Genomic DNA, 57,671 nt, shown 5'->3' on the forward strand with positions numbered 1-57,671 from the left:
GCGTTCTGCCCGAACGGAGGTCAACAGGATAGCGGCCTCCAACGAGCGTCGCCGCGCGTCCTCGTCCCGGAGCTCACCAAAAGCCAGGGCAAGCCCGGCGAGGTAAGTCCGCACAGCCTGATCGGAAAGCTCCGATAGGCCATAGTCGGCGACCGTTCGCACGTCGTCGACGTTGTAGAGATCATCGATTTCTGGACCGTTCAAAAGGAAATATGTCGCGGGGCAAGACCGCGCTCGATCAAGCAGCGCAGCTTCGAGCGCAAACTGGTAATCCCACAATCGGTCGCGCTTGACGTCCTTGGAATCACAGACGTCAATCACACCGCTGCGCGAAGAGACAAAATGCAGCCGTCGACCGGCGTCCTTAGACAATTCGGACGATAGCCGGAATTCCCAGTTTTCCTGGTCGCCTATCGGGTGACTGACAAGCCCACCTACACCGCCGCGCATCAGGGCTGTCCGCGCCTTGATGCGTTGCTCGTCCCAACGCGGCGAAGCAGGTTCGAGATCGTCGGCGGCAATCGCCAACTGCACTCCCGATCCCATCGCGCTCGGAAGCAATGAGGACATCCATGGCGGGCCGGGGCGTACCTCGATCCAGCCGTTCGGCTGCACGGCGATGTGATATTGCAGGAAGTACAGGAGCATGCAGATGGCGACTACAAGCGCTGCACTCCAACCGAAAACGCGCCGTACCCTTCCAGCCAAGGCTCGTCTGGGTTCGGGGGCTAAGGGCGGCCCAATGGTCTTGTCGGACCATTCGAGCGCAAGATGGCCGGAGCCACAAAGCTCCGGCGACTGCCTGCGACCGCCGGCGAAGAGGTAGGCAAGTTGCTCGGTACGCTCCCTCGCGAAAACAAAGAGCCGCGCCAGGTCGCTCGACGCCGATCCCCCGGGCGACGGCTGCGTAGCGGTCCCGGGCATTGCGGCCAGTGCAAAGAGCCGCTTGTCTACGAGCGCTTCGTGCAGGGCAATCGTGAACAGGCCTCGGCCGAGAGCAGGGTGCTCGTAAGCCAATTGCTGCGAAGTGGCGCCGGAGAGGACCAGGATGTTGTCGTCGCCAAGTCGACCCGATAGCGCTGCCCGAAAGTCCTTCGCAACGCCGCCGGCATGGCAAAAGTCAAAAACCGCCGAGACCTTCGCCGGTCTGGCAAGCATGACAAGATCGGCAAGCCCGGCGCCGGTGAGGTCTATTTGGTCAGGATTAGCCTCATAGGTGCAGAACCAGGTCTGGTCCGTGCTCTGGTCACCATGACCCGAAAGGACCAGGATGAGTTCGCAGCCTCCGACTTCTTCACTCGCGCCAATCTCTCGAAACATCGCTTCAAGCGACTTGCGGGTAAGGTTCTCGTCGTAAAGCCCTGTGGGGGCATCGCTGGAAGCCAGAACGGCGATCGCATTGGCCAGCGCGGAGGCTCCCTCCACAGAATAGCGAAGCCGAGACCGTGAACTCATGTAGATAGGGCTGGAAAAGCGATCGGCAGCTATACTACAAACGCTTCCGGAAGGATGCACATCGCTGGAGGATTGATCATGAGCGGCGGAGTAGCTTTGACCACTGCGCTCGGCGTTTTCCTGGTTGGTATTTTCGGAGGGTTCGTCGCTGAGCTTGTTCATTGGTATGGCCTAAGGACAAATCCGCGATTTCCAGAATACCTGAAAAGTGCACTCTACTGGATTATCACAGCGCTGATGATATTTGTATCCGGCGCTTTCACTTGGTTGAATTTTGGCAGTCAGGCGCAAGCATTGACTGCATTCCAGATCGGGCTCTTGACCCCGCTAATCCTGCAAAAGGTCATTGCGGGGGCCGCTGGCGCGGAAACGGCTCGCTCACCCCGAGCCAATGTGACCGATTTCTTCCGCGGCTAACAATCTTCGACGATCCACGAAGCATTAGCCGTCCGGGGCTCTGCATCGCGAAATTAGCGCGACTCGATTTTACTTGCCAAGTCGCCAGTTCGGGCAGACTATGCGGGTGTGGGTCTTCACGAGGAGGGATCGTAAGTCATGACGAAGATTACTCTCATCGAATCTGCTGACCGCGAGCCTACAATCAAGGTCAAGCCGGGCGTAACCATAGAGCAGGTTGAAGTCAGCGTTTCCGACGAAAAGGGCAATTCAAAGCCGCTTGCGACACTTTGCGGCTATGACGCAACCTACTGCGTGGCCCTGATCGAGCAGAGCTGACGGTTGGCAGCGTGCCATGTACTCCACATCACGCTACAATTTCTCGATCCCTACAAAGACCGGCAGTATCATTCTTTACAATGCGCGAACGGGAGCGTCGCGTCATTTTGCGGGGAGCGATGCTGCCGATCTCGGCTTCGCTCTTTGCAGGCACCCCGCAAAAATCGATCTCACCAATCTAGGGGAAGCGCTGTCGCAATCCTTGCTGAGCGGTGGATTTGTTGTTGAGCCGGGGTTCGACGAAATAAAGCAAATTCGGGAGCTCTTCCTGCAGACCAAGGCAGAGTCCCCAATCATTGTGACCATCACTACGACCAACAATTGCAATCTAGGGTGCTTCTACTGTTTTCAGAAGCGGGACGAATCCACGCTTGAGTTTGGCAATGTCGATAAGATCGTCGAGCGCGTTGAAAACATTCTGACTGCTTCCGGCAAGCCAGCCCTACACATTGATTGGTATGGCGGCGAGCCGATGTTGAATCGGGCCTTTCTGGAAAAGGCATCGTCACGGCTCCAGGCACTCTGCAATCAGTTGGGACGGCGGTACTCAGCGTCGATCTTGACCAACGGCACACTGTGGCCTGGCGATCCCTTGGCTTTCGCCCGCATCCACATGATTGAGCGCGTTCAGGTCACCTTCGACGGATTTGGCAAATCCCATAACAAGGTACGGCGCTACCGTCGCGGATTTTCCGGCGAGGATCAGTTTCAGGGCGCTATCAGACTGATTGAAGCTCTCAAACGGGATGTGACCGTTGATATCCGTTTCAACCTGGGTACGAAGAACAGTGCGGATCTCGTTTTGCTCGCCGAATTCGGGATGACAAACGGCTGGTTCGAGAAGGGGTCAAAGGCAACGCTGCAGATCGCTAAACTGACGCCTTACTCAACCGAGGTCGATTTCATCCGCAAGACTGAGCTGGCTTATGCGGAATTCGAGGCCGCCAGGGATGTCGTGCGCGCCATCGTCCCAGAAATCTATCTCGACAAGACAGCCGCATTGGATCGCTACCCCCACCCAAGAAGATCCGTGTGTGCTGCGATTGCCGAGGATTCGATCGTCATCGGCGCTGATGGATCCCTGTACAATTGCGGCCTCCAGGTTACCGAACCGCACCGCGCTGTCGGACAACTCGATCGAGAATCCACCGCACAACAAGCCACGCAGGAACAATGGTGGGACGGGTTCGATCCGACACGCAACGAAAAGTGCAGCACATGCTCCTTTCTGCCGCTGTGCTGGGGGGCTTGCCCAAAGCTTCACCTGGAGCGCGATACGGCATCGCTCGATCAACAGAGCGAATTCTGGCGGACCATGCTGCCGAGGCGATTGACATCCTCGCTCGGACTGCAGCTACCAACCGATTTTGCCTTAACCGCAACGGACCAATTCAAATCCGCGCCGCCCGATCGTCGCTAGGCTTGTGAGAAGTCAAGGCGGGGGTCGTGTCAACACTGATCGGATCGCGGGTCTTGCGAACTCCGCGCGACGGCGAATTTGCTCTACTGAAGCAGGGCTCTCAGGCTTTCTGGAGCGCCCTCGAGCGCGAAGGGGTTGAGGATCTGCCTTCGCCAAAACAACTGACGATCAATGACGCTAAGATTGGCTTCCTCGCAGACGCGATCCCACTGATCGCGGATCGTTGTGATCTGTGCCGCCGCGATCGCGGTGGCGTCCTCTTTAGACAACTGGAACACCGCATGTGCCTGAAGGCAGACCGCAACCTGGCTTGATCGGTTGTTGCCGAGGATCAACATCGCTTGGCCCGCCTCGTTGCCGGCGCGCGCCTGCGGGCAGATGTCGTAGGCAGGGGTCAGCTCCAGCTCGGAGCCATTCCAAAATGCGGCATGATTGCGGGCATGGTCGTCCGTGTTGCCGCAAAGGATATTGAAGACTACCCGCGAATACAGCTCCTTCAGCGTTTTCTTTGGATCGCTAAAGCGATGGCGGATGATCGGCGCCAGATCTTCATAGCTGGCATAGCGCGCCATCATCTCATCGAGGCCGAGCATCGTCAGTGCAGAAACCATGCTGCGGCGGCGCCATTGATCGCCTGACTTTTGCCGGTCGAAACGGGTGATGAGCAGGACATCCTTCCCTACGGTCTGTGTCAGGCGCACCGGTGCCGCATTGATCCCGACCATGCCGGCAAGCCGCATGGCGATGAACTCAGCCTTTACCACGCTGTAGACGTCGCCTTGAGAGGAGAATTTCGCGATGAATTTTGCATCCGCGTCGGCGATCAGTGCTTTCGGCCGGGCTCCGCCGATGGAGCTTCCATGAAACAAGGCCTGGTCCAGCTCGGACGTCAGCGGCACACCCTCTTCGACGCGGGCGGCAGCGCTCAAAAGCTCCTCCAGCGATGCGCTTCGCGATTGGCGTGGAACGTATCTGCTGGGCGACGCCTGGAAATCGAGCGCGCCTATGCGGTCAGATCCAGACTCCAACAGGTAAGTGAGCTCGTCCAGCGCCGCGGGATCGATCGCGTTGCCCTTTTTGCCCAGGATAAGGTTGATGATGACGCGCCGGCCCCAGGCATCAGGCGCTGCGTCGCGAATGCTGTTGGGCATCGAAAGACCAGGCGACAGCGGCAATCCGCCTGCCTTCAGCGGCAATTCGGGGTCGTAGATCGCGATCGCGTCTTCGCGGGCCAGGTAGGAACGGCCATAATTGAATAGCAGCTTGTCGCCGTCACGCGTCAACAGTCCGGCAACAACCGGCTCCGTCGCTTGTGGCAGCCAAATCCAGACAAAAGCCTCGCGGGGTGCGTTTTCAGAAGTCATCTTTCACCGGACCGGTTGACGTGCGTACGGCCTGGGGAAGAAGCGTCAGCGTTGCGGTGTTCGCCGCTATGTGCTGGGCAAACGTTGCCAGGTCGCTATCGAACAGCCTTACTCCCACGACGGCCGCGGCCTCGAAGACAGCGCCGATAGCGCAGCCGAGGTCGCCCCGTTCAATACGGTGGACGAGACCACGCGATAGACCGGCACGCTCACCGAGCTCCTCGACAGTTATGCGACGCTCGATGCGTGCGCGCCGGATGAGTTGCCCTAGGAGCAGCGCGGCGTCGCGGCTATAACGCGAATAAGACCTCGATGCGGGCTTAGCCATGATCATGTTCCATTAATGGTACTTTTTACCGCTTTGCGCTCCATTTATAGCGCAAAAATCCCTCTGACAAGCCATTGCTCGTCACGGAGTCTCATAAATAGGACGAAAAATAACTTTGCGACCTATTTATGGTACAATTAAGCTGCGGAAACGGCCTTTTTGCGGCCCAACATTAGGGCCTGCTAACGCGAAAGCGTCGACAACGGCAGCCTGCTATGCGTCACTGACGTCAGGGCGACTCATGGTGATTTTGAAGCTGAAATTTCTCCGCAGGAAACTTTAGATGACAAGCGGTTTTCCCCAGCCCTCTGCAAAAGATGCGGCCGCGGCCTATTTCAAGCGCCGGCTGACGATCAGCGATACTTCCAAACTCGACCCCGGGGTTGATGAGCCGGGGCTTCTCGCTCTTGCCGGTAACAAGATCGTTCTTGGCGAGCCTGGCATGGGCAAGAGCGAGCTCATGCGCGAGCTCGGACGGCAGTTAATCGTTGAACCGGTGACCGCGATCCGGTTCATCAACAGCAAGAACCCGGCCAAGCTGGTGGCGATGGGCAAGCCGATTTTGATTGATGGCCTCGACGAGGCCATGTCCAAGCGCGAGGGCGACGCCGTCGATGCAATCCTCGCCCAGCTCGAAGAGGCCGGTTCGCCGCCGTTCATCCTCTCGTGCCGCTCGCGCGAATGGCAGGCGCGCAGCATAACGGACCTGCGCCAACTCTACGGTGCCGATCCCATTGTGCTGACGCTCGAACCCTTCAACCGTTCAGAAGCGCGCGCCTATCTCGTTGCGCGGTATTCAACCGTGGATCCCAACCATGTGCTCGACCATCTCGCCTTACACGGATTGGAAGAGCTTTATCGAAATCCCTTGACGCTTGGCCTGACTGGACGGGTCGCCGAGACCGACGTGCAATTGCCGGGGACGCGGGCTGCCTTGTTCGAGCGCGTCTGTACATTGGTCTGGCCTGAGCACGATCCGGATCGCCAGAATATGGGATTGGCCCAACTCACTCAGGATGAAGCGCTTGATGCTGCAGGGGCAATTGCTGCTGGCCTTTTGTTTTCGGGCGCTGAAGCTGCGAGCGCTGCGGGCGCATCGCAGGTTCAGCAAGGTGATCTGCGACTGTCAGATTTGGAAAAGCTGCCGAGCGCCAAGGCCGCGCGGGCGATTTTTTCCTGCAAGCTATTTCACAGCGTTGGTCCTTCGCGGGCCAAACTTATTCACCGCGTCATCGCAGAGTATCTCGGCGCACGTTGGCTCTCGCGACAGGCCACCACTCCGCGGACGCAGCGCCGCGTTCTGGCACAATTGCAGGGCAGCGGCGGCGTTTCCGCAAGTCTGCGCGGCATTCATGCCTGGCTTGGCTACCATAGCCCGCCAATGGCCGAGCGGATCATCGCCGAAGACCCCTACGGTGTGCTTCGCTATGGGGAGACCGCTGCGCTGACCCCGCATCTGGCCGATTGTCTTTTCGAGGCGCTGCGCAGGCTCGCTCACGACGATCCGTATTTCCGGTCGGCCGATTGGGACATCAAGACGGCGGCGGGCCTGATGATCGCGGCCCTCAAGCCCAAGATCAAAGATATCATCGCGGCGGCAACGAGCAGTGTGCATCTGCGTTCGCTCTTGATAGAAGGATTGAAGGGCACATCCCTGGCCGCCGAGCTGGCCGACACGCTCGAAGTAATCGTCCTGTCGAGAGAGCGCTTTTACGCCGAGCGCGCCGACGCGGCGGACGCCCTCATGCCATATCGCGACCGCGCCTGGTGGCAGGCGACGGTGGCAGCTTTGGCTGATCAGGGCGGCGACACCTCGCGCCTTGCGCGCAAGCTGATCCAAGCCATTGAGGGCGATGTGCCAGACGCGGTGCTGGTCGCAACATTGTTCGGCGAATTAGGCTTAACAAGTTGTCCGCTGCCACGCCGCAGGGATCGGCGCGTCCACACAATCCGCCCATATCGGCGCCTGTTCGACACGATAGCTACGGCACGACTGGCCGGAATACTGGATTTGATCGCCGAATATGCGGAACTCTTGACCAACGACGATTGGCGGCAGGCCGGCGAAGTAGCAGACATCGTGGCTCAGCTGATCGTCCAGGCAATTGATAAAGGCATTACCGGACCGGCCCAAGCTCCTGCGCTGTGGCGCTGGCTCAAGATCATTGAACGGTCCCATCGCTCCCATCGTGAAGAATACCAGAGCCTGGCCGACCGATTGTCGACGCACGATGCGTTGCGACGCGCGGTCCAGGAGCACGTTCTTGCGACTGACCGCCGCAAGGATAGCCTGTGGGCGACCGAGCACCATTTACAACACCGTTTGGTCGGGCTCACAACACGACCAGGCGACATTGTCTGCGCGCTCGCTCGCTTGGCCGAAGGCGACACAAAAGACGCTGGCCTGCGTGAAGATTGGAAGGACTTGTTGCAGATTGCCAGGGGCCCAAGCGGGCTCGATCCCAATGTGCGGCTGGCCGCGGAAGCGTTCCGGCGCGGCGACAAGCAACTGGCTAGGTTCCTGCGCAAGCTCGAAAATCCCAAGAAGCCCGCCTGGAAGGTCCGTCACGACAAGAAGGAAGCCATTTGGGTGCGCGAGCAGAAGGCGGCCTTCGAAGTGGTACGCCACCAGTTGGAAAAGGTGCGCGACGATCTGCGCTCCGGCGGACTCACGGCAATCTTCGAGCCCGCCGAAGCCTATCTTGGCATGTCATCCCGCGATTTGCCGAATGACCTGCCGCCGGCCGAGCGTCTGGTCAGCCTCCTTGGACCGGCGCTGGGTGACGACGCACTGACCGGATTCGAGGCCGTTCTTCATCGCCCCGATCTGCCCACCGCCGCTGAAATCGCTGAGGGTTTCGCACATGGGACGTTCTATAACTACAGCGGCCCGATCATGGCCGGACTTTATGAGCGTCTGCGCACCGGGAAGAGCTTGGCCGACCTTCCGGGTTCTCTCAAACTGGCGGCCCTGCTGCTCAGCTACGACGATCACGGCTGGAGCGTTGAGAATGAACAGGAGCGGCTGCAAGCCGCGCTGGAGGCCGAGGTCATCCCCACTGCCGAATCCCGCATCGCATTCGCGCGGCTCTGGATGGAACCGGCGTTGGCAGCCGGCAGCGATCATGTCAGCGGGCTCTACAAGCTCGCCCACGATCCTGCCTGGCAGGCGACCGGAGCTGCGCTGGCCGCTGAATGGCTGACGGCGTTTCCCAACGTTCCCGAGCAGGTCGAAGTAGGGCTGGTCGACTGCCTGACCCAGGCTGGCGCGGTCGATGCACTGCGCGATATCGCAGAGGCGCGCGCCGCGATGGTGTTTCGCAATTTCGATCATATGCTGTCGTGGCTTGCAATTGATGTGCTGGTGCGTTTTGAGTTGGTGAGGCCGGATCTCAACACGATCGGTGCAGGTCATCCTAGGTTCATCTGGTTCCTGCGCAACCGAATCCAATTCGAGCGGGGCGGCGGTATGATGCCGCTGTCGGTCGCACAGGCGGAATGGATCATTACCGAGTTTCGTGGGCATTGGCCCTACGCAGTGCTCAACGGCGTCGGCTCGGGCGACACAAACGACTATGACGCAACTGACTTTCTGCGCTCCCTGCTTGGTCTGATCGCTGGCGACACCAGCGTCGAAGCAAGCCAAGCCATGGCGCGCCTCGTTGCCGGATCCAATGACGGCTATGCCGAGCTGATCCGGCACATGGCAGCAGAACAGCGGCAGAAGCGGGCGGAAGAGGATTTTTCAGGGCTGGCGCCGAGCGATTTGACAGCGCTCCTCGACGACGGACCGCCCGGCAATATCGAAGACTTGAAGGCGATAGTGCTGGAAGAGATGGACATCGCGCGGCGCAAGCTCGCCGGTGATGATCTCGATACGGTTGTAGAATTCTGGACGGATGCTGGCGTTCCGCGCGACGAGAACCGCTGCCGCGACCGGCTGGCGGCGATGATCGGACCGGAATTGGCCCGCTACGATATCCAGCGGATTACGGAGGCGGACATGCCTCAGACCAAGCGGGCGGATCTCGCCTTCGCGCGCGGCACGATGCAATTGCCCATCGAGGTCAAAGGTCAGTGGCACCCGAATGTCTGGGATGCGGCGACCGACCAGCTCGATGTTCAATATCTCGTCGACTGGCGCTCCGAACAACGCGGCATCTACTGCGTCCTGTGGTTCGGCAATATGCCCTCGGCGAGCGGTAGGCGATTGAAGGCCAGGCCCAACGGGCTTCCCGCGCCCGCGAGCGCCCAAGAGATGAAAGAAATGTTGAAGGCCGCGATTCCCGAGGCGCGCCAGCCACTGATCGAGGTGGTTGTCCTCGATCTAATCAGCGGAAGACGCTGAAACGGCGCTTCGAGCCATGTGAGAATATAGTGGAGTCAGGTTCGGTCGCTTCTATTCGCGGAAAGACACAGCATTAATACACAGCGCCACTGAGACTTAAATTGCTGGTCAGAGTGCCGAAGATATAGTAGAGGATGTTTAGCTGGGAGGGAGCTTATGGGGATCATCGAGACAGCAGCGCTGGGCGCCGTCGGCGGCATTCTGCCGGATATCATCAAGGCCATTCGCAAGCGCTTTGAGTCGACGCCGTCATATATCAAATCAAGCTACTATTGGTTCAGTGTGGTGTTGTTGGCGATCATCGGTGCGGTCGCGTCGATAGCGGCTCATGCCGGAACCGCTCAGGAAGCGCTGGCCTACGGAGCCAGTTCGTTCGCACTCCTCACACAGGTCGTGGGACAGACTGAGGAGAAGCATCTGGGAGGCGCGGACGAGGCGAGCCTGATACGCCAGATTCGCACCTGGTGGGGTTCGTGAAGCTCGCTGAAGCTTCCTCCCCGTCAAACCTTTTTCGGCGCTTCATTCGATTGACGGGTGCAGGTCCGGATCGCGACATTGGGCTTCCCTGGTTGCGGCTGCCATTCCTGGACCGCCCGTTCGACCTTTGGTCGCGAGATTCCAGATTGGCACTCAGGTCTGCTTTTCCAGCAGGCGAGATTGCCGCGGCGCTCGACGAACGCATGTTTGAGGATCGCGAACCGCTCTTCTTAAGGATCGGCGCGGGCGCCAGGGAATCCGCCGTCCCGTGGGAAGCGTTCCAGGCGGAAATCAGTCCGCTCAACCGCCACAAGCTCGCGCCCGTGCGGACTGTCGATGATGATCGCAGCTTCGGGTTCGCGGCGGTGCCGGAACGTATGAGAGTGCTTGCATTGGTCGGGCATCCAGGACCCGAACGCGCTTTTGACCCGCAAGCAGCCCATGATTTCCTTGCTGAAACCCTTGCGGCAGCCGCTACCGCGAGCGGCCGTATCGACGAATACGACCTGCTCCAGCTTCGCGCTGATGACCTCGACGCAGCAGTGGCGCTGGCACGGACGTTGAGGCCGAATGTGGTCATCTTCTTCGGCATCGGGCAAAGGGCACCCGCGCCGCAACTGCGCACGGCAGATGGCGACGACGGCTGGATGGCCGTTTCCGCGCTAGCGCAACGATTGTTTCCAACACCTCATTCGGCGCCGCCGTTCTGGATTTTCTGGGCCTGCTCACTCGGCGAACATGATGAGCAGACCTCCCAAAGTGTCGAGGGAGGTGCGGCGCTAACAGCGCTGCGCCAAAGCGGGGGTATTTCGGTCCTCGCCATGCGCTCGCGTATCCGCGTGCGCGCGGCACGCATCATGATCGAGGCGCTTTTGGGATCTTTCGCATCGGGAGAGCCTTTGGAGGTGGCGGCCGCCGTTAGCCGTGCTGCGGCTCTCAACGCCGATGTGATCTCTGACGGCCGGATGGACTACGCCGCGCCCGCCGTCTGGTCGCTTAGCGAGCCCGTGGACGCCGTCAGCTGGGGTGACGAGCCAGCGTTTCCGGCGTCCTGGGTGGCAGTGCGTCTTTTGTCAGGCGCCAACGAACTTCCCGCGCTTGCAAACGGGGTGGCTCCGATCGATGAGACGTCGTCGGCGCTCGCCCGCACCTGGACCCGGCCCGGTCGATATTTTGCGGTAACCGGTTCCGCGTCAATCGATCCGGGATCGCGCGCGCGGCTGCTTTCAGTTGGCGCAGCCCTGCGTCGTGATACAGGTCGGCCGGTCGTTCCGGTTTTGCCACGCTCAGGCGCGACTTTTGATCAACGCCTGCGGTTGTGGGCTGAGGACGCCTTTCGCCAGCTTGACCCCCGGCACCATGATCGCGAGATCGCCCAGGCAATTGCCGCCATTCGGGACACAGGTCTAAACGGGCTTGCCCGACTCCTTGCAATCCCCGACATTGTCGTTTTGCTGGGGGAAGTTCCCGATTCAGCGGTCGCATGGGACGTGCTTGTGACTGCGGCGGCGCTGAGTTCGGTGGTAGTCGCAGGTTCCGCTGTCCCTGACGCGGCCCGGCAATGGGCGATCGATCAGCTTATGATGGACATGGCCAACGAAGAGATCGAAGCCGCGGTGCGCGCGGAGCCATTGGTGTCGGCTATCCTGAGCGTCTCCGAGCGGGCGCTGGCCATGGGTGATGTCGGGCGCATAACTGGCGTGGAAGCAGCCCGACTTACCCGGCTCGATCCCTTTTGCGTACGCGTTGCAGGACAACGGGTGCTTGCAGAGACGGTTCGGCGCACCATGCTGCGATTGTTGCCGTCCGAAACAGTTGATGCAGCCCATCGCTCCTGCATAACAATGCTGCTTGATCGGCCGGTAGAGCACGATTTCGGCGCGCTGGTCGAAGTTGTTCGTCACTATGCTTCACTAAGAGAGGGAAGTCAGGCCGCAGAAGCGATCAATGCCGCTTGGCTTGCGGCTGGCGCTGGCTGGTCGATCTCGGATCGGGCACGACTGTTTGATCAAGCAACGCAAAGCCGCGTCTTGGTCGACGAGCTCGCCGCCGCCCCGTGGTTCTCAATCTGCGAAGCCGCCATTGTCTTGCAGCAATTCGCACTGGTCCGCACCATGCTTAGCGGCCGTAACTTTTCCACGCCTGTCGAAAAGGCGCGAAAACATGCGATGTTGTCGGAGTGTTTCAAGGCTGACGCCACGCAACCGCCAGCGCAACAAGCGATGCGCCGCGAGGCTGCGGCAGCGGTGGCCGAAGCCCAGGCGGCCGTCGACGCTGGTATCGCCGATGCCGCCGTCCAGTTGTCACAGTATCGCAACAACCTTGCCCGCATCAGCCAGTATTTTGATCATGACTATGATGGCGCGCTTGCGGTCTATGACACGATCCTCAAGGAGGTCGGGCCCTCAGCCTTCGCGAATCCAATCTTCGGGCACCTCTTTGCGGCGGCCAGCCGCAATGCTGCCGAATGCGTTCTCGATCCAGCCATGCGTCCGCTCGATCCGGTTATCCGCGACCGCGCCGAAGCACTTGTTCAGCAGGGCCTCGAGGTGGCCCGAGCGCTTCACCTTGCTGAAGTGGAAATGGAACTTCGCTACACTAGGGCACGCATCGCGGAGGCCGCCAATGACGATCAGACCGCTGCCCTTATTCTAGCCGGACTGTCCGATGGCGAGGCGCAACGCCGCTATCCGCTTCTCGCAGCCATCGCGGCGGACAGGTTGGCTTGGAACGAGATGCGCACCGGTCATCGCCGGTTCAGTTGGGACGATGCGCGCGCCAGGCTTCGGACATTGCGCTTGTTCGAGCATGCCTGGGCGCAACGGGTTGTCATAAGGAACCGCATAGATTGCGCGGATTGTCTGGCAGCAAGGGGCGCGCCGGATCGCGAGACCGCGATCGAGCTGCTCAAGGACAATGTGGCCGACATCAGACGCCTGCCAGGGCTGACAGGAGACGAAGACGCGCAGCGCGCGGCAAAAACCCATGCCGGCCTGGATGTCCTCACCGCGTCCGGGGGGACGGTTTGGGCCGCTTTTCTAGAATCCCCCCTGGCCGCCAAGGTGCCCGAGCCGTGGAAGCGGGGGACCGCCGAAGAAATCTGGCAAGGGAGGATCTGAATGGGAACGGGGGGATTTGGGGGCGGCAGCGGCTCGCTCGGCGGCGGAGGCGCCGGGTCGGCAGGATCGGGCGGTTCCCTGTTGCGGGCCATCACGTATCTGCGCGACATCGCACGAATGCTGACGGCCGACGGCGATCAGGCACGACTAACGCGCGAGATCAATGCATTGCTACGCGAACGAGGACGCGCGGGCTTCATGGCGGGGCTATTTCAAGACCCCTTTGCGACCACACTGCTCGACAGGTTGATAGAACTCAGCAGGGCAATGCAAGGGCAAAGATGGTCTGGCATCTTGGATCAGAGCGGCGTTGCCAAAGGTTCAGGATCGATCACCGCCTATTGCGACGTGGCGATTGACCAAGCTTTGCGCGAGCATGGCGACGCCGTCGATGAAAGGCATATCGACCGCGTCGGTCTGGCGTTTCGCTCGTTTCTTGCAACCGCCCTTGCGGGCGATAACCTGGCGGTGGCCGAACGAGGCGATGCGGCAGCGGTAGAAGTGGCCTTCGATCGGACCCGCTTCGCCGACCCGAATGACATTCGTCGCGGCTTTCTCGGGCAAATCATTGCCAAAAGCATTGTCGGTGAATCCTGCATAGACCTCGGGGCGTCGGAGTTGTCGGTCGAGCGCGCCGCCAATACGATCGCCGCCGCTATCCAGCAACGCTTTGAGGAGAAATTCGTCCGCACCCGCAAGGCTGCCAGCGGCGATCTGCTGGCGACCATAGGTGCCAACTATTCGAAACTGGTAATCGGATGATGAGCACGCCTCGGACCATTCCCGCCCATATCGAGATCGTCAAGGCGCCGCGGCGGGAGACACAGGTCATCGACCTCGACCTTGCAAGCATCCAGTGGCACAACGCGGCCGGCCTCGGTCCGCTTGGGCTCGATCCCCGAGCGCTTGATCTCCTGGAAGTGGCGCGCCTCGTCTGGGAAGTGGAGCGCTATATTCCCAAGCGTATTTCGAGCCAGCGCGTTCGATCGGTAAAGGTGGCTGTTTCGGTGCGCGAACCCTCAGCATGGACGACCGCAACCCATGCAGCCCTAACGGCGATCCTGCGCTTATTGGGCAACGCTGAATGGACGTTCGCGGTCTCCAAGCGAAAGACCTCGAACGCGCTCGATCGGCTTTCGTTGAATGGCTCACACACAGATCGCGTTCAGACCACCGCGTTGTTTTCGGCGGGCCTCGACAGCACCAGCGGGCTGGACTGGCTGCGCCGCAACGACACCGACGCTGCGCTCGCTTCCTTTTATGGCGCCAAGGCAAGGCAAACGGAGTTGGCCGATCAATTCGCTTTCAAACGCCATGTCCAGGTAGGATGCACGTGGTCCAATGGACGACGACGCATCGGCGGGCAGTTTCAATATCGCTCTTTCCTGTTCCTTGCGCTCGGCGCGTTGGTCGCGCGTTCCTATGGCGCCACGACGTTGCTCCAGTTCGAAAACGGCCCTTTGGCGATCGCGATGCCACCGGCGGCGACCTATCGGATGACCCGCCATGCACATCCCATGCTGCACACCTTGGCGAGCGGTCTGTTCTCAAACCTCTTCGGCGAACCGTTGTCGGTTCAGAACCCGTTTTTGACCACAACCAAACGCGAAGCCGCCGAGGCGATGAAGGCGCATCTTGGTGCCAAGCGGTTCGATAAGGCCATCCTCGAAACCGAGACCTGTTGGAACCTGGCGTCGCGCCAGGTGCTCGGCGCCATTACCAAGCGCATCGGTCAACCATGCGGACTTTGCATTCCCTGCGCGGTGCGCAGAACCGCTTTGCGCGGCCGAGATGTCCCGCACGCGGTCGATCTGACATCCAAAAAGGACCCGCACTTCACTGACGGCGATGCGCGTATCCATATCGACGCTTATCTGGCATGGGCACGAAAGCTCACCGCATCGTCCTATGGACCCGAGCGCTTCGCGTTCGAAGCGCCGCAGATCGTGCGAGAGGCGGTTACACATTCCCAGGGCAAGCTGACGATGGCAGAGATTTTTGACATCGAGCAACGCTTCGCCCGCGAGTTGATCGAGACGTTTCCGGTGCCTTGATGACCATTATCGGCCTACCGAATTTTCTTGTAGCACTCAGCATCAAGCAGCCCTGGGCGGAACTGATTTTGCTGGGCCGCAAAACCATCGAAGTGAGAAGCTGGCCGACCGACTTCCGGGGGCCGTTGATCTTGCACACCGGCAAGAAGCCGGAGCTGGAAGCCCTGTTTCGATATCCCGATATCGACGCAAGCTACTTGGGTGGGTTCGTCGGCGTGGCCGAGCTGGTGAACGTCGAACTGTTCACCCATGCCAGCTGGAGCCGTCTCAGGTCGGAGCATATGGTGCCTGGCCCTATGCCAGGCGAAGCCTTTGGCTGGCGTTTTCGGCATGTCCGCCGGTTGAAACGGCCAGTAGATGCCAGCGGCAGTCTCAAGTTGTTCCCAGTTTCGGAGAACGCAAGACAGGCCATGGAATTCTGACACGCGGACCGTCACGCCTGCTTTTGGCGCAGCGCAAACCCCGGTTCCGTCGTTTAATTCGCCTCGGACGCTGGCCACCGCAATGGCCGTTCCTGGTGCCTATCGAGAAGCCCGCGGCGTAGACCTATACAGGCGATGCGATGAAAGGGCTTGAGATCGAAAATCTCGGGCTCTGCAGGGCAGAAGTTGATCGCAAACGCTCATGGTCCCCTTACGCCCCAGCATTTACACGGGGCGCGAGCGCATGGCGTTCGTAGTCGAGGAGCAACCCGCATCTTCACTAGGCGTGCCTGCGATAAAGTCTTCAAGAAGCGCCCAAGAGAACAAACCTGGGAAGGAGTTGCGCGACCTCACCGGAGTGGTCGAGTCCGAATTTGTCCTCCCGCTCTACGCCGGTGACAACACGAACCGGGGCGCAGCAGATCGTCGTGGTCCTTGTGGCAAGAGCGGCTAGTCCCAGCAGCCCAAATCGGATTGCATCCAGGTTGAGCCATTGGTGGGATCGCGCCGAATCGTATTTTTCGATGGGACACCCCGGCCGGATGTCTCATGCCGTCTAAATCAATAGCATCCCGCATGATGGGCGTTTTGGCGGGTAAATTCCGGAAGTTTACTCTAAGTTTTTGATTTTATTGATAATATGGCGGAGAGAGCGGGGCCTGGCGATACAACTCCTCGGATAACTGATGTCAGCCTCCGAGGCTTCGTATCTAGCCTGAACCCGGGCGGCCGCCATTTTGGCCTCAAGGCGCGGCCTTCCCCAGCGTATCGGTATACGACACTACCGGACGGGGCCGAATACGTTTCGGCAGACGATCTGAATTTTCGTCCCCTGTCGGTGGTGATAGTGGGCATCAGCGCGGCGTGGCCGCGTTCAGTCTCCTGCGTTCCATCTTTCTGCCTAATCGTGCCGTGTCTGGTGTCGCCGGCCGTTTCCCCACGATGCTCATGTTCGGTGGTCACCGGATCAGTTGCCTCCTCTGATGCGTCGCTCCTCACCGATCGGGATGATCCAGCCGCCAGCGCGGTCAGGCCGAGAAAAATCATCGGGACCCCCTATCTGCGTCAGGCGGATGCGAACGGTTTGCAGCTCCGCGTCGATAGCGGCACGGATGAGATCGCGCTCGATGCCGACGAAGACCGGCCGGAGATTGAGGCGAGCGAGCGCCTCCTGATCGGCGGGCGCAACGTCGGTGTCAGCGACGGGTCCGGCACGGGTGACGATCCCTCCGATCAGTCCGCCCATGGTCGTGGCCTTTTCCAGCTCTCTCACCAACGTGGCATCCAGCAGCGCTCGGGCGCGTTGGAGATCCCCTTGGAGTCTTCGCGCGAACGGCTGGTGTGTGAGGCCGCGAAGCGCACTGGCTAGCTCAGCGTGCCCAAGCGACTTGATGAGATTGGCGATATGGAGGCGGAGAAGCCCGATGAAGAGCGCGTCTTTCTCCTCCGGCTTGATCGGCTCGCCTTCATCGATCGGATCGCGGACTGAGAGGTGGGCGTCCGTCGGATTTGGCGCCGCCATCCCCCAGCGGGTCGCGATGGCAATGCGCTTCACTGTGATCTTGCGGCCTCCAGCGGTGATATCTATCCGTCCGGCCTGAGCCCAGGCGCGGTTCAACGCTTTGGCCGGGCCGCCATTATCGTGGCAACCTTTCGCTTCGGCCACGGTCAAGGAGGACAGGTCGGATGCGCAGGCGATCCAGTCGGGCAGATCGCCGCGGGACAAGCGCGTGACTTTGACCTGCCGGCGGCGATCGAGGTCGATGATGCGGCTGCCGAGATGCGCGAAGATCGAAAGGTTGAAGTAGCGTTCCAGATAGGCGCGGGCAACGAAGCGGCCGAACAAGCCGGATAGCGCGACCTTCACCTCGCGGGCTTGCCCAAGCGGTTCCCGGAAGATGAAGGGCGTACCCGCGCCGGTTGGCGTCAACAGCGCGTCCAGGATAGACCACGCGCCATATGCAGCCCCTGGCGTCTGCAACACTTCGCGAATCCCGGCGTCCTCGATCTCCGAGACGTCGAGGTCGACGGTCGCGCCCGCGACAGGGCTGAATGTTGGCGGATCGAAATTGTGGAGGAAGGTCCTCGTCATAGCGCCAGCGCCAGCTTGGGATCGTCATGCTCGAAAGCGCTGGCCATTCGGCTGATTTCCGCCGATCGAGCGCCGACCGCCTTGGCTGTATCGCGCCAGGTCGCTGTCACGGTCGCGACCTCTTTGATAATCGCGCGGGCCTGCGGCAGGGTGAGCGCGAAAAATATCGACGCGTTCAAGCAGATCGAGCGAACAGGTGCCCTCATCGAGATCGATGTTCGTCGTCAGCACCCGGGCCTTGAGATCTGTCGGGACGGGATTGAGGTCGTATGCCGGCGAGAGAGACCACCCCGCCTTTCCCAGCCATAGGAAACCGTGATTGCGGAGGTGGTCGTCGACATTGGAAACCAGCACATTGAAGACGACCCGCCGATAGAGGGCATGCGCGTCCGTCTTCCCCTGGGCGCCGTGTTGAGCAAGGGCATCGACGATCTCCGGATAGCTGCCGCGCTCACCGTCCTTGGCGCCCATCATCGCCATCGCCGACAGGAACGGGATGCGGCTCGCACCGTCACGATCGAAGCGTCGCGACAACATGACTGGCTTGCCGGCGACCTCGATCAGCTCGTGTTGAGGCGTGGCAATACCTGCCTGGCCGGCCAGCCGCAGCGCGATCTGTTCCCAGGTCTCCATACTGTAGTCGTCGGTCTCCTTCGGGAATTTCGCTATGGAGAGGTGACCATGTTGGTCGATAACCGAGGCCTTCGGTCGGGCACCGCCCAGGGAGGAGCCTGGGGCAAAGATGAGCTGCAAGTCTTCATCCGTTTCCTCGTCTCGGAGGATCGTTCGGTGATCTGGAGCAAACGGCCAAGCTCGATTAAAGCAGGAACGCCCGTGCGGATCGGCGCTTGGAAAATCTCTTCGCCGACCCAGCGGAAGCGGAGGGCGCCAAGTCGCGTCTCGTCGGCGACGCTGAGCAGGTAGTCGCTTTCTACAAGCGTGCGAACCGCGCGGCCTTCTTGGTCGGCGAGGCGGCGTTCGGCGCGCTGCATGAGGCGCCGGCCCCAGGTATCCGGCGCTGAGTCGCCGATGGAGCCGAAAGTCACAAGACCTGCAGGGGGGGCGAAGGCTCCGCGGGTCAAAGCAAGAGCTGGCTCTAGCGAGAAGCGGTCCGGATCCTCAAGCCATGCTCCGTCATACTCGAAGAGGATGGTCTCGGTTCCCCGGACGCGATTGCTCCTCGCCAGTCCGATCGGGCGTGTGCGGCCGTCCAAATCGATATGGACCTCGAAGTCAGCCATCGCGCGACGATCCGGTTGGCCGCTGGAGGTGGACATGCTTGGGCAGGTCGGCACTGGCGAGCGCCTGACCGACGCTGTCGTTGCTGATGTCGGCGACCTGGCCCAGGCCCTCAAGGAGGCCGAGGGCCTGCAGGACGCCGGCATAGATGCCGACGCTGACGTTGGTGTCCCCGGCTTCGACCCTTTGCAGAGTCGAGCGAGAAGTGAAGGCGCGCTCGGCTACCACCGCCATCGGCAGCCGTCGGCGTCGACGGGCATCATGAATGTCAGCCCCAAGCTTGCGCAGCACGCGCCGCACCGCAGCCGGAGGGTTGTGTGGAGTGGGCATTATGTCACCTTCGCGCTACAGATTGGTCCGTTATGTAGCACGAAGACTACAATTCATCTAGCCCTTGAAGCCTCATCTCAATGGAGAACGAAGTTCTATTACCGCCGTCGTGACGGCATCGACGGGACCCCCCAGTCGTCGGCGATCGCGGCGAGCGTGGTCATCACGTCATCGAAGCTCGTTCGGACGACCTGAGTGAAAGGAGCGTCTGTCTCCGTCACTATGCGGTCGATCTGGGCAAGTGCAGGCGAGAGAGCGGCCGCGATGCGAACGGGTCATCTCGGCATGACGGAGAAATAGCATAGCATCGGCGCACATCGAGCCTCGCTTTTGCTTCGGGTGAACCAGTGAAGCACGACCGTGCCGCGATGCTGTGGGAGATACGACCGTGCCGCGATGCTGTGGGAGATATTGTTCGTGCAGGTGCGGCCGCTGCCCGCCTTAAAAACTGTCAAGAAAGGTGGCGAGCGCCCAGACCCGTATCAGGATCCACTAAGGCTCGGGTATTCAGGCTCCGCGCCTCCGACGCGACCATGCTCTGAAGCCGCACCTCCAAGATAATAGGTTTTCCTTCGCCGGATGGAGGCGGTCAGAAATCCAACGCTTTGGCCAGCATCGGTTCAAGAACCAGATCCGGCCGACCTCCCTTTTCGCGAAGCTCCATTGCCCTTATGATCTTCGTGCCTTCATGGCTGTGCTTCCAGTCCCGAGACGCTTCGGCCGCGACGACGAGGTAGTCGGTCTGGCCGCAGACGGTTTCCTTCCAATCACCGCCGCGTTCGCAAATCATCTCAGCGATTACCTTTCGCGGGCCAATGGCGAATTTTCCCGTGAGGACGAACATCCGACTCGGAATTACGAGCCGGCTTGCATCCTCCAAGGCGCCGTCAATGACACCCACATTGCCGAAGGTAGGCAGCCCCGTATCTGTCGCGCTGTCGCCGACAAGATGGGCAATCCACCCGCATATGTCTTCTGCCTCCTCGGCGGTTATGCGACGGTCAGAAATAGACCTTCTGGCAGTTTCTCCGAGAGACGCCACGCGGCTGTCTCTCTGCAGGACCACACTCGAGTCCAACCTGGACAGCAGTCTTTCGACCTCTGCGGGCGTGATGGAGTTGTCGCAGGCGATACCGGCACAGAACCCGTAGAACTCGTTGACTTCGTCCTTCTCGTCAGCGGCGATAAACTCCCGCGAGCGTATGCCGACTATTGTTTCAAGGATGGCGTAGATCTCTTCGGGCGCGTTACCCCACACATCCAGATCGCGAATGAGCTCGGCAGCATCGTCGTCGTGAAGAAGGGACAGGAACTGCTCAGCTTCGACCCTGAGTGGCGGCATCTCCGCGCTCTCGACCCGCTCGCTGGCCATCACGCCCTTCAAGAACCCGAGCCAGTACCCCAACGCCTTCCGGTGATTTGCCTGCGCATGGATTCTACCGAGCGCGGCCCCTTCGTGTTCGAGTTTACCGCCCCTTCCGCGGAACACTTCAACCATTGTCGCCCCCTCGACTCTTGGTTTCGATCTTAGCAGACATCAGAACACTCATCTATCCGCCGACCAGACAACGCGTGCCTAAACCGGAAGGCCTATCCCGTTAGCTCCCTGCTTTCGAGATGGTAGGGCCAGGTTGCCACCCCAGGAACGGCGTTTCGGCCGAGCGGTCGACCAAAGAAGACGCTCTGGACTCACCAAGGATCAGGCGCCTGAACCCGCTGCCTCCGACGCGCTCTGTCTCTCGCCCAGCCGTGCTCGTCCGCAAGGGACGCTCCGCTCAAGCCCTTGCGGACTGCGCGCGCCTGCGCATGGCGGGACGCGCGACGGCGGCTCCGGAGATCAGGCTTGGTTCCAGACCGCTTCGTGCGGGGAGCTAAAGCTCGAGATCGCCCTTTCGCCTACTGTGCCGACACCGTTCTGTCCCTGGCGCTGCCGTGCTCTTTGATTAAATCTGCCGAATTCTCGCGTATCCTGCGGCCGCGCATGTGAGCACAAGGTGGCGCCGGCGCTTCGACGAGCCACCCCACAAAAACCAGCGTCGGGATGGCGACCGAAATGCTGAGGCAAGAGACCGCCACTCCAGAATGAAAAGTTCGTCATGCATTCCCATGCCGTTATTGCGTCCCTGCCAGTCGCCGGGGCCGACCGTACTGTCCTTATCGAGGCCGCCAACACCGCGCTCGAAAGAGCCATAAGCGCATTGAGCCCGCCAACGAGAAGCTGACTCGCACCCTTTGGGATGCCGAGTCCTATATCCATAATGAAATCACCGCAGACATGTTGCCGATTTCACGGGACGACGCTGCGTACTTCGTGGACGTGTTCCTGATGCATCATGTCATTGGATTGGCTGTCGCAGCAGACGAAGAGGCCGCTGATATCCCGGCCGTGACCTCGCCGGAGGTGGCTGGACCTGCCTGCTGCAATCTCGCGGGCAGCGCAATCAATACAGCGGTCTATTGTAGCAGACGCTTTATGAAGGCGAACCTCGACGATCTCGTGCGGCGCTGCGCCGGCCCGACCCGCCGATTCAAGCGGAGTGGTGCTGAGGTTGCAGGAAAATGCCCCCCGCAGGACTCCTGGAGGGCAGGCACGGGCTGGGTGCCGTGCTCGTGGGCTGGAGGCGCGTCACAGCGGCGCAGGCCCCGCACCCGGAGGGCGTCATGACGATGACGGAGGCCGCCCCCCTTCCTTGGAGTCCATCACTACACCCTGAGATTCCTGGTGGATTCGGGATACGTCGAAACGACCTCGTGAGAGGGAAACTGGGCGCAAGAACACTCGGGCCGAATTCACTACGGCCGTGGCAGCACGGCCGCTCCAGAACGATTTCGTCCAAGCCAGGAACGGGCCAGGAGACTGGGACGCGGTTCGAGTCCTTGCCCCCGGCTCTCGGAAGCAGGATTTAACCCTGCGATCCGCACCTCGATGGGGAACAGTCGCAAAGTGCAACCGAAGCTTTTGAGCAAGTGCTCACGGCTGAAATCGGAATCCGCCGGGGACTATGGATGTATCTTCGGCACGGCGACTTCAAAGGAACCGCCTCGTTATGGGCCAAAACGTTTGTGATGACGTAAAGGTCAGGCCAGAGTTGCCACTCCCCGCACGCGGTGTCCCTCAGAGGCGCCTTTCGCGACCAGAATCGTCTGATCTTTTGTCGGAACCCTGACAAAGCCGTGTCGTTGCAAACAGACAGAAGCGGAGACTAAGAGCCAATATAGTGAACTAAACCGACTCTTTGAATTGGCTTGGCTCTTGCATTTTGAATCGGCGTTCATTCCGCAACGGAGCCGTTCGATGTCCGGAGCCCGACCAGAGCGACACCCTTCGACCATTTCCTGTTGCGGAACGAGCGGCGTTATTTCCGAGCCGATTGCATACGAAGTAATTGCTAAAATCTTTAAATCAATCTCACAGGAGGAGAAATGGCTGACGAATTCATCTACGACGAAAATTGGTCGGCAATGTATGAGCTACTTACATTGCTGCGAGGTAAGAATGATGAGGTCGGCGAGACTGTCGCCTTTCTTCAGCGATTTTCCAGCGGAGGGAGTGCTCTTGAACTCGGCATTGGCGACGGACGCGTGGCGGTGCCGTTGAGCGAGCGAGGCGTCAAGGTCGAAGGTATCGACAATTCGGACAGCATGTTGAACCTTCTCGCCAAGCGTACTGGCCTGATTAAGTTTTGGAAGGCAGATATTTCAAGATTTAGATCGGAGCACCGCTACAACTTGGTGTATTGCGTTTGGAATACATTCACGCAGGCCGTCACGCGCGAAGCGCAAATAGCTTGCCTCCGATCTGCCGTGGAGGCGTTAGATGATGGAGGGAATTTGGTGATAGATGTAGGCGTGCCGCCCTTGGATGGTTTCGTCAACGGCCAGAAAATTTCCACGCTCGTTGTGGATCATGAGAATACGATCATCGCTGCTGATGTGCACGATCCGCTAACCCAAAAATTGGTCTCAACCCTCCTCTGGTTTTCTGGTACGTCGGTCAAACGATTGCCCAATCGCGTTCGTTACGTCTATCATCAGGAACTCGATACCATGGCCGAATGCGTAGGGCTCAAGCTGGCGGAGCGTTGGGGAGATTGGGCAGGAGGTGCGTTCACCGAACAGTCCAAACGTCATATCTCTGTTTACCGCCGAGCGACGACCGGTCTATAAAATGAGTTATCTCCAACTAATGTAAGGCAACCCCCCCCCGGGCGGGTGATAAAGCCTGGCAGAGCCTCATTGAAACGACCGTGAGGTTGATGTGAGCGGAACAAGCGAGCTTGGCGGCATAAGAGTCTATGATCGGTTCTACCTATTCGCAATATGGTCTGTAGGAGTCAGCAGCGCGAAGCGCGAACGTGCATCAGCGAACAAGCGCGGCTCACGAACTCCGATGCCTTAACAACTCGATCGCGCGCCGAACGACCTCGCTGGCTTCCTGCAAGCACTTGACCACCTGACGCCGAAGGCCACTTCGATCGGAAAGTGCTGTCAGCATAATTCGGCCGTCGGCAATCGCCAATGCGCACGCATGGCTCGCACAGGTCTTCAAAGCGCATCGGCGATGGAAGGCCCAACAGCGATGTCCATGCCTTCAGTGAAATGACCAAATCTGAACGGCGTCAGCTTCGCGCTCACAGATCAACGGGAGGGTCCAATTACATCCTGTTCTGGCTGCTGAGCGCCAGCGAGCCAAATGGGGCGATCCTCCAATGCTGTTTCCTTTGCAAGCCGTTTGCACAACGTTTGCCAGAGGGGATCGCCGGCGAATGCTGGCAAGCTGCCCCATGCCTCCCTCAAAGGTATCTCGCCATAGCAGTCGATTAACCGCCCAAAATCGCAGCCAAGCTGGGTCATAAGACTGAACGGATCGATTCGACCCGGCGAGATCGTGCGATGCCCCCACAGACTCGGCTCTTGGTCAGACCCCAGCGAGACGGACAAGCTACTATTTGCAGGTGACGGAAACTCAGAGAGAGTAGACAGCAAGGCATAGCGCATAATCGGATAGTAAACGATCTGGCGACTGCCGCCGAGCACCCGCACTCCAGGGAGTATCGATGTTACAAAGAATGACAGGAGCATACTGGGTATGATTTCATGCTCGTTCAACGATTGGAGAAGCGCGTCAGGTGCGCACTGTACAGAGAAGGTCCCGCTTTCGTTCAAAAACAGGCCATCGCGCAGCCGCAGGGGAAATATGCGCCCCCCTAAAAAATGCCAAAAGAAGTCGGTTGTCGTCTTTGCCCAGCCGGCCCATTGGCCGCAATCAAACGACACGAAATGATTGAGCAGCCTCTTCGCAAAAGAGCTTGGTCCAAACAGCGTTGACGAAAGCCACGATGACGGGTCGCGAAGATGCTGGGCGACTAGGTCGCCCACGTCCAAATCATCGAACTGCAACAACTGTAGATCCGATGCGAAGAAACGGCGCCAGAGGCTCTGATTGGCTGTCTTGATAGCATCGGCGGCCGAGAGAAACTCATCATCGGGCAGGGCTCTTTTCAATTGCGCGGCCAGTTGGCTCGCGATCCTCGTCTGTTTGGCGCTCGTCAGAGCAAAGCGCTGCGGCGCATGACGTCCGCAAACACTGAGTCGACCCATTTTTCTGTTTGACAGCCCGAAGAGATTGAAGTGCTGACCTCCAAGCCGCAGCCAACCGGGGCCTTTCTTGTCGCTTTCTTGGAATTTTACAGTTGAACTCGAATGAGTCACATACCAGCTGTCTTTATGGGAGCGCAGCCCCATGGCACTAAAGATATGCGTGTAGAACGCATCGGGTTCAAAAGCCAGGTAACAGTGTGGGCCGGTCTGAATGACCGGTCGGCTTCGAAGCTGTGCACCGAGTTTTTCAATCTGCTGATGCCCATAGCCCAGACGAGAGGCACAATCTGCAAGTCGTAACTCCATCTGCTCTAGAGCATGCATACGGACAGGATCGGCGGCGGCGGGCTTAGCGTCATAAGCGGCATGCGCATACGCACGTGTCGGAAGCGTCGAGTAACGCGAGATGTGTGGCATAAGCCAAACCAATGCTTCAGCGACGGGTTTTGGAGATGGCGATTTCATAACACGTCATCCGGTGGGCTGTTGGGCTACCGTTTTGCTTGGTGGACAGATGAGAATACCGACTGTCCAAACCACGACGATGACAACTCCGAAATACGGGAGCCCGGCCGAGGGCAACAGCGTATCGCCGGCAAGTGCAGTCAAACCATACACAACCAATCCAAACCCCGTTGCAAGGGTTTGGATGCGCGCTGGCCGATCGACGGGAACCGCAATAAAGCCGACTGCGCCGCTGGTAACAATTGGATCATCCTTCCCGACAAAGTAATGAGGTGACTGTCTGTACGCTGTTGGTTTCAAGAAGCGCGAGCCATGTCGCGGACATGAAATACGAGTACCTGCCGATATTGGAGGCAAGCCACTGGCCAAGAATGTACTGGTCGTAACAATGGCATTTTAGGACGCGTTGGTCGTTGGCCGGCTTCGCTCAGCTTCCGGACGCTGCCAGGCGGCGGAACGGCGGGGGTTCGAAGGCCAATCCCGGCAGCGAAGCCGGGGTTTCTGTATAGACGTATTCATTTGGAATGCAGGGTGGGGCCATCGCCGAAATTACACGCCGAAGATTGTCCGCGTTGTTGCTAGCGGCAAGTGTGTAGAAATTGCCAGAATTCCATGTCACGCATCCGTATTTGAAGTGCGCGGCCACCGACTCTGACATTTCAGATAGCGTCGTCTCATTGAGGTTCATTTGCTTAAGAATGGATTCAGTTTTCTTTTTGATATCATCCTGAGTGAAGAAGCGCGCTTTATATCCGTAGTCTTTCTGGAGCTCCCGGCTCAAGTATGAGATGTCGTCGTCTTGCCGAAATTTTTCGAAGAAGAAGAATATCCCACCGTCTTTCAAGTGACGTTTCACAAAGCCAATCTGCGCCTTTCGATTGGGCGAATACATTTGAAATGTGGTGTCCTCCAAGATGATGTCGAATCCGTCGGCAAAGTGCCTGAGCGCCAACGTCCCAACCATTCGGCTCCGGGTCAAGTGATGAAATGGGCCGAGGAAGAATGTTGCATGCGCGGGCCGTCCGTGCAGAAAGAAGCTTTCCTCGTTTTCCTTATTGGGACTGCATGAAAGGGTCTGAATCTTGCCGTTACCCAGCTGGGCAAGCGTTCGAGCGAGTGTGCCTTCGGCGGCCCCCAGCAGATAGAACCGAGCCGGGAGGGTCTCATCCGCGATAGCGTCTGCATATCGCAAGAAGGCATCGCCAACTCGAACCTCCTCCTCAAGACGATAAGGAATGCTGGCATGATAGTGAGGGTCGAAGCGGCCCCAGATCTGGCGATGCGCGCCGGTGAAGCTTTGCAGCGACGCATCCCCTTGGAAAAGGCGCGCATCAACGCTCGGAACTTTGATCGGGGCTCCTGATCGCCCTGCTGCGGTCGCCGAAAAGAAATCGGCCATTTCATTCAATCGTGGTGCCTTATCGCAGTCCTTGAAAAAGTCTCCCACCCGCTGTTCCATTCCGCTCTTCCCAAGTGAATTGTTCGACGCACAGCTCCGGTACTTCGCGCATGGCTCCGTCACTAGACGCATCCGAGGCAGGCCGGCTTCGCCATAGTTATATCACATCACAATAAGTACTAATGTAAAAGTTAAGCTAAAATCAAATATAGGTCGCGACTTGGAAACAACACACTCTGGACATTAATTAACAATCTGCGCAAGGAGTGTTAGACTTAGTCCGCAGACCTCAAAATTGGATGTGCACATGAGTTACTCACGCGTTGACCGGTATCGCCTGGTCGAGCTTGCCGGTCCCGGGCAATGATCACGTTGTCGCCAACATGGGGTGATCGCTTTGATCTCCCGCGTCAGCATCCTCCGCGTTGAAGCACTGATTGAGCTCGACACCGGAGAAGCGACCGGCGCCTGCATCGCCGACAATCCCAGCATGTTGACCCGTTATCAGCATGCGACCCAAACAGGCGGAGCGGTAGCCGAGTCTGCCCGGTAAAAGGTCCGGTCAGAGGTCGTATATTCAATACTGGATCGTGATGGCCTGTGCTCACGGGGGATCAGGTAACGTTAGCATCACCAGCCCCCCTGCAGCCGCCCTGTCAGCAGAACCTTCACACATGAACCAAGAGCCGCTTGTCGCTTGCCCTGAACTTCATGTCGAAACCAAATCGATCGACCCAGATTTATCGCCTCTCAAATAATATCTCCGCCCAGATTCGACCGGCATAGGTACTCGTAGAGGGTGAAAAGCCGTTCGCCAATGACTCTTCCGCTCCCTAGAAGAGATGAGAAATTTCCCAAATTGGGCGACAAAATATGAGGTCATTCCATGGCAGAGGCCAGAACTGTGAACGGTAACTTGGTGTTCTACCGGGTCCAGAGCGCTTGGGTCTAGATAATCATAGCTCCTGAAAAGCACGGTTGGCGAGAGACATACCGGATCGTGTAGCGTCTGGATCACCGAGAAATATGAACGTTCAGCAAACAGGTTAAATCCCGAAAGATCAAATCCGCATTGGTTAAAGACGGAATTTTCCTCAAAGGCTTGCACGTCGGTGCAGAGGAACCCGAATTGCTGAATCCGATATGGCATCACTACTGTAGCAGGACTGGCGATTTGGCGGATGTCTTCCGCTATCGATTCATATCCCTCACCAACTACCCCAGAATCCAATGTTTCCGTAAAAATTATGTCAGGCGCCGAAGGAAGGTCGCCGTCCAGAATTGCTTGCCTTGAGGACTTTGCAATCACCGCGATGCGATCCTGCAAATCGTTGTTCCGGATAATCTCCCGCGCCGCCTCAGCAATTCGCTCATCCATCTCGCATGTGAATACCTTTCGGGCGCCATGCCTGGCGAAGAGCATCGCCGGAAGGCCAGCCCCGGTCCCGATTTCCACGACGGTCTTTCCTCTGAGATTACAGGATGCAATGGCCGCCTCTATTGCTGCATTTCGTGCGGAGTCGCGCATCATTCTGAAATGCCAGTTGGGAACCTGGGAATCTGCGTGAGCGCGGGATGGGATTTCGTGCATTTTTAATACCCTCTAAACCCCTATGGTGGGTGAATAAAAGCCAACGATCTCATCGCGAACAGCGATCGAGGGCGTCGCGCGCATTGTAGGGCTGCCTGTCAATCCTCTGAGACGAGCGAATGAGTGTTGCAGCTTGCGAAGGGGAAGCAGCAAGAATGGTGCCAAGGCACGCAAGCGCTAGAGACCCGGCCTGCCAATTCCGTCGCCTACAAAGAGTGCGTGAGTCTGCACCAGTTTTGGGAATGCGCCGGGTACCTGAACTCAGTGCCGATTTGTCGAATCCCCGACACGGTCATCTTTCGGCCTGAGTTCCTTAGCTGGTAGTCGCCCCGAGCCTCGAGCGTGTCGCCGAATACTCCGTCGCTTTACCCGGAGAGAAAGCGTGGCGGCGCGACAATCACGATCGAGGGGAAAGCACGAGTTCTGTTTGTCGTCTAGACGTCTGGGGTAACAAGGGGGGTTGAATGACCTACCTGCAATCCCGGTACCAGCGCAGCGACATACAGGAAAGCCCGGCATCGATCCTCTCGATCTCGGCGGTCTTCAGAGGCACGACCTTGTAACTCGCCTTTTCGAGCATCTCAATCGTGCGCGGGTAGCCCGCGCTGACCATGACGATGTCGTTGACGCGCAGCACGTTCGCCGCAGGCTCTTCGCCTTCCGGGACGATGAACTGGCGGAATTCCTTGAATACGGAAGCCTTCGCGAGGGCAGCGGTCGAAATCACGGTTTCATCGTCGAGCAGCGAGGAGGCCGTCTTGAAATGCAGAACGCCTTTCGGAGTCTCGGCAATCTGGGCCTTCCCGCCGAGTTGCTCGATACAGGAGACAAGGGCCTCTGCCCCGGCCTTGTCGGTGCGATCGGAAAGGCCTATCAGGACGCTATTTGGGGTGTACATGATATCCCCGCCGTCCGCTTGTCCCGGGGTAGGGAGTTCTAGCACGGTGTCGAACATATCGCGCAGGATCGGCGCGATCTCCGCGGTCTCGGCGACCCGGCTTGGCGTGCCGGGACGGAGCAGGATGGCGCCCCCGGTGAAAACGAGCGCCGGGTCTTCGACAAACAGGGAGTCTGGAAAGGCCTCAAGAGACGGCAGGACGCTCACTTCGACACCTGCATGCCGCAAGGCCGCAACGTATGCGTCGTGCTCGCCCTTGACGCCTTCATAGGTAGGACCGCCCCGATCATCGGCGCGTAGGCCGTTGACGACCGAGATCGAGGGTTCGCGAACGATTGCCGAGTTGAACTGATAGACCGATCTGGTTTGCGACATTTCCAATCCTATTTGTCAGTAGTGTTTCGCTGTGCGGCTTGCTTGGGCGGTGAATGACGTCTGTGCGGGCTGCGCCCTGCGCTTCGACAGGTGAATCCCTGCAAGCATGCACCGGACCGATCCACCCGCGAGTTCGATTGTCGAGACATCGAACGGCAATAGTCGCGCGGACTGCTCGATTGCCGATATCTGCTTCGCCTGCAGCGCCGCATGTGCTCGCCCGGAAATGGCAACAATGCGACCATCCGTGCCCTCCAGTTCAATGGCATTGCCGGCGAAGTCTTCGATCTGCTCGATCGAAAGCTCCACGATCTGACGACCGGTTTCCTCCAACCTCGCGACGACTTCCCGCCGCCGCCAGGGATCAGGGATCGACTGCGCCCCTAACAACGCGAAATCGGTGCCGACGCACATCAGGACATTGGTGTGATAGACCGCCTTGCCGCTGCGATCGACTGCGTCAAAGATCATTGGCTCGAAATTGAAGTGCGTGCAGAACCGTTCGAGCGCAACCTCGTTTGCCCTGTTGGAACGCACCACGTAGGCGACACGGGCAATGTGGTCGAGCACCATCGCACCGGTCCCTTCGAGGAAGACCCCGTCCTTCTCGAGGCCGGAATAATCGATGACATCCTGAACCCGGTACTCAGCCTTGAGCATCTCGATGATGTCGGTCCGGCGCTCTTGCCTTCGATTCTCCGAGTACATCGGATAGATCGCGACATGCCCGCCAGAATGGGTCGAAAACCAGTTGTTCGGAAAGACGGAGTCGGGTGTTGCGGCCGACTCATCCTCATAGAGGTGGACAGTGATCCCGGCCTCAGCGAGGCCGTCCGCCATACGCGTGGCTTCTTGATATGCCAGAGCGACCAGATCATCCGGCTTCCGCGTTTCATCGCGCACCTGGAACGTATTGTCTGCCGCAGTGACCGGATTCGGCGTGAAGTGATGAGGGCGGATCATCACGACGGCCCTCGGCGCCTGCATGGATACTTTGCTCATCCCAATGCACCGCTCAGCCGCACTGGAGCCGGTTGGGCGGCGCGCAGGATCATGCCGTACAAGTCGCGGGGTTCATCCGGGTCGGCGAGGAGATCGAGTTCTTCGTAGAGTCCGGTGTCCTTGAGGCGGTCGCGCACATAGCGCAGGGCCGAAAAATCCTCGATCGCGAAGCCCACGGAATCGAACAAAGTGATTTGGCGCTCGTCGCGGCGGCCGGGCTCGTTGCCGGCGATCACCTGCCAGAGCTCGACCACCAAGTGCTCGGGCGCGAGCTGTTGGATTTCGCCTTCGATGCGGGTCTGTGGGGCGTATTCCACGAAGATGTCGGAGCGCAGAAGAATGTCGCGGTGCAGTTCGGTCTTGCCTGGACAGTCGCCGCCGACCGCGTTGATGTGGACGCCGGGGCCAACCATGTTGTCTGTAAGGATGGTGGCACACTGCTTGTCGGCGGTGACGGTGGTAATGATATCGGCGCCTTCCACGGCCTCCTGCGAGGAGGCGCAGGCGGTGATGTCCAGGCCGATGCCGGCGAGGTTCTTCGCGCAGCGGCGCGTGGCAGCAGGATCGACGTCGTAGAGGCGCAGTCGATCGACGCCGACGATGGCCTTGAAGGCGATCGCCTGGAACTCGGACTGTGCGCCGTTGCCGATGATCGCCATGGTGCGAACGCCCTTCGGCGCGAGATGCTTCGCCGCGACCGCCGACATGGCCGCGGTGCGGAGCGCGGTGAGGATGGTCATCTCCGTGAGCAGCATTGGATAGCCGCTTCCGACATCGGCCAGAACGCCGAAGGCGGTGACGGTCTGGCGGCCGGAGCGCGTGTTCTTGGGATGGCCGTTGACATATTTGAAGCCGTAGGTTTCGCCGTCGCTCGTCGGCATCAGCTCGATGACGCCGTCCACGCTGTGGGACGCCACACGCGGCGTCTTGTCGAACAGCTCCCAGCGGCCGAAGTCTTCCTCGATATAGCCGGCGAGGTCGGTCAGGAAGCGCTCCACGCCGATCGTCAGAACCAGCTTCATCATATTGTCCACGCTCACGAAGGGAACGATGTTTAGCTTCTCGGGCATGGTTCAGTGGTTCCTTGTCGGGCGGTCCATGATGCGGCGGCCCATTAGACTGGCGGTGAGGTCGACCATCAGGATCGCGGTGCGGCCGCGCTCGTCGAGGAAGGGGTTGAGCTCGACGAGATCGAGGCTGGTGACGAGGCCGGAATCGTGCAGCATCTCCATCACCAGATGCGCCTCGCGGAAGGTCGCCCCGCCCGGCACGGTCGTGCCCACGGCCGGGGCGATTGACGGGTCTAGGAAATCGACGTCCAGGCTGACATGAAGCATGCCGTCCTCAGCCAGGATGCGCTGGAGAAAAGCGCGTAGCAGAGGAGCGATCCCGTGCTCGTCGATCATGCGCATGTCGTGGACTGTCACCCCGGCGAGTTTCAGCGCCTCACGCTCGGCCGGATCGACGCTGCGCACACCAAGCGTGCAGATGCGCGCCGGATCGACCGCAGCTGGCAGGTCTGGGAAATAGCCGTGAAAGCCTTTTTGCCCGCTGGCGTAGGCGAGCGGGACGCCGTGCAAGTTGCCGCTGACCGTAGTGTCGAGCGTGTGAAAGTCCGGGTGGGCATCCAGCCAAAGCACGAAGAGCGGCCGGCCCAACTCCTTGGCACGACGGGCAACTCCGGACAGCGTGCCGGCAGAGATACTGTGATCGCCGCCGAGAAAGATCGGCATTGCTTCTCGGCTCGCCGCATAGGCAGCTTCGGCGATCGCTCCGGTCCACGCCGAGACCTGCGGCAGCGCCTTCAGGCCGAGGTTCTCATGCGCCACGGGCGGAAGCGGTCCGGGCGCGACCGCCCCTGCGTCCTCCACTTCATGGCCGAGTTCCGTCAGCGCCTGCGCGAGTCCCGCGGCGCGCAACGCGCTCGGTCCCATATCACAGCCCATGCGTCCGGCCCCGTCCTGGACCGCCGCGCCAACGATCCTACACAGCATGTCGCCGCTCCCTATTGCTGCTGGCAGCGCGCTGGTTCGGCGCGTCACCCCACTCGAACCGGGATGCGAGCCTCGATACGGCTGAAAATCCATACGAGCAATCCCGTGAGAACCATGTATGTCAATGCAAGCAGAAGCAATGGCTCGTATATCACCAATGTATCCTGGCGAACGCGAGCTGAAACTGCATAAAGGTCGACAACCGTGATAGTAGCGACGAGCGGTGTCGATTTGAGTTGCATTACTGTTTCACCGGCCAACGTGGGCAACGCCTTGTGGATTGCCTGCGGCAACCAGACCCGGCGAAAAAGCTTCCAGCGGTTCATACCGAAAGCGCGTCCCGCCTCGAGCTGGCCGCTCGGCACGCCGGCAAAAGCACCGCGCATAACCTCGCCTACATAGCCTGCGAAGGACAGCGTTAGAGCCAGTACAGCGTATGGCCACGCCTGGCGAACGAGAGGCCAGATATCGGATTCGCGAATCCATGGATATTGCGGGAAGAGCGAGCCAAGCCCGTAATAGAGCAGCCAAATTTGCAGAAGCAACGGTGTGCCTCGAATGACGGTGCAGAAAGCTTTCGCTGGAAGACTGAGCCAACTAGGGCCCACTACTTGAGCGAGCCCAAGTGGCAATGCCAGAACGAAGCCGAAGACGCAGGTCACGATGAGGATCCAGATCGAACGCCATAAACCAGCAATCGCAAGCATGTAGTAGTCGGCCAACCAGTCCCAACGCATGAAGACGGCTGCTGCGGTGATCAAGACAAGGCCGATCACGATCAATACGACGCGGTGTGGCTCCAACCGTGCGAATGGGCGGCAGTTTGCCGCAACAGTCGTGAAATAGGCCATCAGCGGCTCTCCGCTATCGGCTGCCGGCCGCGCCTTGCCCAATGCTCGACCCGTCCGATGAGGACGTTGGAGATCAAAGTGAGCAGTAGATAAAGCACGCCAGCGGCCATGAAGAAGGTGAAATAGGCCTTTGTAGTGCCCGCAGCCTGCCGTGTTTCCAGAGTCAGTTCATTGAAGCCCACAACGGCCAGAAGTGCTGTGCCTTTGAACGCAACCAGCCAGAGATTTGCGAGACCCGGGATCGCGAAGGGCAGCATCGCCGGCAGAGTAATGCGTCGCATCAGCATCCTTGGGTTCATACCAAAGGCTCGCCCGGCCTCGATTTGGCCTTGCGGCACCGCGAGGATCGCGCCGCGCAGCACCTCCGTTGCGTACGCGCCCTGTACGAAGCCGAGCGCAACGATGCCTGCCATCGGCCCGCTGACGTCGATCCGTCCGTAACCGAGAGTTTCCAGGAGGCGGTTGATCAGGTCCGGAACCGCGAAATAGATAAGCAGAATTAGCACAAGTTCCGGTACCGCGCGGATGAGGGTGGTGTAGACTTGAAGCAAGTCGCGGCGCACAGGTCCGCCGTAAAGCTTGCCAAAAGCACCGCCAATGCCAATAACCAATCCCAAGGCGAATGCGCCGACACCGATCCCAATTGAATTAATGAATCCGCGAACCAGATTTCCGCCCCAGCCAGGCGGCGTAGGTGCAAGCAACTCGAACATGCTGGTCTGCGCCAGCGACAAAAAGACAGAATCGGTCAAGAACGCCTCCACCTTGAGGATTGACCCTCGCCAAGAGCCTGCCGTTCACTGGTGCGTGACGAAGGAGGCCGCCTGCCTCCGACTCAACAGGCAGAAGTATTTCGAGGGTCTACGTAACAGGAGAATTTCGTCTGTCATTCGCCGTAAATGTCGAATGAGAAGTACTTTTTCGTAATTTCATTGTACTTCCCGTTCGCGCGAATCCCCTTGATTGCGGCGTTTATCTTTTCCTTGAGCATGGTGTCTCCCTTGCGCAGACCCGCGCCCGCGCCCGGCGCGAAAATCTCGGGGTCATTGGCAACCTTGCCCTTTATCTCGCAGCAGGCCTTACCCTGGTCAGTCTTCATGAATTGATCAATGGTAAGCGGGCTAGCCAGAATGGCGTCGATCCTGCCGGCGACCAAGTCCTGGTTGGCCTCATCCTGTGTCTGGTACGTCTTCATCTCGGCCAAGCTGTCTTTGAAATGCTTGCTGGCATAGACCTCGGCATTGGTCGAGACCTGAATACCGAGGATCCTGCCCTTGAGGCCCTCAGGGGTAGGATCCACTGCAACGCCCTTGGGACCGGCAATCGTGTACCCGTTATCGCTATAGTACTTGTCGGAGAAATCGATCGTCTTCTTGCGCTTCTCTGTGATTGACATCGAACTCATGATGACATCGATTTTCTTTGACGTCAGGGAAGGAATGATCCCGTCCCAGGCGACCGGAGTGATGACACAATCGAGTTTTGCCTCGGCGCAGATCGCATCAATGATCTCAATTTCCCAGCCGACCCATTTTCCAGAGGCGTCCAGGGACGAGAATGGAGGGTAGGGCTCGGCCGCGATTCCGACCTTCACCTGTTCAGCTTGCGCCATCAAAGTAGATGCGCAGAAGATTGCCGCTGCGGCCGTCAATTTGGAAAGTATTCTCATTGTTTTCCCCTATAAGTCAGATGGTTTAGTCTGTTTTTCAGGCGCTAGCCCACTCTGCGGATGAATTGTTGAAGCCGCTCCGATTTCGGAGATCCGAAGATTGCGTCTGGTGGCCCTTCTTCCTCGACGCGGCCCTCGTGGAGAAATACCACGCGGGTCGCGACCTCGCGGGCAAATTTCATTTCATGCGTGACCAGGATCATGGTGCGACCTTCGCGGGCCAAATCGCCGATTACGCCCAGAACCTCACCGATGAGTTCGGGATCGAGTGATGAAGTCGGTTCGTCGAAGAGCATCACGCGTGGCTGGACCGCGAGAGCGCGCGCGATCGCGCCGCGCTGCTGCTGTCCGCCGGATAAAAATGCCGGGTATACGTGCCGTTTTTCCAGAAGCCCCACTCTCGCAAGCAGTTTCTCGGCTTCGATGATCGCCATTTCACGCTTGACGCCAAGCACATGGACCGGAACCTCGATCACATTTTCGATCAAGGTCATGTGGGTCCAGAGATTGAAGCTCTGAAAGACCATGCCGAGCCGGGAACGTACACGTTCAATCTGCTTTCGGTCCGCCGGGAGGGTGCTGCCATTTCCGTCAGGCTTGAGACGTATTTCCTCGCCGTTCACCCTGATAACGCCGCTGGTGGGGTTTTCCAGGCAGTTGATGCAGCGAAGTAAAGTGGATTTGCCGGAGCCGCTGCCCCCGATAATCGCCACCACATCGCCGTCGCGCGCAGATAGCGAGACCCCCTTCAACACATGAAGGGCGCCAAACTTCTTGTGCAAGTCCTCGACATGGATCGCCTCCGCGGCCGTGTCCGTCACCGCGTGGCGAGGAATTGCCATGATCGTGGCCGTCATTGCTGTGCGCCTGTATCGCCGAGCACAACATGAAAGGGCGAGACCAACAGCACTGTTCTGAGCGCCTTCATTTCGTTTCCTCTATTTCTGCGCCAATGTCTCAGACATAGACGCGCGGGATGTGGTCGCGGAGCTGGGCATAGAGACCGATGAGGTCCGTGCCCCATTGAGCGGCGACTTCCTCGTGAGTGATGGTCTGGTGCGCTTGCTGTCCGAGCAGGAGCACTTGGTCGCCAAATCTTGCATCAGGCACGTCCGTCAGATCGATGCGCAGGTGCTCGAGATGCGCGGGAGGGAGCAGGCGCGCGCGCTGCCCCCTCACCAGCGCCTCGGCCTGGGCTGGCACGTGACGCGGAAGGCCATCCCCCCACCCCATACCTAGGACGCCGATGGTCATTCCCGACCGAAAACCGGGTATGTCTGGTATAGGACCGAGAGAAGCGTCGATCCGCTTGACGGAAACGAGGCATGTCGAAATGGCCTTGAGCGCCGGCCGCAGGGTGACGGCCCGCATGGGTCGATCCGTCTCGGGAAGACCGATAAACAGGGCCCCGGGATCGACGGCATCGAGATCCATCGCGGGATGCCGAAGCACACCGGCAGTACTCGACATCATAATGATCGGGGGACGGGTGCCGGACGCCTCGGCATCCTGTAGAATCCGCTGCAGGCGGGAAAATTGCTCGCTAGCATCCGAAGTCACTGATGTGGGCAGCTCGCTGAGATGGGCGTAGAGCCCCTGTACTTCAACGTCGTTGCAGACGTGCGCGGCTGCGAGAAGCCGGCCTATCTCCTGCGGCGTGGCCCCAGCCCTGAAGAACCCGAGATCCGCCTTGACGAAAATACGGGTGACGCTCATGGCGGCGCGCCAGGACTCCAGCTCATTGAGGCTGGAAACGGTAACGGTGAGTCCGAGCGCTTCAATTGTTTTCGCCGATGTCGGTAGGGGACCGGGATAAAGCAAAACCGGGAGATCGATGCCCATTTCCCGGATGGCCATAGCATCGGGCAAGGTTGCGACAGCAAAGCCGTCAGCCCCCTCTGTTGCCAGTGTGCGGGCGACAGGTCCCGCTCCACAGCCATATCCATTGCGCTTTAAGCAGGCGAAAATCTTCACTGTCCGGGGAAGATGCCTACGCAGCTGACGGTAATTGTGCCTGATCGCGCCGAGGTCGATCTCGTAGCAGGCCTCCCGGGACGCCGCCTTTTTGCTCTGCACCGTCGCAATAGACGTTAACGCGCACATAGGTTCTGACGTTTTTCCCAACCGCTTTTTATTGCTTGTTTGCATGCGAAACGATGCGAGGAATCGCCAAAACCGTCAATTTATTAAGTTTTTGTGACACCCTATTAATTTTACTGATATGGCCACACACACGAGGCAGGCAAATGGCTGGATGACGCTCCGCGATGCAGGGCTGCTGCCTGGCAGGCCTGATCAGCAGCCTGCAAGCATCTTTGAGCGACGGCTTGCCGACACCTTGCTTGTTCCTCATTATGGACGCGGCGCTTCGGGCCCGCCTGGCCGGGTCATCCAGCCAGGCGGTGCTGTGGGCGATCAGAATGGACTGGGGGCTGCGCTAGGTGCTGGTGGTCGAGCTGGCTACGGGAGTGACAGCACCATTACAGGCGCGGGTTCACGACAGGGCTCAAGCAGCGCGGACTTGCCAATGTCGAGTTCGCGGTCTCCGACGGCCATCCGGCCCTCAGGGCGCGTTCAGGAAGTGCGGCCCCAACGGATAGCATGTGCACGACTTAGCCTAGCGCTGTGGTTCGCCAAGCGGAAAACCAAAAACTCGAAGCTTGGCGCAGAGCTGGGGTGAGAAATTCATGAGAGGTGGCCGAGGCGAACCGCTACTTCAATACGGACCATTTGCGCGAGCGCAGAGAAGGAAAGGCCTGGGGACATTCATCGCTTGAACGCGCTGCGGTTCCCTGTTCTGCTAACCCCCGGGGCGCAGCAGACAGTCGATGTCATTGCGACGCCATTCGCGGAACTTGATGAACCCAACTGTGACGGAGCGTTGTCCGCCAGATAATGAAACTCTGCAAGCGAGGCCGCCGAGCGTAAGGTCTTCTTGCACCTATGCAAAAGCCGCTGCCTTACCGCGCAAGTTGTCGACCGTGATCTCGGGCGGAATTGGGCAAATGTAGCGTCGCCCGCCAGTACGCTCCTTCAATTCCGCTTTTGCCCGGGCGATAAGATCGGGATTGCGCAGGCAATCTGCCGCGGTGGTCGCCATTGCTTTCGCCGCGAGCACCATTCCTTTATGGGCTGCTGGCAGATTCCCTTGCGTGACGAGCTGCCAAGTGTGGAACGGCGTACCTATAGCGAAGCAGGCAGTGCTGCACTGAACCGTGGGCACGATCCAGCTCACGTCGCCGACGTCAGTGCTGCCCATCATCATCCCTTCGCGCGCAGGAATGGGAAGTAGCCCGTCATGCAGCACCTGGCTCGCCAGCGAACGGTCGTAGAGCGCAACGCTCGCCACAATCTCCTCGTTCGTAAACGCGTTCTTCCGCAGTTGTTCGGCGAAGGCATAATCCGTATCGTCGAAGCCCGGGCCGCCGAGGCGACTCATGTTTTCGTACATAACCTCCTGCAGCACTTTGTTAGGCAGAACGTTCGAGTTTGCATCCATGATCTGCACCTCAACGGTGGTTTCCGTCATCAGCGCGGCGCCATCGGCGATCTTCTTGACGCGCTGGAACAGGTGCTCTGCATCCGGCAAATGCGGCGAACGCACCAGGTAGAGTGATTCCGCAAAAGCCTGTACCACGTTCGGCGCATCGCCACCCGTATTCGTAACGGCATAGTGGACGCGCGCATCCGAGGCCATGTGCTCGCGCATGTAATTTACGCCCACATTCATCAGCTCCACCGCGTCGAGCGCGCTGCGGCCAAGATGGGGAGAAACCGCCGCATGCGACGCCTGACCCGTGAAGCGGAAGCTAGCCTGAATGCACGCGAGAAACGAGGTGGACTGCACCTCGTTGACGACGTTTGGATGCCAGCAGAAGGCGGCATCGAGATCATCGAAGAGACCGGCCCGTGCCATGAAAGTCTTGCCCGATCCGCTCTCTTCCGCCGGGCAGCCGTAATAGCGCACCGTGCCCGCGATGGCGCCCGATGCAAGCGCATCCTTCAAGGCCACGGCTGCGAGCGCAGATCCGGAACCGAGAAGATTGTGCCCGCAACCATGCCCAGATGCGCCCTCCGTGGTAGGCATGCGCTCGGTAATGCCCGAAACTTGCCCGAGAGCCGGCAGCGCATCGAACTCCCCCAGAAAACCGACTGTTGGGCTACCGCTTCCATGTTCCGCCACGAAGGCAGTGGCCATGCCGCAGAGCTTTTTGGTAATGCGAAAGCCCTCGTGCTCCAGCAAGGCGATCTGCTCGGCGACCGCGCGATGCTCCTCGAAGGCGAGTTCCGGCATGGCCCAGATGCGGTCGCTGAGCGCACAGTAGTCGGCGCTCTTGGTGTCCACGCGCCGGGCGATTTCATAGACGCCCAGCCCATCGTTATGCATGTTCGGTTCTCCTCATTGTCCAAATGCGCATTTGGAACCGTTCGGCTGTAAGGGGGCGCCCCGTCATCAGTGCATTGGCACTATACGACACGATCATCAGGATGCGGGCCAGGTTGACGTGCATGGACGACGCTACCTGTTGGCGGCGACCTCGACGCTGCGGGAATTAGCTTTTGGCAGAAGAACGCGAGCATCTTCCAGCACTATTTCGGTTCCATACTTTTGCGAGCGTCGAGATAGGTCTTCGAGCATTGAACCAGCCAGCTCTTTTGATGCGGGCACGGGCACAAGACGCTCATGATACCTGTTGCTGCTCAGCCGCTGCTCCCCTCCAATCACGATTGGAGCGAGGTCGATTGACTCCAAGTGGTTGTTGCCATCGAAGCTGCACGTCGCGACGATACTTTTCCAGATATCTGGTGAACTCCATTCGTCCTCACCTTCGGGTAGATGAAACAGGAAATTTCCCAATCCGTAGAAGATCGGAGCCCCGCGGTAGATTTCGATCGGCTGCAGCACCGGTGCGCCGTGGCTGGCGAACGCATTCGCTCCCGCATCAATGCAGGATCGCGCGAAGAATTGAACCCATTCGGGAACCTCGCGCCAATCTGGTTCCCAATGATGATGATGAAGATAGGCGATGACAAAGGCACCGGCCAACGAGGCCTTCCGGATTGCGGCGAGCTGACCTCGTAAACTTTGCTCGTTGAAGATGATCCTTCGGCAGTTCTCGGAGGATCGGCGAAAAATGGTTCCGTAAAAGTCGATTTCATCGGACGATGTCAGTTCGCGAGGATCGTCCGGCTGCGTGTAGGTTCCGCGCTCCATAGAGTTGCTTAAAAACGTTTCCTGAATGGAACGCAGGTTCGCGAATTTCTCATCGTCAACCTCGAATACCCGCGAGACATCGAGTTTGTTCACCCCCGGTCGAGCGGGACGGGTACCTGCCGCATTGTCAGCGTACATTGTGGCTGGCCCTGGTCCGGCATCCATCGCGATGAGGGCGACCTTCCTCTTGCCGAGTTGCTTGATGCCGGCTTTGCTCGCGTCACTGGCGTCAACGCCAATTCCTGCACGCAGAAACTCACGCTCGTCTACTTCCTCAAGTGTCGAAAGCACTCCTGCGGGCCCAAGATCGAACGCATGATTATTGGAAAGAGCCAGTGCGCTAAAGCCAATATCCTTCAAATTATCCAACACGACAGGTGGAGAGCACTGGAAATAGGTGCCTTTCATCGGCCACCCACCATGCCGGCCGAGAATCGTGGTTTCTAAATTCGTGAATGAGGCATCGGCTTGCCGGATCAGTTCTTTGATCGTGGCGAAGCCGTCGTCCGATACATGCCGAATATCGTGGTAGATGAGGGACTGTCCGGTGAGGGCGAGGGTGAACGGCGAAGGCATGATTGAGTATCAACCCCTGTATGGGCAAATGTCATTAGCGGCCACTTTTTGTGGCAACCGATCGACTGCGGAGAAAGTGTTGGCTAGTTCCTTGATCCGGTAAGGATCGGCCGTGCGGATTTACGACAAGCGCGGGTAGTTGGTTGCGGGTGCGCAACGTCCGAGCTGGGGTCGGAACAGTTCCTGCCAGAGGCACGGAAATACGAATGCCGCATATGTGCTTTTCTAACGTTATAGTCCGCAATTTTTAGAGCTGTGTCCCCTGTGTTCGATTGTGAACTATCCGCTCTGCCAGGGGATGGGTGTTGCTGCATGCGTCATGTCAGCGTTCTCTCTGATGCGTCTGATCCACTGGTTTTGTTACGCCAGACGATGGGGAGAATCGGGAAAATGGTCAATTTATTAAGTTTTTGTGACACCCTATTAATTTTACTGATATAGCGGCCAAACGGAGCTCTGGCCCTGCGGCCACCAATTCGGACAAAGGCAATGGAAGAGATTTCCGGCCGAAACAGCAAGGCTGGGTTCAGGTCCGCTCAGATTTTTCGGGAGATCATGAGGACCGGTTCTACGAGGCGGGCCGCCCGAGAACTCGGGATTACCCAGTCGGCCGTAAGCCAGCATCTCAAGTTGTTTGAAGAAGCTGTTGGTGAGAAGCTTTTTGCGCGAGATCCCCGCGGCCTTGTTCCAACCACGCGCGCCATCGAAATTTACAACCGCATAGACAGATACTTTGAGACCCTCGGCCACATCGAGAGGGAAATCACCGATTCTTTCAGCGCCAAGCGAAACCTCCTGACGATTGCCGCACCGCATATATTCTCGTTGAGACTCATCCCCAAAATAATTCTTGCGCTAAATAATCTAGATTCGACTCTAGAATTTCATTATAGGGCCCAGCGATACGACGAGATAGCACAAAGCGTTGTGACGGGAGAGGCCGATATCGGGATTTCCCGACTGCCGTTAGATGAACGCTTCTTTGAGTGGAAGATAGTCGCCGAAAGCAAGAGTGTCTGCGTGTTGCAACCCGACCATCGCCTTGCTGAAAAGGACATCATAACTGTTGACGACCTCTCAGGGGAGCCCCTTATCGTTCTAGAGAGAGAATACACTTCTAACAAATTGGGCCTATTGACATACGGGCGGAGAGAACTTCCTTTATTGCCGAAGGTTCATTCGGACACAATAGGCTTGGATGCTTCCTTTGTCGCATATGGTATAGGTATTGCAATAGATAATGAATTTGTTGCACAGCAATATCAAATGTTTGATGTGAAAATCGTTCCTTTTGAGCCGTCAGCGAGATACGACTACGTGGTATTTTGGCGCCGCGGCAGCGATAATATTTCGCAAACGTCGCCAATTGTGGATACTTTCGTGGAGGTGATCCACCGTGAACAATCGTTCGGGCGTGAGGGGCCCAAAGCGGCTTTCCACCCCCATAGCATCTAATGCCGGAAAAATTGTACCTGAGTGGCTGTTTCGGTCGATTGCAGCGGTGACATCCCTACTTCGTGACATCCCTCCTTTTGGAGAGCTTCAGCACGCAATTCCGGGTGCCAACAACCGCCCTTTGTCTTGGTGCATTTGAAAAATTCACCTTGCCTGCTATGTTGTCTAGAATCCATTTTTGTTAAACGGACCTGAGGGAACCCCTATGACGAAGACAGCTGTACGGATGCGTCGCGGCCAAGGGCCAGTGGGCAAGCGGACGAGAACCCATCCCAAGCTGGCTGAGAAATTGCAGATGCGTCGATTGGCCAGGATTAACGCGGTCCTGCAGAGGGCGGAAGAATCTGGCCTGCGCGCTGAGAAGGACGGCAGGATTGCGGGGCGGGTGAGTGCTAATCTAATCAAGAAAGCCAAGGCTCGAACCGGATTGACGTCTGATACCGAGCTCGTCGAATTTGCATTGGCCAATGTGGCTCTGGAAGACAACTTCGCCGAGACCTTCAGGAAAACACGGGGGACTGTGGATCCGACGCTGAAGCTCGGATTCTGAATTGGCCGATTTCGACTTTGGTGCGGCCTTAAGGTGGTCGCGATTTGATCCTCAAAAAACCTTGAGCCGCCGCCCCGACACGGAGCTGCCGATCATCGGCAACCTCGGCGGGGCGGGGCAAGAACTGCTGCTGGACACCTGCGTCTATATCGACGGTTTGCAAGGCCGGGCGCCTGACGCAGTTGCCGACCTCCTCGATGTCAGGCAGGTCAACCATAGCACCGTAGCGATCCAGGAGCTGATGCACACTGTAGGCGTGCTTGATCCGAAACACTCGGGCACGAGTAAAGCTGTCAAGCAGATCGGGAGCATGATCAAGGACATGCCGTCCCATCGGGTTTTTGCACCAGATCCCGATGTCTTGGGCCGAGCCGCCCTTCTCTCAGGAATGCTGTGTCGCCTCCAGGGCTACAAGCATGATTCCAAGCTTCGGGCGCTTCAAGACTGCGTGCTGTTCCTGCATGCGCAGAAAATGGGATTTTCCGTTCTAACGGGCAACGTCAGTGATTTCGACTATTTGCTGCAGTTAATTCCGAAGGGTCGGGTTTTGATGTATCGGCCAATCTGAGTATAGCCGCCTTCCGCGCTTCTGGGCGAAGGCGGCAATGACTTGGCCACCTTCCGCAGTCGCCTGACCCGGGACTCCCATTCGCCCATGCAGGACGGCTCGAAGACCTGCGGCAGCCCTGGTCCGTTCCAAAAGCTCAATGCCAGACTTTCGTTATCGACAGGCAGGCCGCAGCATAATTTGGATGGGTCAAAGCGTCCAGATTGTCCATAGCCGATCTTAACTGTTCTTCCCAATCAATGTGACGAGAGACAATTCGGTCAGAAACTCCAATCCTCTCGCTGACAGGAGCTAGTGCCATCGAACGGGTCACACAGGCGGTTCAAGTGCGTACGAACTGAGCCAAGGAAGAGCTTTGCTCACTTCGAGGGAATTCGTTGACTCTGCAAACCGTGCGGCAGCCGATCAGGCGCTGCAAGTCGACCAGATGCGTGCCGCAGGCCAATCGAGGAACGCTTCATCGCCGGATTTCAGTCTGTACCAGGCCGGGCGTGCTCAGGATCACGTGACGGACCGCCTCATGGTAACGGACCTAACCAGTGCAACGACAACGGCGCAAGCGCCTGCTCGATCGTGCTTTCGACATCCGCCCTGTGGACCGGCTTCTCTTTGAGACGCTCAACCAGCACGGTTGCACCGGTGACAAAGCCCGGAGTGCAATAGCCGCACTGGAATGAAAAACGTTCGACGAAGGCCTTATCGCGGAGAGCCGGACGACATCGCCATTCGCGTCGCGTTCGGCATGCCCTTCTTATGTGCGGACGGACTTGCCATCGAAGAAATGCGCTGCGGTGATGCAGCTGCGGATCTGACGGTAACGTCCTTCCGGGTCCTCGAGAATGATCGCGCACGCGTGGCAGATGCCTTGGCCGCAGCCAAGCCGCGATCCCGTAAGGTTGAGATATTCGTGCAGGAAGTCGCACCTCCGATGTCTGTGTCCAGACCCCGACATCCCTGGCATGCGGCAGGCAATACCGGTTCCAGTTCCGGTCGGGTCCGTCCTCATAGAGCGGCAAAGCCTCGAGCAGGGCGTGGCCGACGCCCATGGCCAGGCTGCCTTGGAGCTGACACGAGACGAGTTCCGGCACGATTTGGTGCCGCCTTCGAGGATGGAATGATGCGAAAGGAGCTTCACGTCCCCCTGAGGCGGTGTCCACTGCGACTGCTGCGATCGTCGCCACGCCCGCGTAACAGGTGCCGGCGGCGTTCTGGCGCTGTACCGGCGGATAGAAGACTTGGCTGTTGGCGCCGCTTTCCGAACTGGTCAAAGCGCGCCAGCTGGTTTGAAGGCACTGATGACCTGCGGCGGCTTCCATTTTCTCGAGCGGCGCTCGCCTCACCTAGTACTCCCGACATTCCGGCATCGCTGACAAACGGCGCGGCCTTGCCCGGTCATGAAAGCGGCCTTGCCCGGTCATGAAAATCGCGGGCGTCTCTAACGCCGCAAGATTGAAGCGCATGACTTCTGCTTCGGATCCGCATGTCCTGACTGATCTGTCCTCTGTTGAGCCTTCAGAAGGAGATGGCCGAACTCCTCGCAGCCGAGCCGCGCCTGCTGGCTTGCGATTGTGTGTCGCCCCGCGTCCCGCCGAATTGACTTTGCGCGCTTTTCCCTTCCTGAAATCCGGCCACACTGACCGGGCGACTAATTTTCACAGCCAGGATAGCCTCCCATCTGCACAGCTCCCGCCAAACCCAGCAGCGCTAGGCGCTTTCCGAAACGTCCAGTCACGTTTTCAACGCGCGTGTTGGAAACGGTGAATCGTCGACACATTTCCGCCACGGTTTAGCCGCGCCGAAGCCACAATTTCCCACGACATAGCCGGCGTTGCCCTAGACGGTTCGGTCCGGCACCGGCTCAACAAGCCCCCCGCCCTAGGGTCAGTGCCGGATCGAACCACCCTCTTCTTGCGGGACACAGGTCCGAGCCTGAATGTGCTCAGCAGAAGTAAGCTGGTCCACTTCATGGCGAGGCGGTCTCCCAATCGCACAGGGCTGCAAACACCTGCACAGCAATAATGGTTTGCGGCGCGCATCGGCTTGAGGCGACTTAGGCCAGCTCTACGATGCTTTAGTGTGCGACTCATTCAAAGTAGCAAACTGACGCTAGTCAGAAAGCAAGCCTGCATACCGGTCGGCGCTGTCGATGCTCCTATAATAGTTGGTGTCTTCAACCGTGCCTGATTATCCTACGATCTCATCGACTTGCAGTGATCCTGTTAGATCTCGGTCGCTGCGCCTCGGCTCTGGCTGCAGATCGGCTCACTATTCCCATAGGCCGAAATAAGTTGGAACCGCGTCCCGGACTTCCCCACGTGAAAACACGCTGACCGTCGATGTTGCTCTCCACGTGCGGTCGCCCGCCCAGGATGTGAAATGCAGCTTTGCAGGATCGAAGGCGCGGGCCACGCAATGTATCCCTCTCATGTTCGTCCCTGCGATTGCTCTCCTTGTATCGCGGATCCATGCAGCGTTTGTGGATCATCTGCCGCACTAAGTGTGCCAAGAGAAAAAGCCTCTGACTAAACCGTTGTGGGCCGCCCATGCCATCCGAACCCGACATTGTTCCACAGCCGACACTGACGTCCTGGCTGGCCTAGGGCGTGGGACCTGAAGTTGCGACCACGAGCACAGAGCCGGCTCGGCGACGAGGCGAGGGCCATCGGCAAAAAGAGTAACAAACACCGTGTTGCACATGCACGCTGGAGAATACTTGATGGCGGTCGGATTCACTCCGTCAGGCGTGACAGTTAGCGTATCGTTTGCCTTCGCATCGCGCGGAAGTGTGCGTGCTCAGAGCGTAATAGCGCCGCGATCGCGACGGTAACCTGAAAACTCCTTGAGCCTTGATAAGGCGCTCAATTCGAGCTTGTGCCCAAGAACAGGCCTGTCGGCCAGGACGGCTGCGTGCGCGAGTCATGCCATCGCGTCTGCGCTTCGGCGCCACTTGAACCCTCCTTTATCCCCTTGCATCCGATCGAGGTGCAGCTGAAGAAACTGACCGTCTTTGCGTAACTGAAGTTTTCCTGAGTCCTGCATCGTCGTGGGGCGGGGAAGGAGAGGGGATGTTGCAGCCAAAGCAAGTAATGTCGATGGTGCGCCTGCATCAATGCGGTTGGAGCGCAAGGCTGCGTGGCCATTGCAGCTGGTCATGTTGCTGCGGAGCTGGCGCTGAATAGGCCGTCCGTTCCGGGGTGACTGCGCCAGGCGACCTCCCGTTGAGAAAACCCCGGGCACGAAGGCGTTGAACATGTCGCTGTCGCCCAGCTGACGGTTGACTCGCCAGCGGCTGGGGCTAACGCCGGGCACTCATAGGCGACAGGCGGCCGGGCCGAGAAGGGGCGGCATTGTGCGATGCCGCGCTGCCCGCCAGCGCGATTTTTCCCGCCCGTCCTTTGCACCTCGCCTGTCACCGGCCCCGTCGCGAGATTGCCATGAGCCTGCAGCAGGAAGGCCGGATGGTGGCAAAGCGCGGTGGTGCTATTGGCGGCCGCGCAAATTGCCGGGCCGCGGCTGATCAGCCGGAGCGGGCGGTGGTCGTTGTAGCAACGCTCGATCATCCACCCTGCGCTCAAAGGAGAAGCTGCCGCGAGGATATCACCCCGGGCTCTTGCAACGACCGGAAGGAGGAGGCGACAGAGCCGGGGCGTACCATTCATGCGCTTTGGCAGAAGTCACTCACGGCATTTGATGCCAGCCTCGTCATCTTGGCTGGGACGAGACTGGAACCTTCTGCCAGACTACAACTGTAACACCATATCGGTTCAGCAGGTCAGGCTTGGGTGATAACCTCATGCGTAGAATAACGACTTTGGAGACCGAGCAATGGATCGCGATAACAAACGGGCACGCGCAGCTGCAAGTTCATCCCAAGCCAGGGAACAAGCCAGGGAACCCTCTACCATCCTGTCCCTTACAGAGGGGCCATTAACGCAGGTAGCAGAACGGCTGGTAACCGCTAACCCGCGCGATACAGCGCGAAACCTTGCAGGCTTCAAAGGCCTCGGGAAGGAAGCGCGAACAGCCATTCGGGGTACTCAACCCGGGCAAGAAACTGAACTCGCAAAATTTGAAAGGCGGGGCAATCAGCTCGGACGATCAGCCGTCGAGCTGACTTGGAAGCTGACATCCGAATTGGGGTACCGGCCGGACAACGTTGCATTGGAGCAAGTCAGAGCGGTCAGCAATATAGCCAATTACCTAACGCCACACATGCAAGATGCTGTTGTCAATCGCATTGGCAACATGGATCCGGCCTCGCAAGCTCTCGGAGCTCTTAACGTTGCGCCCAACTTCGGCAAGTTCAATAACGAAAACCAATCTCGCATTCTTGATCAAGCCGTTGAATTGATGTCTGATCCGAACGGCAACATCAGGATGGTGGCACAGAATGCAATTATCCAGGCGTATCACCAGATGGATCCAAATCAGCAGGCCCAAGCTCACGCAGTTCCCGGCCTGGAACCCCTCTTGCGGCAAATGCCTCCGCCGCAGCATGCAGAGGAACGGCATGCGGATCTGGACGCCCACATAGCAGGCCTTGAGGCTGCGGTTCATGCGACAGGCACGCAAATCTCCTATGAACAGCTGCAGCGGGGTGGTCTAGTAGGGCAGGCCATAAACCGCAGCTACAGTCAGGCCCGAGCGGACCTGCAGGAGTCCACCAGGAACAGGGATCGCGGGGGCCGTTGAGATCTCGGCAACAGTAGACGCTTTCTCTCCCGAATTGCGTTCACGGCCTGGCTGTTTCCAAGTCGCTGGCCGTTGACGCACTAACTTGTGTAACTTTCAAAAAACCACGTCTGCCGGGTGGTGCGATGCAACCATTGCGCCACCCGCCTCGGCATCGATCTGTCGAGCGGCGACATCACGACGTCGGTTCGGTGTCTGAAGCCGCACCATGAGCTGCGGCAGGCAATGGAACAATGCCTTCAACCAAAACGACGACCCCCAACATAGCCGTTAGCATCGCCTGCTCGCTCGCCGTGGGGTTCTGTGCGGCAAGTCTGTACGCAACCTTCCTCCACGGCGGTGGCGGCGAGGCCTTGATGGCGTTTGATGTCCGTGCCTTTTGGTTTGAGACGCCCTTCTATCTGGGTTTCGCAACCCCCGTCTTCTATCGGGGCGCGGCTATCGTGCTCTCGACATCCGCGGTCGTCTTGCTGATTCAGCAGGTCGTATTGCGCCGCAAGCTCGAACACCACGGGACGGCTCGTTGGGCTCGAGTGGATGAAATGCGACGCACCGGATATCTGCGACGATACCGTGGCGTGAAAGGACCGGTATTTGGGAAGACGAGTGGCCCTTTCTGGCCTGGTTACTACCTGACCAATGGCGAGCAGCCTCACAGCCTCATCGTTGCACCGACCCGCGCTGGCAAGGGCGTCGGCGTAGTCATTCCAACGCTACTTACATTCAAAGGCTCAGTGATAGCTCTGGACGTCAAGGGGGAGCTCTTCGAGCTCACCTCGAGGGCGCGCAAAGCCGCAGGCGATGACGTGTTCAAATTCGCGCCGCTGGATTCGGAGCGGCGCACGAACTGCTACAATCCACTGTTGGACCTTATTGCGCTGCCTCCACAGCTCCAATTCACCGAAGCCCGCCGCTTGGCCGCAAACCTGATTACGGCCAAGGGGGAAGGCGCGGAAGGTTTCGTCAGCGGCGCGCGAGATATCTTTGTCGCGGGGATCCTTGCCTGCATCGAGCGGGGCACGCCGACAATCGGCGCCGTCTATGATCTCTTCGCCCAGCCGGGGGAAAAGTTTAAGCTCTTCGCGCAACTCGCCATGGAGACGCGAAACAAAGAGGCTCAACGCATCTTCGACGACATGGCCGGGAACGACACAAAAATCCTGACCTCCTACACTTCCGTGCTCGGCGATGGCGGGCTCAATCTCTGGGCGGATCCCGCTGTTAAGGCGGCCACAAGTCGCTCGGACTTTTCGGTCTATGATCTTCGCCGTCGCCGAACGTGCATCTATCTTTGTGTTGGTCCAAACGACCTTGAGGTGATCGCGCCTCTGATACGCTTGTTTTTTCAGCAAATCGTTTCAATTCTACAGCGGTCGCTGCCCCGCCCGGAGGAAAAGCACGAGGTTCTCTTCCTGCTCGATGAGTTCAAGCACTTGGGTAAGCTGGAGGCGATCGAGACCGCAATTACGACTATCGCGGGCTACAAGGGGCGTTTCATGCTCATCATCCAAAGCCTTTCGGCACTGACAGGGGCTTATGGAGAGGCTGGCAAGCAGAATTTTCTCAGCAATACCGGCCTGCAAGTGTTCATGGCAACGGCCGATGATGAGACCCCGAACTACATTTCCAAAGCCATCGGTGAATACACGTTTGAAGCCAAATCGATTTCCTACAGCCAGGCGCGAAGATTCGACTGGAACATTCAGAATTCGCATCAAGGTGCACCGCTGTTGCGTCCCGAACAGGTTCGGCTGCTCGACGACGACTACGAGATCGTTCTCATCAAAGGTCTGCCACCATTGCAATTGAGGAAGGTGCGATATTTTTCGGACCGCATTCTGAAACGCATCTTTGAAGGCCAGACAGGCGCCCTCCCGGAGCCGGCACCGTTGACGGAAGCAGAGGAGGAACTCTCCACAGACTTTCGACTCGATGAGCCGCCGCGTGGATTGGCGCAGGAATTTAACGATACCGTTTGATGTGAGGCTAGTGTGGACCCGCGAAAAAATCCATCCCGTGCAACAGCTTTGCCGCAGGACGCCGGCTTGGAAGGGCGGCAAGCGGGCGAGGCCCGGCGAGTGAGCGTGGCGCAGCAAGTGGCCGAGGCGTTCCGGCCGATGTTCGATGATCGAGCCGACGAGGCGCACAATGAAGGGGCCGTTCTGCGAGTGGAACAGGGGCTCCGCGACGTGCTTCACCAAGAGCAGGATGATCAAGCCGCTCAGCCAATCGTAACAGCCAGCCAACAGCAGATCCGACCCTTGTCGGATGCGCTTGACCAGGGCAACCACCGGCCACAGTTGGTCATCGTCAATGGTGAACATTTCACAGCGCTGTGGCCAGCGGAGAGGCTGGCGGCCCTGAATGCGCGGCAAGCCGTCGCCCTTCACCAGCAGCCGAGCCAAATCGGCCATTCGGGCGGCCGCGTGCCGATGCAGCCCCTCATGCAGCGGTTGGCTGAATTGCCATTGGCAGGGCTACCCGTTCAAGGCGCAAGGGCCGAACACATCAGAAGGATGCATGTGCAGGCCGCGCCCTCCGCAAAATTTGAAGCGCCCTCCGCTGCGATCGGGAGCTCCATAACCGTCTCGTTCGCCCTCCCCAAAGGCGTCTCCCATGGAACTCAACGCGTCCCACAGGCGATGCTCTCTTCCTCGGACCGCGATGGCCGCTTGCCTGATGCGGGTCCGGCCCGGCAAGTGGGCATTGAGCAGCACGTGGCCGCGCCGCGCCGCTCCAATCCGGCTCCTGTCGCGCCTCGAGTACGTCGTGACCCCAGCTATCGCCATGTGTCCGACGAACACTGGAACGTTATTGATAAGGCGATCGCCCAGGCTGCGGCTTCTCAGCAAGGCTATAGCAAGAGTAGGCTTCAAGCTCACGCTTATTCGCTTCGCCGATTAGCGAATCATTTCGGCGAGCGCGGCCAAGCGAATGATCTAACAAATCACCAATCCCTGGTCGACCACCTCGATACTTTCTTTCCGGACTACCCTGATATGAAGACGGCGTTGAACGTCCTGCGTGCGTATCATGAGCCGGACTATTCAGTTGCTGACCGGCCGGTGCCCGCAAAGGCGGACGCGCACCTCCTGGAAAAAGCGGCCGGTGACAGCGGGTTGGCTTCAAGCACCCGTGTTATCTATAGTCGTAGTCTTCGCAAATTTTCTGCGGCGCTTAACAAACAGGGTCAGACGATCACTGGGCTGGATCACAATGAGCGGGCGAAAATCGCCGAGAGCTTGTACCCAAACGATCGCTATCTCAGCCACGCGCTAGAGCGGATTCGCAAAGCGGACTCATACGCGCTTGCCAAGGCGAACCTATCGCTGTTCGATGATCGAGCCGACGTGGTGCCAACCAATACAGAGGCGCTTGTGCGAATCGAGCAGGGGTTGCACGGCGCGCTCCAGGAAGGGCAGAATGATCAAGCCGCCTCGTCTTTTTTCAACAACCCAAGCACGCCCGCTGGACGGGATAACCTCAACACAAGCATGTCGGACGCTTTCGCAAACTCTGGATGGGCCGGAGTTCAGGCCGCCGCTCCGCCAGTCCTAGCTGCCAGCCAACAGCAGATACAGCCCTTGCCGGATGCGCTTGATCAGGGCGCCCACCGGCCACCCCGGTGGGTCGCCACCAACAATGAACATTCCACAGCGCTGTGGCCAGCGGAGAGGCTGACGGCCCTGAATACGCCGCAAGTCGTCGCCTTTCAGCAGCAGCCGAGCCAAATCGGCAATTCAGGCGGCCGCGTGCCAATGCAGCCCCCCATGCAGCAGTTCGGTGAATTGCCCTTGGCTGGGATACCCGTTCCAGGCACAGGGGCCGAGCCCATCAGAAGGACGCAGCGGGCCGCGCCCTCCGCAAGGTCTGAGGCGCCCCCCGCGGCGATCGAGGACTTTATAGACCTTTCGTCCGCAGTCCCCGACGGCTTCTCCCATGGGACTCAACGCCTCCCAGAGGCGATGCTCCCTTTGCTGAATCACCATGGCCTCTTGCCGGATGCCGACAAGCCGGAATGGAACTTCGATATCAAAGGTCACGGCTACACCGCCCTGACGCCGGAGGGCGGCAACGCCGTTTGGCTCGTCCATCGCGGTGCGATGAGGGAAGCTGCAGCGGCAGCAGTACCGGCAAGGGCTCCAGAACCCGCCTTGCCAGCGACGCAGTCGGACACCTATCGCGGTGTTCCGTTGGTCGATCTGACCACCTCCTCCGAGGCACACATCGCAGCCCTTCCGTCAGGCTCGTTCAACCTCCCCGAAGGGGCGGTGCTCGGCCCCGACCTGCTGGGTGACGCCCATATCAGCAGGGATTACCAGTTGCTGGCGCAGAGCCTGCAGATGCACCACCCAGCACTCGCCGCCCGAACGCGGCTTGTGGATTCCTTGGTCTCCCAGCAACTGCGCCGTCACGACCGGGACCCGGACCCCATAGTGCTGTCCATCTATCATCAAAACGACGTCGCAGCCGACTTCGTGTTCCTGCCTGTGAACAGTGGCGATCCCATGGCTGCGGCGGGGAATGATGGACGCAACGAGCATTGGTCGCTGCTGCTCGTAGATCGCAGCGACCGGGATAAAGCGGTTGCCTATCACTACGACTCCATCCGTCGTCGCGATGGACTGCCATACAATGACGCGCCTGCACGAGAGCTCGCAGCCAGACTGGACGTGACCACCGTGGTGACACCCGCCATGGCCCTGCAGAACAACGGTGTTGATTGCGGCGTGTTCGTGGTGGACGGCACGCGCTCCCTGGTTGAGAGATTGGCGAACCAGGACTTGCCAGACCCGCAGCGGCCGCTGCACCTCGAGGCCCTCGTCCCCGATCGGCAGGCGCTGCAAAACCGACTGTGGCAGGGGCGCTTGCCCCACGAGGTTGCAAGCCCCGCGGAAGTGTTTGGAGCAGCCGGGTCGCAGGTGCGACACGCGGTGTTGCAAGCGCAGCAAGCCCGACAAGTCGCGCCAGCCTCGTTTGAACGGCACGTGAGCAGGACTCGCCACGTCCAGGCCGAGCTGACGAGTGCACTTGAAAGGAGCAACCGCGTGAACAGCGGGGGAGTCATCATAAACAATGAACACTACACAGCGCTGTTGACACCGGCGAAGAGGCAGAGGACTGAAAATCCGCAAATCCTCAGCACGGAGCGGCAAGCGCGTGCAGCAAACACGTCGTCCATCAGGCAAGACCCCGATCAAGCCCGAGCGGACCTCATGACTTCCTACAGAAGCAGAGAGCGCTCCGACGCGGGGCGTTGAGCTCGATGGCCGCGATGAAGCAGAACAGCTCTTTTGGCGACCACGTCCCAACAGCTGGCTGCGCAGGCCGGCTCGAGGTTCTGGACGGTCGGACGGGACGGCGGGTGCGCTCGGAGGCCGACAGAGCCCGGATTGCCGCCGAGAGCCTGATGCCGGAGGTGCAGGTGGCGGCGGTCGCCCGCAAGCATGGCGCGACCCACCGATTGGCGGCGTCGCCTTCGTCAGGGACAACTGGCACTGCCAGAAAGCATGGCGCCGATGTTCGCGCCGCTGATGGTGGATGAATCGTCGGCGCCTCAGCGGACGATGAGGCCACCGAAATCGGCGCAAGCGACCCTGGCCGAGCGCCAGGCTGCCTTGGCTAAATCCGAAGAGGCGCGGCGTCGCCTGGAGACCATCGTCGGTCAGCTCAATCACGAGAAGTTCGGCGCCAGGTCCGAGAAGCTGCATCCCGATCAATACCACCTGCCGCTCGAAGACGTGGAGATCGCGCAGGGCGTGCTCGACGCCGCGCAGGAAAGGGCGCAGCGGGTCATCCAGGGTCGTTCGGACGGCGCGTCCGGTTCACGCCCGCGCAACCGTGGTCACTTGCCGGCTCATCTGCCGCGAGTGGAACGGATCATCGAGCCCAGAGCACGCTGTGCCCCTGCGGCTGCGGCGAGATGGCTAAGGATCGGCGAGGATGTCAGCGAGCGGCTCGACGCGATCCCGGCGCAGTTGCGCGTGCTGGTCAGGCGCCGCCCGAAATACGCTTGCCGGCGCTGCTCGAGCGCGGTCGTGCAGGCGCATGCGCCCGAGCATATCGTGTCCGGCGGCCTGCCGACCGAGGCGCTAATCGCCCAGGTCATCGTCGCCAAGTTCGGTGGTCATTTGCCGTTCTACCGGCAGGCCGAAATCTACGCCCGCCAGGGGCATCCAACTGGATCGCGCCACACTGGGCAATTGGGCAGGCCGGGCCTGCTTCCATCTTAAGCCGAAGCCCAGGCATCTGTCTGACGCGGATCGCCTGTTCATTGACGCCTATGAGGGCTATGACCGGCTGAGATGCCTGGAACGGCCGCAACGACCGTGGCTGCTCGTCCATTGCTGGAGCCGCCTGCGCCGACGGTTTGTGAAGCTGGCGCGTAACACCAAGTCCCCGATCGCCGAAGCGGCGATACGCCAGATCGCGGCGCTCTACGCCATCGAGCCACCAGTGCGCGGCATCGCCTCAAGTCCGGCTTGCCGCTCGACAGGATTATTCCGCGCCGATCATCGCCGCCCTGAAACATGGTTCGAAAAGCAACTGTCGATGATCTCCTCCGGCTCCAGGTTGGCGGAAGACACCCGCTATGGGCTCGCTCACTGGGAGGGGCTCACCCGCTTCCTCGACGACGGCCGGCTCCAGCCCGACACCAACCCAGTCGAAAACGCCATCCGTCCAGTATGCGCGACCAGAAAAAATGCTCTGTTTGCTGGCCATGAAGTTGCGGCCGAAAACTGGGCACAGCTCTCATCCGTCGTGGCCACCTGCAGGCTCAACGACGTCAATCCCGTTGCCTACCTCGCCGAAACTCTCGACGCCATCATCAACGGCCATCCGCAGAGCCAGATCGAGGAACTCATGCCCTGGCGATTCCGGAAAACGTCAAGCCCAAATCCATAGGCGATCGGCGAGGCGCTTACGCTCGACAGGCGATACACACTTCTCAAATTGGGTCTCTCGCGCTTCGTTGGGAGGGTCGCATCGCGATCGACAGCAACACCGTCGAGCGCTCAATCCGTGCGATCGGGCTCAAACGACAAGAACGCGCGCTTCGCTGGCTCGAACTGCGGTGCCGAAATAAGGGGCGGTGATTGCATCGCTGAGACCCGCAAGCTCAATGGTGTCCAGCCACTCGGCTATCTCGCCGCCGTCCTCACCAGCATCGTCAACAGCCATCCCAACAGCCAGATCGACGACCTACGCCTTTGGCCTGTACCCCGGCGCCGAGCTAAAGGCCGTGGCCTGAGAACACCGCTTTGGCTTGATCAGCCTCCTTGTCAGCAATCGCCAGAATCGCCCCTGTCACGCGGCCAAGGTGCCTCCGTAGCTAACGTCCACGTCAGCGTTGAAGAAGTACCCCGCACCACGACTCGTCTTGACCAGGCGAGGATTGGCCGCATCAGCCTCGAGCTTCCGGCGCAAGCGCAAGATCAGGACATCGATACTTCGATCGTAGACCTCTTCACCACGCACACGGCTCGCGAGCAAAAGCCGTTCTCTGGATAGTACGCTGCGGGGGTTCTCCAGGAACGCGATCAGGAGATTGAACTCACATGCGGTAAGCTTGACCTCGCCACGCTCTGCACAGATCAGCCGCCGCTGTTTGACGCTGAGCTTCCAAGCTCCAAACCGGAATGAGCGATGATCTTTCGTTCGCGGACTGGAAATGCGCTGGCGTAGCGCTACGCGAATGCGGGCCAGGAACTCGCGCAGGCCGAAAGGCTTGGGAATGAAATCGGTTGCGCCGAGCTCCAGTGCAACGACTTTTTCGGCCTCATCGAGCCGGTCGCCGCTGATCACTATGATAGGCAAATCCGATTTTGTCGCCAGCTTGCGGACGATCGCAAGCCCATCCTCACGGCCCAGGTTGAGGTCAACGACCACAAGGTCGACCGGCTCATGAGATAGGACGTGGTTGAACTGCTTGCTATCGTTGACTGCAGTCACCTTCAAGGCATGCATCATGAGATACTCGGCGATGAGGCGTCGCATTGCGGCATCATCGTCAATGACAAGAACATGTTTCAACGGCTCACCTTCAATCTTGAATCCCCTTGATTCCAAAGCTGTTGCCCGGCAACCTTCTGGATCGACCCACCACAGCTGCCCCCGCTGCCACGCGCCGTTGCGTGCGGCCAATGTGAGGCCGTTGCTCGTCATGGTCTTTCATCCACAGCCAAATGACCGCATCAAGTCAGTCCGTGACCAGGAGACCAGGTCCAGTCGCCGGCATGACCCTGCCGTGGGATCCTTCAGCTCAAGCTCGAGCTCACCTGCAGGCCCGGCAACAGCACTCGACTTCGACGGCACGGACGCCCAGTTTCCTGACGTGTCCTTGAGTCGCCGCGGTTCTGGCGACGGCGGAGCTGCATCAACTCGAAATCCTGCCGCTCGTGCGTCCGGGCTCCGAAGCGGTGGCGGAGCGCGGCGTTTGATTGATCGCAGAGGCGGTGGCGCAAGAGCGGCCGTGTCGCTGCTGTAGCCTTGGGCCATGGTATGTCTCCTTCCAAGCGAGTTCTTCCGGGGGGAGGGGCCCGGCGTTCCAAACCCTGGTCCGCGCGACCGGCAGGTCGGTTGCGGTTACGGTTCCGAGCTAGCATTTATCAGTTGAACGCGACACCTCCCTTTGAGCTGGTCACTATTCTCGGCAGCGGCCTCGGACGCCGCCAAATGGGGTGCGGCTCGCCGAACAGCTGAATCAGGCTCGCACCAAGATGGGCTGCGCTGCTGCGTTTCCGCGCCCCGCGGACAGCCCCATCCAGCCAGCGCAGACGAGCTCGCGCGATGGACCTGCCCGTGCGGGGCCGCGCATGGCTGTCTCTTAAAGAGCTGGCAGCATACCGCAACGTGGGCACCGGCGCCTTCTTCGGTCCTCTCGCTGGACCGACCCACGGCATCCGCAGCCTGGACTAGCCTCCATTTTCTCCTTGATTCGACCTTGGCAGAAGATTCCATCACCATCCTGCCGCCGAAGCCGCGGATTACAGTCCAAAAGCAACAGGCGACCGGGACGGGCAATCCCGCACAGGACTCGTCGTACCAAGATCCTTTGCATGTCGCTGCTGGCTAATCGGATCCGCCAACCCGTGCTTGCGCAAGATGCTCACCCACACTGCCACGATCAAGGTCTTTGTTTCAGTTGAAGCCGAAAAGCTGAACTTGAACATCACACAGTAACAAACCGCCCCGATAAGCGTGTTCCGGACAGGGCCAGAACCCGTCGGGCGGCTTGGAAAGGTAGGTGATAGGAATGTTTATTGCAGTTTGGCCGCTGGCCATCGTTCTGTTGACATCCATGTCACTCCCAGCCGAGCCCGCGCCACTTTCGCCCCGTGAGTTCCACCGCCTGTCGCGCAAATGCGCTCCCTGGGTCGCGCCGTC

The 57,671-nt window shown here is 59.2% G+C and carries 40 protein-coding genes and 2 pseudogenes (2 of these 42 cut by a window edge); 19 read left to right on the top strand and 23 right to left on the bottom strand.

Annotated elements, in window-relative coordinates; all coding sequences use genetic code 11:
- Positions 1–1,617, bottom strand: partial view of a caspase family protein gene (locus LB547_RS25010; RefSeq protein WP_140698301.1) — the 5' portion only. It extends 1,158 nt beyond the left edge of the window; only the first 1,617 of its 2,775 coding nucleotides appear in the window; it begins with the start codon at positions 1,615–1,617; its stop codon lies beyond the left edge, outside the window.
- Positions 1,618–2,010: 393 nt separating this feature from the next.
- Here LB547_RS25010 and LB547_RS25015 point away from each other — a divergent pair, with 393 nt between their 5' ends.
- Both LB547_RS25015 and LB547_RS25020 read left to right on the top strand, forming a co-directional pair.
- A complete protein-coding gene (locus LB547_RS25015) occupies positions 2,011–2,190 on the top strand; it encodes a hypothetical protein (RefSeq protein WP_064993346.1) in 180 nt (59 codons plus the stop codon).
- Between the two features lie 16 nt (positions 2,191–2,206).
- Positions 2,207–3,610 (top strand): radical SAM/SPASM domain-containing protein, encoded by a 1,404-nt coding sequence (locus LB547_RS25020; protein WP_064993345.1) that lies wholly within the window; start codon positions 2,207–2,209, stop codon positions 3,608–3,610.
- 83 nt (positions 3,611–3,693) lie between these two features.
- Here the strand turns inward: LB547_RS25020 and LB547_RS25025 are convergent, their stop codons facing one another.
- Positions 3,694–4,974: a type II toxin-antitoxin system HipA family toxin gene (locus tag LB547_RS25025; RefSeq protein ID WP_064993344.1), complete on the bottom strand. Its 1,281-nt coding sequence runs from the start codon at positions 4,972–4,974 to the stop codon at positions 3,694–3,696.
- Positions 4,964–5,302, bottom strand: a complete 339-nt coding sequence (locus tag LB547_RS25030) for a helix-turn-helix domain-containing protein (RefSeq protein ID WP_064993359.1) — start codon at positions 5,300–5,302, stop codon at positions 4,964–4,966. The genes LB547_RS25025 and LB547_RS25030 overlap by 11 nt, the downstream gene beginning before the upstream one ends.
- Positions 5,303–5,585: 283 nt before the next feature.
- Between LB547_RS25030 and LB547_RS25035 the strand changes: the two genes are divergently transcribed.
- The 6 genes from LB547_RS25035 (at position 5,586) to LB547_RS25060 (ending at position 15,722) form a co-directional block, all read left to right on the top strand.
- Positions 5,586–9,650: a hypothetical protein gene (locus LB547_RS25035; protein WP_064993343.1), complete on the top strand. Its 4,065-nt coding sequence runs from the start codon at positions 5,586–5,588 to the stop codon at positions 9,648–9,650.
- A 156-nt stretch (positions 9,651–9,806) separates the two neighbouring features.
- Complete coding sequence (locus LB547_RS25040; RefSeq protein ID WP_064993342.1) at positions 9,807–10,127, top strand: hypothetical protein; 321 nt, start codon at positions 9,807–9,809, stop codon at positions 10,125–10,127.
- Positions 10,124–13,246, top strand: a complete 3,123-nt coding sequence (locus LB547_RS25045) for a hypothetical protein (protein ID WP_140698298.1) — start codon at positions 10,124–10,126, stop codon at positions 13,244–13,246. The genes LB547_RS25040 and LB547_RS25045 overlap by 4 nt, the downstream gene beginning before the upstream one ends.
- Positions 13,247–14,008 (top strand): hypothetical protein, encoded by a 762-nt coding sequence (locus LB547_RS25050; protein WP_064993340.1) that lies wholly within the window; start codon positions 13,247–13,249, stop codon positions 14,006–14,008.
- Entirely contained in the window at positions 14,005–15,300 is a 1,296-nt protein-coding gene (locus LB547_RS25055; protein WP_064993339.1) for a hypothetical protein, read from the top strand. Before LB547_RS25050 ends, LB547_RS25055 begins: the two co-directional genes overlap by 4 nt.
- Positions 15,300–15,722: an ASCH domain-containing protein gene (locus LB547_RS25060; protein WP_064993338.1), complete on the top strand. Its 423-nt coding sequence runs from the start codon at positions 15,300–15,302 to the stop codon at positions 15,720–15,722. The genes LB547_RS25055 and LB547_RS25060 overlap by 1 nt, the downstream gene beginning before the upstream one ends.
- A 967-nt stretch (positions 15,723–16,689) precedes the next feature.
- Here the strand turns inward: LB547_RS25060 and LB547_RS25065 are convergent.
- From LB547_RS25065 to LB547_RS25080, 4 genes and pseudogenes are all read right to left on the bottom strand, one after another.
- Positions 16,690–17,652, bottom strand: coding sequence for a hypothetical protein (locus LB547_RS25065; RefSeq protein ID WP_224655961.1), 963 nt, complete (start codon positions 17,650–17,652; stop codon positions 16,690–16,692).
- Positions 17,653–17,810: 158 nt separating this feature from the next.
- Positions 17,811–19,055 (bottom strand): annotated as a pseudogene (locus LB547_RS25070) (type II toxin-antitoxin system HipA family toxin).
- Positions 19,048–19,383 (bottom strand): helix-turn-helix domain-containing protein, encoded by a 336-nt coding sequence (locus tag LB547_RS25075; RefSeq protein ID WP_013533370.1) that lies wholly within the window; start codon positions 19,381–19,383, stop codon positions 19,048–19,050. The pseudogene LB547_RS25070 and the gene LB547_RS25075 overlap by 8 nt, the downstream one beginning before the upstream one ends.
- A 589-nt stretch (positions 19,384–19,972) precedes the next feature.
- Positions 19,973–20,881 (bottom strand): hypothetical protein, encoded by a 909-nt coding sequence (locus LB547_RS25080; protein ID WP_064993336.1) that lies wholly within the window; start codon positions 20,879–20,881, stop codon positions 19,973–19,975.
- A 1,925-nt stretch (positions 20,882–22,806) separates the two neighbouring features.
- Here LB547_RS25080 and LB547_RS25085 point away from each other — a divergent pair.
- Positions 22,807–23,550 (top strand): class I SAM-dependent DNA methyltransferase, encoded by a 744-nt coding sequence (locus LB547_RS25085; protein ID WP_064993335.1) that lies wholly within the window; start codon positions 22,807–22,809, stop codon positions 23,548–23,550.
- A gap of 471 nt (positions 23,551–24,021) precedes the next feature.
- On the opposite strand, the gene LB547_RS25090 is transcribed toward LB547_RS25085, so the two are convergent.
- The 14 genes from LB547_RS25090 to LB547_RS25155 form a co-directional block, all read right to left on the bottom strand.
- Positions 24,022–25,449, bottom strand: coding sequence for a hypothetical protein (locus tag LB547_RS25090; RefSeq protein ID WP_064993334.1), 1,428 nt, complete (start codon positions 25,447–25,449; stop codon positions 24,022–24,024).
- Between the two features lie 427 nt (positions 25,450–25,876).
- The gene (locus LB547_RS25095) at positions 25,877–26,908 is read right to left on the bottom strand and encodes a class I SAM-dependent methyltransferase (RefSeq protein WP_064993333.1); all 1,032 of its coding nucleotides are present in this window, start codon (positions 26,906–26,908) and stop codon (positions 25,877–25,879) included.
- A gap of 649 nt (positions 26,909–27,557) precedes the next feature.
- Complete coding sequence (locus LB547_RS25100; protein WP_064993332.1) at positions 27,558–28,439, bottom strand: 50S ribosomal protein L11 methyltransferase; 882 nt, start codon at positions 28,437–28,439, stop codon at positions 27,558–27,560.
- Positions 28,440–28,908: 469 nt separating this feature from the next.
- Complete coding sequence (locus tag LB547_RS25105) at positions 28,909–29,712, bottom strand: dimethylarginine dimethylaminohydrolase family protein (protein WP_064993331.1); 804 nt, start codon at positions 29,710–29,712, stop codon at positions 28,909–28,911.
- A gap of 15 nt (positions 29,713–29,727) precedes the next feature.
- On the bottom strand, positions 29,728–30,714 hold the full coding sequence (ctlX, locus tag LB547_RS25110; RefSeq protein WP_064993330.1) for a citrulline utilization hydrolase CtlX: 987 nt from the start codon (positions 30,712–30,714) through the stop codon (positions 29,728–29,730).
- Positions 30,711–31,784: an ornithine cyclodeaminase gene (locus LB547_RS25115; protein ID WP_064993329.1), complete on the bottom strand. Its 1,074-nt coding sequence runs from the start codon at positions 31,782–31,784 to the stop codon at positions 30,711–30,713. The genes ctlX and LB547_RS25115 overlap by 4 nt, the downstream gene beginning before the upstream one ends.
- A gap of 3 nt (positions 31,785–31,787) precedes the next feature.
- Positions 31,788–32,708, bottom strand: a complete 921-nt coding sequence (gene rocF / locus LB547_RS25120; protein WP_064993328.1) for an arginase — start codon at positions 32,706–32,708, stop codon at positions 31,788–31,790.
- A gap of 44 nt (positions 32,709–32,752) precedes the next feature.
- A complete protein-coding gene (locus tag LB547_RS25125) occupies positions 32,753–33,559 on the bottom strand; it encodes an ABC transporter permease (RefSeq protein ID WP_064993358.1) in 807 nt (268 codons plus the stop codon).
- Positions 33,559–34,272 (bottom strand): ABC transporter permease, encoded by a 714-nt coding sequence (locus LB547_RS25130; protein WP_198327675.1) that lies wholly within the window; start codon positions 34,270–34,272, stop codon positions 33,559–33,561. Before LB547_RS25130 ends, LB547_RS25125 begins: the two co-directional genes overlap by 1 nt.
- A 173-nt stretch (positions 34,273–34,445) precedes the next feature.
- A complete protein-coding gene (locus LB547_RS25135) occupies positions 34,446–35,228 on the bottom strand; it encodes a transporter substrate-binding domain-containing protein (protein ID WP_064993327.1) in 783 nt (260 codons plus the stop codon).
- A gap of 44 nt (positions 35,229–35,272) precedes the next feature.
- Positions 35,273–36,085, bottom strand: a complete 813-nt coding sequence (locus LB547_RS25140) for an ABC transporter ATP-binding protein (protein ID WP_064993326.1) — start codon at positions 36,083–36,085, stop codon at positions 35,273–35,275.
- A gap of 100 nt (positions 36,086–36,185) precedes the next feature.
- Complete coding sequence (gene alr, locus LB547_RS25145) at positions 36,186–37,376, bottom strand: alanine racemase (protein WP_224655959.1); 1,191 nt, start codon at positions 37,374–37,376, stop codon at positions 36,186–36,188.
- A 793-nt stretch (positions 37,377–38,169) separates the two neighbouring features.
- Entirely contained in the window at positions 38,170–39,615 is a 1,446-nt protein-coding gene (locus LB547_RS25150) for a M20 family metallopeptidase (RefSeq protein ID WP_064993324.1), read from the bottom strand.
- Between the two features lie 132 nt (positions 39,616–39,747).
- Positions 39,748–41,019: a CapA family protein gene (locus tag LB547_RS25155; protein ID WP_064993323.1), complete on the bottom strand. Its 1,272-nt coding sequence runs from the start codon at positions 41,017–41,019 to the stop codon at positions 39,748–39,750.
- Positions 41,020–41,508: 489 nt separating this feature from the next.
- Between LB547_RS25155 and LB547_RS25160 the strand changes: the two genes are divergently transcribed.
- From LB547_RS25160 to LB547_RS25170, 3 genes are all read left to right on the top strand, one after another.
- Positions 41,509–42,474, top strand: a complete 966-nt coding sequence (locus LB547_RS25160) for a LysR family transcriptional regulator (RefSeq protein WP_064993322.1) — start codon at positions 41,509–41,511, stop codon at positions 42,472–42,474.
- A 205-nt stretch (positions 42,475–42,679) separates the two neighbouring features.
- Positions 42,680–43,024, top strand: a complete 345-nt coding sequence (locus LB547_RS25165) for a hypothetical protein (protein WP_064993321.1) — start codon at positions 42,680–42,682, stop codon at positions 43,022–43,024.
- Between the two features lies 1 nt (position 43,025).
- Positions 43,026–43,592, top strand: a complete 567-nt coding sequence (locus tag LB547_RS25170; protein ID WP_064993320.1) for a type II toxin-antitoxin system VapC family toxin — start codon at positions 43,026–43,028, stop codon at positions 43,590–43,592.
- 518 nt (positions 43,593–44,110) lie between these two features.
- Here the strand turns inward: LB547_RS25170 and LB547_RS25175 are convergent.
- Positions 44,111–44,908 carry a 2Fe-2S iron-sulfur cluster-binding protein gene (locus LB547_RS25175; protein WP_140725118.1) on the bottom strand — a complete coding sequence of 266 codons (798 nt, stop codon included), beginning with the start codon at positions 44,906–44,908 and terminating at the stop codon, positions 44,111–44,113.
- A 2,509-nt stretch (positions 44,909–47,417) separates the two neighbouring features.
- Here LB547_RS25175 and LB547_RS25180 point away from each other — a divergent pair.
- The 6 genes and pseudogenes from LB547_RS25180 to LB547_RS32735 all read left to right on the top strand — a co-directional run.
- Entirely contained in the window at positions 47,418–48,284 is an 867-nt protein-coding gene (locus tag LB547_RS25180; RefSeq protein WP_064993318.1) for a hypothetical protein, read from the top strand.
- Between the two features lie 233 nt (positions 48,285–48,517).
- Entirely contained in the window at positions 48,518–50,263 is a 1,746-nt protein-coding gene (gene virD4 / locus LB547_RS25185) for a type IV secretion system ATPase VirD4 (RefSeq protein WP_064993317.1), read from the top strand.
- 99 nt (positions 50,264–50,362) lie between these two features.
- Positions 50,363–53,545 (top strand): Ulp1 family isopeptidase, encoded by a 3,183-nt coding sequence (locus LB547_RS25190; protein ID WP_064993356.1) that lies wholly within the window; start codon positions 50,363–50,365, stop codon positions 53,543–53,545.
- Between the two features lie 258 nt (positions 53,546–53,803).
- Positions 53,804–54,517 carry an IS66 family transposase zinc-finger binding domain-containing protein gene (locus tag LB547_RS25195; protein ID WP_224655957.1) on the top strand — a complete coding sequence of 238 codons (714 nt, stop codon included), beginning with the start codon at positions 53,804–53,806 and terminating at the stop codon, positions 54,515–54,517.
- Positions 54,408–55,190, top strand: coding sequence for an IS66 family transposase (locus LB547_RS25200; protein ID WP_224655956.1), 783 nt, complete (start codon positions 54,408–54,410; stop codon positions 55,188–55,190). The genes LB547_RS25195 and LB547_RS25200 overlap by 110 nt, the downstream gene beginning before the upstream one ends.
- A gap of 117 nt (positions 55,191–55,307) precedes the next feature.
- A pseudogene (locus tag LB547_RS32735) lies at positions 55,308–55,442 on the top strand (hypothetical protein); the annotation flags it as partial.
- A 150-nt stretch (positions 55,443–55,592) separates the two neighbouring features.
- Here LB547_RS32735 and LB547_RS25210 read toward each other — a convergent pair.
- Positions 55,593–56,318, bottom strand: a complete 726-nt coding sequence (locus tag LB547_RS25210) for a response regulator (RefSeq protein WP_013533346.1) — start codon at positions 56,316–56,318, stop codon at positions 55,593–55,595.
- A 1,222-nt stretch (positions 56,319–57,540) separates the two neighbouring features.
- On the opposite strand from LB547_RS25210, the gene LB547_RS25215 reads away from it, so the two are divergent.
- On the top strand, positions 57,541–57,671 hold the 5' end (the start) of the coding sequence (locus LB547_RS25215) for a type IV secretion system lytic transglycosylase VirB1 (protein ID WP_064993315.1). It continues 643 nt past the right edge of the window; 131 of the gene's 774 nt are visible here — the first part of the coding sequence; its start codon is at positions 57,541–57,543; its stop codon lies beyond the right edge, outside the window.

The sequence above is a fragment of the Mesorhizobium sp. B264B1B genome (assembly GCF_020165765.1).
In the GTDB taxonomy this organism is placed as follows: Bacteria; Pseudomonadota; Alphaproteobacteria; order Rhizobiales; family Rhizobiaceae; genus Mesorhizobium.

Coding starts and splice junctions, on each gene's coding strand:
- LB547_RS25015 (WP_064993346.1), top strand. CDS start 2,011: ATGACGAAGATTACTCTCATCGAATCTGCTGACCGCGAGCCTACAATC.
- LB547_RS25020 (WP_064993345.1), top strand. CDS start 2,207: ATGTACTCCACATCACGCTACAATTTCTCGATCCCTACAAAGACCGGC.
- LB547_RS25025 (WP_064993344.1), bottom strand. CDS start 4,974: ATGACTTCTGAAAACGCACCCCGCGAGGCTTTTGTCTGGATTTGGCTG.
- LB547_RS25030 (WP_064993359.1), bottom strand. CDS start 5,302: ATGGCTAAGCCCGCATCGAGGTCTTATTCGCGTTATAGCCGCGACGCC.
- LB547_RS25035 (WP_064993343.1), top strand. CDS start 5,586: ATGACAAGCGGTTTTCCCCAGCCCTCTGCAAAAGATGCGGCCGCGGCC.
- LB547_RS25040 (WP_064993342.1), top strand. CDS start 9,807: ATGGGGATCATCGAGACAGCAGCGCTGGGCGCCGTCGGCGGCATTCTG.
- LB547_RS25050 (WP_064993340.1), top strand. CDS start 13,247: ATGGGAACGGGGGGATTTGGGGGCGGCAGCGGCTCGCTCGGCGGCGGA.
- LB547_RS25055 (WP_064993339.1), top strand. CDS start 14,005: ATGATGAGCACGCCTCGGACCATTCCCGCCCATATCGAGATCGTCAAG.
- LB547_RS25060 (WP_064993338.1), top strand. CDS start 15,300: ATGACCATTATCGGCCTACCGAATTTTCTTGTAGCACTCAGCATCAAG.
- LB547_RS25075 (WP_013533370.1), bottom strand. CDS start 19,383: ATGCCCACTCCACACAACCCTCCGGCTGCGGTGCGGCGCGTGCTGCGC.
- LB547_RS25080 (WP_064993336.1), bottom strand. CDS start 20,881: ATGGTTGAAGTGTTCCGCGGAAGGGGCGGTAAACTCGAACACGAAGGG.
- LB547_RS25085 (WP_064993335.1), top strand. CDS start 22,807: ATGGCTGACGAATTCATCTACGACGAAAATTGGTCGGCAATGTATGAG.
- LB547_RS25090 (WP_064993334.1), bottom strand. CDS start 25,449: ATGAAATCGCCATCTCCAAAACCCGTCGCTGAAGCATTGGTTTGGCTT.
- LB547_RS25095 (WP_064993333.1), bottom strand. CDS start 26,908: ATGGAACAGCGGGTGGGAGACTTTTTCAAGGACTGCGATAAGGCACCA.
- LB547_RS25100 (WP_064993332.1), bottom strand. CDS start 28,439: ATGCACGAAATCCCATCCCGCGCTCACGCAGATTCCCAGGTTCCCAAC.
- LB547_RS25105 (WP_064993331.1), bottom strand. CDS start 29,712: ATGTCGCAAACCAGATCGGTCTATCAGTTCAACTCGGCAATCGTTCGC.
- ctlX (WP_064993330.1), bottom strand. CDS start 30,714: ATGAGCAAAGTATCCATGCAGGCGCCGAGGGCCGTCGTGATGATCCGC.
- LB547_RS25115 (WP_064993329.1), bottom strand. CDS start 31,784: ATGCCCGAGAAGCTAAACATCGTTCCCTTCGTGAGCGTGGACAATATG.
- rocF (WP_064993328.1), bottom strand. CDS start 32,708: ATGCTGTGTAGGATCGTTGGCGCGGCGGTCCAGGACGGGGCCGGACGC.
- LB547_RS25125 (WP_064993358.1), bottom strand. CDS start 33,559: ATGGCCTATTTCACGACTGTTGCGGCAAACTGCCGCCCATTCGCACGG.
- LB547_RS25130 (WP_198327675.1), bottom strand. CDS start 34,272: ATGTTCGAGTTGCTTGCACCTACGCCGCCTGGCTGGGGCGGAAATCTG.
- LB547_RS25135 (WP_064993327.1), bottom strand. CDS start 35,228: ATGAGAATACTTTCCAAATTGACGGCCGCAGCGGCAATCTTCTGCGCA.
- LB547_RS25140 (WP_064993326.1), bottom strand. CDS start 36,085: ATGACGGCCACGATCATGGCAATTCCTCGCCACGCGGTGACGGACACG.
- alr (WP_224655959.1), bottom strand. CDS start 37,376: ATGCAAACAAGCAATAAAAAGCGGTTGGGAAAAACGTCAGAACCTATG.
- LB547_RS25150 (WP_064993324.1), bottom strand. CDS start 39,615: ATGCATAACGATGGGCTGGGCGTCTATGAAATCGCCCGGCGCGTGGAC.
- LB547_RS25155 (WP_064993323.1), bottom strand. CDS start 41,019: ATGCCTTCGCCGTTCACCCTCGCCCTCACCGGACAGTCCCTCATCTAC.
- LB547_RS25160 (WP_064993322.1), top strand. CDS start 41,509: ATGGAAGAGATTTCCGGCCGAAACAGCAAGGCTGGGTTCAGGTCCGCT.
- LB547_RS25165 (WP_064993321.1), top strand. CDS start 42,680: ATGACGAAGACAGCTGTACGGATGCGTCGCGGCCAAGGGCCAGTGGGC.
- LB547_RS25175 (WP_140725118.1), bottom strand. CDS start 44,908: ATGGAAGCCGCCGCAGGTCATCAGTGCCTTCAAACCAGCTGGCGCGCT.
- LB547_RS25180 (WP_064993318.1), top strand. CDS start 47,418: ATGGATCGCGATAACAAACGGGCACGCGCAGCTGCAAGTTCATCCCAA.
- virD4 (WP_064993317.1), top strand. CDS start 48,518: ATGCCTTCAACCAAAACGACGACCCCCAACATAGCCGTTAGCATCGCC.
- LB547_RS25195 (WP_224655957.1), top strand. CDS start 53,804: ATGTTCGCGCCGCTGATGGTGGATGAATCGTCGGCGCCTCAGCGGACG.